Consider the following 54800-nt stretch of genomic DNA (forward strand, 5'->3'; position numbering starts at 1 on the left):
GTGCTGGTGAAGGCGGCCGCGGGCGGCGGCGGCCGCGGCATGCGCGTCGTACGGCGCCTGACGGACCTGGACGCCGAACTGGCCGCGGCGCGCGCGGAAGCGGCGAGCGCCTTCGGCGACGGCGAGGTCTTCGTCGAGCCGTACGTCGAGCACGGCCGCCACGTCGAGGTGCAGATCCTCGCCGACACGCACGGCACGGTATGGCCGCTCGGCACCCGCGACTGCTCCCTCCAGCGCCGCCACCAGAAGGTCATCGAGGAGGCCCCGGCCCCCGGACTCCCCGGCGAACTGGAGGAGGAACTGCACGCCCTCGCTGTACAGGCGGCGCGGGCCGTGGACTACGTGGGCGCCGGCACGGTCGAGTTCCTCGTCGCCGACGGCAGGGCCCACTTCCTGGAGATGAACACCCGCCTCCAGGTCGAACACCCGGTGACCGAGGCCGTGTTCGGCATCGACCTGGTCGCGGAACAGATCCGTGTCGCCGAGGGCCACCCCCTCGACCCCGAGCCGCCCCGCGCGCGGGGCCACGCCGTGGAGGCCCGCCTGTACGCCGAGGACCCCGCCCGGGACTGGTCCCCGCAGACCGGCCGCCTGCACCGCCTCGCCCCGCCCGAAGGCATCCGCCTCGACACCGGCTACACCGACGGCGACACCATCGGCGTCCACTACGACCCGATGATCGCCAAGGTCGTGGCCCACGCCCCCACCCGCCCGGAGGCCGTCCGCAAGCTCGCCTCCGCCCTGGAACGAGCCGCGATCCACGGCCCCGTCACCAACCGCGACCTCCTGGTCCGCTCCCTGCGCCACCCCGAGTTCACCGCGGCCCGCATGGACACCGGCTTCTACGACCGCCACCTCCCGGACCTGACCGCGCCGTCCCCCGACCCGCACGCCCCCCTGGCCGCCGCCCTCGCCGACGCCCACGCCCGCTCCCGCCCCGGCTTCGGCGGCTGGCGCAACGTCCCCTCGCAGCCGCAGACCAAGCGCTACCTGATGGCGGGGGAGGAGCACGAGGCCCGCTACCGGCACGGCAGGCGGGGCCTGGAGGCGGACGGGGTGCGGGTGGTGCACGCCGACGCGCGTCTCGTGATCCTCGAAGTGGACGGGGTCCGGCGCCGCTTCGAGGTCTCCCGCCACGGCGACCAGGTCTACGTCAACACCACCGCCCTCACCGCCCTGCCCCGCTTCCCCGACCCCACCGCACAGCACGCCCCCGGCTCCCTCCTGGCCCCCATGCCGGGCACGGTCGTCCGCGTGGCCGACGGCCTCACGGCGGGAGCACCGGTGAAAGCCGGCGAGCCCCTCCTCTGGCTGGAGGCGATGAAGATGCAGCACAAGATCACCGCGCCGGCCACGGGAACGCTGACCGACCTGTGCGTCGCACCAGGGCAACAGGTCGAGCCGGGCGCCCTGCTGGCTGTGGTGAAGGAAGCCTCTTAGGGGCGCGGGGCCGCATCGATGTGCGGCTCCGCCGCGTGAGCGCGACAAGCCACATCCGGCCCGCACCGAAAGGACTTCCGATGGACACCGAAGACCACAAGGCGCTCCGAGAAGCCGTCGCCGCCCTGGGCAAACGCCACGGCCGCGAAGGCGACCCCGATCAACTCTGGGCCGAGGCAGGCAAACTCGGCTACCTGGGCGTCAACCTGCCGGAGACACACGGCGGTGGAGGCGGCGGCATCTCCGAACTCTCCATCGTCCTCGAAGAACTCGGCGCCGCCGGCTGCCCCCTCCTCATGCTGGTGGTCTCACCGGCGATCTGCGGCACGGTCATAGCCCGCTTCGGCACAGCGGCACAGAAGGAAACCTGGCTCCCCGGCCTGTCCGACGGCACCCGCCGGATGGCCTTCGGCATCACGGAACCCGACGCCGGCTCCAACAGCCACCGCATCACCACCACCGCCCGCCGCGACCCGGACACCGGGGACTGGATCCTCACCGGTCGCAAGGTCTTCATCTCCGGCGTCGACATCGCGGACGCGACCCTCATCGTCGGCCGCACCGAAGACGCCCGCACCGGCCGCCTCAAGCCCTGCCTGTTCATCGTCCCGCGCGACGCACCCGGCTTCACCCGCCGCCCCATCGACATGGAACTCCACGCGGCGGAGAAGCAGTTCGAACTCGTCCTGGACGACGTACGCCTGCCCGCCGACGCCCTCGTCGGCGACGAGGACGCGGGCCTCCTCCAGCTCTTCGCCGGCCTCAACCCCGAACGCATCATGACGGCCGCCTTCGCGATCGGCATGGGCCGGTACGCCCTCGCCAAGGCCGTCGAGTACGCCCGCGACCGCACCGTCTGGAACACCCCCATCGGCGCCCACCAGGCCATCGCCCACCCCCTCGCCCAGGCCCACATCGACCTCGAACTCGCCCGCCTGATGATGCAGAAGGCCGCCGCCCTCTACGACGCCGGCGACGACCTGGGCGCCGGAGAGGCCGCCAACATGGCCAAGTACGCCGCAGGGGAGGCCTGCGTGAAGGCCGTCGACCAGGCCGTGCACACCCTCGGCGGCAACGGACTCACCCGCGAGTACGGCCTCGCCTCGCTGATAACGGCCGCGCGCGTGGCTCGTATCGCGCCGGTCAGCCGGGAGATGATTCTCAACTACGTCTCCCACCAGACCCTGGGCCTGCCCAAGTCGTACTGAGACGGCCCGCGCGCGAGGAGGAACCAGCCATGTTCCGCAGCGAGTACGCAGACGTCCCGCCCGTCGACCTCCCCATCCACGACGCCGTCCTGGCCCGGGCCGCCGAGTTCGGCGACATCCCGGCCCTCATCGACGGCACCGACGGCACCACCCTCTCGTACGAGCAGGTGGACCGGTTCCACCGGCGCGTCGCCGCCGCCCTCGCCGAGGCCGGCGTCCGCAAGGGCGACGTCCTCGCCCTGCACAGCCCCAACACCGTCGCCTTCCCCACCGCGTTCTACGCCGCCACGCGCGCCGGTGCCACCGTCACCACCGTGCACCCGCTCGCCACCGCCCAGGAGTTCGCCAAGCAGCTCACCGACTCGGCGGCCCGCTGGATCATCACCGTCTCACCCCTGCTGGACATCGCCCGCCGGGCCGCCGAACTCGCGGGCGGCGTCCGCGAGATCTTCGTCTGCGACAGCGCGACCGGTCACCGCTCCCTGATCGACATGCTGGCCACCACCGCCCCCGAGCCGCGGATCGACGTCGACCCCGCCGAGGACGTCGCGGCCCTGCCGTACTCCTCCGGCACCACCGGCACCCCCAAGGGCGTGATGCTCACCCACCGGCAGATCGCCACCAACCTCGCGCAACTCCACCCGGCGATACCCGCCGGCCCGGGAGACCGCGTCCTGGCGGTCCTGCCCTTCTTCCACATCTACGGCCTCACGGCCCTCATGAACGCCCCCCTCCGGCAGGGCGCCACGGTCGTCGTCCTGCCCCGCTTCGACCTGGAACAGTTCCTCGGGGCCATCCAGAACCACCGCATCACCGCCCTGTACGTGGCCCCGCCGATCGTGCTCGCCCTCGCCAAGCACCCGGCCGTCGCCCAGTACGACCTGTCGTCCCTGAAGTACATCGTCAGCGCCGCCGCCCCCCTGGACGCCCGCCTCGCCGCCGCCTGCTCCCAACGCCTGGGCCTGCCGCCCGTCGGCCAGGCCTACGGCATGACGGAACTGTCACCCGGCACCCACGTCGTCCCCCTGGACGCCATGCGCGACGCGCCCCCCGGCACGGTCGGCAAGCTCATCGCCGGCACCGAGATGCGCATCGTCTCCCTCGACGACCCCGGCAAGGACCTCCCCGCCGGCGAATCCGGCGAGATCCTCATCCGCGGCCCCCAGATCATGAAGGGCTACCTCGGCCGCCCCGACGCCACCGCCGCGATGATCGACACCGACGGCTGGCTGCACACCGGGGACGTGGGCCACGTGGACGAGGACGGCTGGCTGTTCGTCGTCGACCGCGTCAAGGAGCTCATCAAGTACAAGGGCTTCCAGGTGGCCCCCGCCGAGCTGGAGGCCCTCCTCCTCAGCCACCCGGACATCGCCGACGCCGCCGTCATCGGCAGGTACGACGACGACGGCAACGAGACCCCGCACGCGTACGTCGTCCGCCGACCCGCCGCCACCGGCCTCTCCGAGGCGGAGATCATGATGTACGTCGCCGAACGCGTGGCCCCGTACAAGCGGATCCGCCACGTCACCTTCATCGACGGCGTCCCCCGCGCGGCCTCCGGCAAGATCCTCCGCCGACAGCTCAGGGAGAGCGCATGACCCTCGTGACCCGCACACGCGCGCGTGCCGTGGAGACGCTGACCCTCGACTCACCGGACAACCGCAACGCCCTCTCGGCGACCCTCGTCGGCGCACTGTCCGACGCCCTGACGGACGCGGGCAAGGACACCGACGTCCGCGCCGTCGTCCTCACCCACACCGGCAACACGTTCAGCGCCGGCGCCGACCTCAAGGACCCCCCACCCCCCGAGGCCCTCGTCGCCCTGCTCCGCCAGATCGTCGAACTGCCCAAACCGGTCGTCGCCCGCGTCACCGGCCACGTCCGCGCGGGCGGCCTCGGCCTCCTGGCCGCCTGCGACATCGCCGCCGCCTCCTCCGAGGCCACCTTCGCCTTCACGGAGGTCCGCATCGGCGTCGCCCCCGCGGTGATCTCCCTGCCCCTGCTCCCGCGCACGGACCCGCGCGCCCTGTCCCGCTACTACCTCACCGGCGAACGCTTCGACGCGGCGCAGGCGACCAGGACGGGCCTGCTCACCACGCACGGCGACGACGTGGACGCGACCCTCTCACCCATCCTCGACGGCCTGCGCCGCTCCGCCCCCGACGCCCTGGCCGAGACGAAACGGCTGCTCACGACTAGGGTGCTGGAAGCCTTCCACCGGGACGCGGCCGACCTGACCGCGCTCTCGGCCCGGCTGTTCTCCTCCCCGCAGGCACGCGAAGGAATGACGGCCTTCCTCGAACGACGGGATCCGGCATGGGTGGTGTGAGCACGGTCGACCGTGCGGAAAGAGTCCCCAAGCAGGACCGCAGCCGGGCCACCCGGCAGCGGCTCCTCGAAGCCGCCGTGGCCTGCCTCGCCGAACACGGCTGGGCCGGCTCCACCGTCTCCGTCGTCGCGGAACGCGCCGGCGTCTCCCGCGGCGCCGCCCAGCACCACTTCCCGACCCGCGAAGACCTCTTCACGGCCGCCGTGGAATACGTCGCCGAGGAACGCTCCACCGCCCTGCGCGCCCTCTTCCCCGAGGGCGCGGCCGGCGACCGCCACGCGGTCGTGGCGGCCCTGGTCGACCTCTACACGGGACCGTTGTTCCGCGCCGCCCTCCACCTCTGGGTCGCCGCCTCCAACGAGGACCAGCTCCGCCCCCGCGTCACCGAACTCGAATCCCGCGTCGGCCGCGAGACCCACCGCATCGCGGTCGACCTGCTCTCCGCCGACGAATCCGTCCCCGGCGTCCGCGAAACGGTCCAGGGCCTCCTCGACATGGCCCGCGGCCTCGGCCTCGCCAACCTCCTCACCGACGACGCGGCCCGCCGGGAGCGGGTCGTGACGCAGTGGGCGGAACTGCTGGACGAGGCGCTGGGGTGACGCCCCAGGCCCTCACGGACTGAGCCGCTCCACCCGCCAGCTCCCGTCCGGCTGCTCCACGTACCGCAACCGGTCGTGCAGCCGGTTCTCGCGGCCCTGCCAGAACTCCACCGTCTGCGGCGCCACCCGGAAACCGCCCCAGTGCGGCGGCACCGGCACCTGCTCGCCCTCCGGGTAGCGGGCGGCCAGCTCCGCGTACGCCCCGTCGATGTCGGCACGCGTGGAGACCACCGAGGACTGCGCGCTGGCCCACGCCCCCAGCTGGGAGCCGTGCGGCCGGGTCCGGAAGTACGCCGCCGTCTCGTCCCGGCCGGTGCGCCGCGCGACCCCGGTGACGATGACCTGCCGGGCCATCGGATGCCACGGGAACAGCAGCGAGACGTACGGGTTCTCCGCCAGGTCACGGGCCTTGCGCGAGTCGTAGTTCGTGTAGAAGACGAACCCCTGCTCGTCGAAGTGCTTCAGCAGCACCGTACGGGAGCTGGGCCGGCCCTCGGCATCGGCCGTCGAGACGATCATGGCGTTCGGCTCGAACAGCCCGCCGTCCGTCGCGGCCTGTTTGAACCAGCGCGCGAACTGCTCGACGGGGGTGGCGGCCAGCTCGGTCTCGGAGAGCCCCTCGGCCCGGTACTGCTTGCGCATCGAGGCCAGATCGAAGGGGACGGCGTCGCGGTCGGTCACCCGGTCATCTTGCCGTACGGACGGTGTCCTTCGTCACTGCCTGGCACTGAGTGCCGTGAACCCTCCCCAAGGATGGCACTCGGGGATATCGTTTCCGTGCCGTTCCGGTTGGGTGACCGCCAGCCGCACGGGGCATCACAGGGGAGACCGGCCAGGACCGCGAGTCACCGCACACGACCGTGGATCCACCGGACGGCCGCCCGCTTCGCAAGCTGACTGACACATGGTTCTTTCGCTCACCCCACCACACCATCTGTCACTTACATCACGAGGAGCCGCCTGATGTCCGACTTCGTACCCGGGCTCGAGGGAGTCGTCGCGTTCGAGACGGAGATCGCCGAACCGGACAAGGAGGGCGGCGCCCTGCGTTATCGGGGCGTCGACATCGAGGACCTCGTCGGCCACGTCTCCTTCGGCAACGTCTGGGGCCTGCTCGTCGACGGCGCCTTCAACCCCGGCCTGCCGCCCGCCGAGCCGTTCCCCATCCCCGTCCACTCCGGCGACATCCGCGTCGACGTCCAGTCGGCCCTGGCCATGCTCGCGCCCGTCTGGGGTCTGAAACCCCTCCTCGACATCGACGCCGAACAGGCCCGCGAGGACCTGGCCCGCGCGGCCGTCATGGCCCTGTCGTACGTCGCCCAGTCGGCCCGCGGCCAGGGCCTGCCCATGGTCCCGCAGCGCGAGATCGACAAGGCCCGGTCCGTCGTCGAACGCTTCATGATCCGCTGGCGCGGCGAGCCCGACCCCAAGCACGTGGCGGCGGTGGACGCCTACTGGACGAGCGCCGCGGAGCACGGCATGAACGCGTCCACGTTCACGGCGCGGGTCATCGCGTCGACGGGCGCGGACGTCGCGGCCGCGCTGTCGGGCGCCGTGGGCGCGATGTCCGGCCCGCTGCACGGCGGTGCCCCCTCCCGGGTCCTGCACATGATCGAGGAGATCGAGCGCACGGGCGACGCCGAGGCGTACGTCAAGAAGACCCTCGACAAGGGTGAGCGCCTGATGGGCTTCGGCCACCGCGTCTACCGCGCCGAAGACCCCCGGGCGAGGGTCCTGCGCCGCACGGCCCGCGAACTGGGAGCGCCCCGCTTCGAGGTCGCCGAGGCCCTGGAGAAGGCGGCCCTGGCGGAACTCCACGCCCGCCGCCCCGACCGCGTCCTCGCGACGAACGTCGAGTTCTGGGCGGCCATCGTCCTGGACTTCGCCGAGGTCCCGGCGCACATGTTCACGTCGATGTTCACCTGCGCCCGCACGGCCGGCTGGTCCGCCCACATCCTGGAACAGAAGCGCACCGGCCGCCTGGTCCGCCCCTCGGCCCGCTACACCGGCCCGGGCACCCGCGACCCCCACGAGATCGACGGCTACGAGGACATCGCCCACTGACCCGCCCCGCGCACGGCCCCACCCGACTCCGGGTGGGGCCGTGCGATCGTCCCCACGCCTCACCCCCCGAGCCGGTCCAGCTCCTCACCGACCGCCTCCCGCAACGGGTCGTGCCGAGCCCCGAGCGCGTACCGCTCCTCGGTCCACATCCCGCGCGGATACAGCCACACGGGCAGTCGCACGAGATCCTCGGGCTCCCAGTCGTAGCGCGGCCACACATGCGCGTGCAGGAAACGGTCCCTGTTCCCGAGAATCTCGAGATTGACCCGCCGAAACCCGGACTCCACCCGGCGGCAGGCCCGCTCGACGGCTTCGCCCAGCCGGTCCATGTCACTCAGGAACGCCAGCCGCCTGCCGCGCGGCAGCTCCGACAGCCGCTCCACCGCGGGATCGTCGGTCAGCAACACCGAGTAGCCGGGCAGGAACTGCACATCACCGATCGCCGCGAACCCGGCGTCCAGCCTCCGCATGACGGCCGGGTTCTCACCCCGCAGGGCACTGCCGACCCGGTCCGTGCGCCACGCGACCGACATGATCACACCCCCGAAAACGCAGACGACCCGCGAGTCTGGGTCCTCCAAAGGAGGAGCCGGCCGGACGTACCGGCGACTCGCGGGTCGGGTGACTGCTTGAGATTGGGCCGGCTGCGCGCTTCGCTCACGCGCTGGCTCGGCACCGCACTGAGTGTGGTGTCGGGCCGCTAGCCCGCAGCCACCTCACGCGTCCGGTTTCCATACATCTGCCGAACCACCTCCTCTCTCGTGTACCTGGAACCCTAGGAAACGGTCCGACTCCGGATCAACCGTTTTTCTGAGACCTTGACTCCATGACGCGGCGGCAGGCGGTTCGCCGGGGCGTTGACGTGGGGATTGCCGCCGTACAACGATTCCTTCAATGTTGTGGGAACTCGGTGTGCGCTGGGTCACGTTCGAGTTGAATGATTGCAAGGAGCGAACCGGCGTGCCGTACGTGCGGACGCAGCCTGCAGGGGGTCCAGGTGAGTGCTTCCCGGCGTAGTGGGACCACGGACGAGCTGGGGCCGGACGAGCCCGGGCGGGACGGTTCGGATGGGTCGGATCTGCTTGCCGCGCTGCTGGACGGGATGGACGCGGCGCTGTGCGCCTTCGACGCCGACGGGGTCGTGACGCACTGGAACCGCGAGGCCGAGCGGATCCTCGGGTGGAGCGCGGAGGAGGCCGTCGGGCGGCAGGGGCTGGCCGGGTGGGCCGTGCGCAGCGCGGACGCCGAGGAGGTCGAGGGCCGGCTGCTGTCCGCGATGCACGCCCCGGGTCGGCAGGTGCACGAGTTCGCGTTGCTGACGAAGGACGGCGGGCGGGTGCTCGTGCGGACGCAGTCGGCGGCCGTGCGGGGGCCCGACGGGAAGCCGGCGGGGGTGTACTGCGCGTTCAGCGAGGTGCACGCGCAGATCGACCTGGAGCGGTCGATCGCGCTGAGCGAGGCGCTGTTCGAGGACGCCAGCTGGGGTGTCGTGCTGGTGGACGTCGATCTGCGGCCGGCCGTGGTGAACGCGCACGCGGCCCGGGCGCTGGGCACGGGGCGCACGTCGGTGCTGGGGCGACCGCTGGGGGAGCTGCTCGCGCAGGGTGTGGAGGAACTGGAGAGCGCGCTGCAGCATGTGCTCGCCGAGGGCGCGCCGCCGGCACCGGCCGAGATGTGGGTGACTGTGCGCACGCCGCAGGGCGAGCAGCGGCGGTGCTGGCGCAGCGGCTTCCTGCGGCTGGCCTCGCCGTTGGCGGAGGAGCCGGTTCCGCTGGGAGTGGGCTGGCTGTTCCAGGACGTGACGGAGGCCAAGCAGGGCGAGCAGGAGGCGTCGCTGCTGCGGTTCCGTACGCAGCAGCTGCACCGTGCGTCGCGGGCGGCCGCCGAGTGCGAGGACCCGGCGGAGGCGGCGACCGTCCACCTGGACTTCGCGCTGGCCGGGTTCGCCGACCATGCGCTGATCGACCGGGTGGCGGGCGGTGCGCTCACCGACGCGGAGGCGGAGGGGCCGGTACGGCTGGTGCGGGTGGCGGCCACGCCTTCCGGTGCGCCCGGGCCGAGCAGGCTCGCCGGCCGGGCGGGTCTGCCCGTGCGGTACGCGGAGGGGCATCCGGCTCTGCAGTGCGTGGAGCGGGTGGGTGCGCTGCGGGCGAGCGCGGGCGCGGTGCGGCCGGAGGAGGCGCGGGAGTGGGCGCTGGCCCGGCAGTGGCCGCCGGACGCGGTGCACGCGCTGTGCGCGGTGCTGCGCAGCCGGGCCCGGACGCTGGGCGTCGTGACGTTCCTGCGGGGTGCGGGGCGCAGCGCGTTCGAGCGGTCCGACGCGGTGTACGCGGAGGACGTGGCGGTGCGGATCGCGGCGGCGCTGGATCTGGCGGGGTTGTCGGACGAGGAGTGAGGGCGCGCCGGGCCGCCGGTCGCTTCCGCCCAGTCGCTTCAGTGCCGGTAGAAGATCCGGTCCCGGTACTGCTCCATGACCCGCCTGTTCCACTCGTGTCCGCCGTCGACGTTCCCGGAGCGCAGCAGCGGGGGCTCGATGCCGCGGTCGGCGAGGGTGGCGGCGGCCGTCGCCATGACGGCCTGGAGGAGGGCCGAGGTGACGACCGTGGAGGCGGGGGCGAAGGGGGCGGGCACCTTGTCGTGGGTGAGTTCCGCGTCGCCGACCGCGATCTTCGAGTCGAGGACGAGGTCGCAGTGGTCCTTCAGGTACGTGCCCGAGACGTGCCGGGACGTCGTCTGCGCGGCGTAGGCCACGGAGGTCACGCCGATGACGCGCACGCCCAGGGCGCGGGCTTTCACGGCCATCTCGACGGGCAGGGCGTTGCGTCCCGAGAGGGAGATGATCAGCAGGGCGTCGCCGTCGCGGAGCGGGGAGCTGTCCAGGACGGCGCTCGCGAGGCCGTCGACGCGTTCCAGGGCGGAGCCGAGGGGCGCGGGCATGACGTCGACGCCGACGACGCCCGGCACGGCGAGCAGGTTCATCAGGGCGAGGCCGCCGGCGCGGTAGACGAGGTCCTGCGCGGCGAGGGAGGAGTGCCCGGCGCCGAAGGCGAAGAGGCGGCCCCCGTTGGCGACGGTGTCGGCGAGGAGGGTGCCGGCCGCCGCGATGCTGTCGGCCTCCTCGTCGCGCACCCGGCGCAGCAGGTCGATCGCGGCGTCGAGGAACTGGCCGGCCGGCGCGCGGTCGCTCATACGGGGTCCCTTCAGGCTGGCCTCGCTGGCTGGTGTCGCGCATCACGGTGCGGTCTGGACCAGTGCGGTGTCAATACGGCCGTGGGAGCGGTGCCGCGGGCGCTCCGGGGCCCTGGAGGACGGGTTCGTGTTCCTCCGTCGGCCCGCGGGACGGACCGCTTCCCCGCCCGCGGCACGGTTGTCGGTGGTATCCGGCAGAATTGGGTGCAGGGCCAGCGCACGCGCCGGTGAGCCGTTCCAGCCTCCGGCAGATCTCATCGAGGGGCACGTATGTCCGGACTGATCGACACCACGGAGATGTATCTCCGCACCATCCTCGAGCTGGAGGAAGAGGGTGTGGTCCCCATGCGCGCCCGTATCGCCGAGCGGCTCGACCAGAGCGGGCCGACGGTGAGCCAGACCGTGGCGCGGATGGAGCGCGACGGCCTGGTGTCCGTCGCCAGCGACCGGCACCTGGAGCTCACCGACGAGGGCCGCCGTCTGGCCACGCGTGTGATGCGCAAGCACCGGCTCGCCGAGTGTCTGCTCGTCGACGTGATCGGTCTGGAGTGGGAGCAGGTCCACGCCGAGGCGTGCCGGTGGGAGCACGTGATGAGCGAGGCCGTGGAGCGCCGTGTGCTGGAGCTGCTGCGGCACCCGACGGAGTCGCCGTACGGCAACCCGATCCCGGGCCTGGAGGAGCTCGGCGAGAAGGACGGCGCCGACCCGTTCCTGGACGAGGGCATGGTGTCGCTGGCCAGCCTCGACCCGGGCGCCGAGGGCAAGACGGTCGTGGTACGCCGGATCGGCGAGCCGATCCAGACGGACGCGCAGCTGATGTACACGCTGCGCCGCGCGGGCGTGCAGCCCGGCTCGGTGGTGAGCGTGACGGAGTCGGCGGGCGGGGTGCTGGTGGGCAGCGGCGGCGAGGCGGCCGAGCTGGAGTCGGACGTCGCCTCCCACGTGTTCGTCGCCAAGCCCTGATCCGTACCGCCTCGCACCGAGCGGTCGGCTGGCGCCGCGCGGCCGGGTCGTGCCGGGCGTGCCGGCTCGTGTCGAGCGGCCGGGTCGTGCCGGGCGTGCCGGTTCGTGTCGAGCGGTCGGCTGGCGCCGAGCGGGCCGGATCGTGCCGGTTCCCTGCCGAGCGGCCGGAATCGCGTGAGCGTGCCGGGCCGTGCCGAGTGGCCGGGGCGGGACCAGCGTGCCGGGGACCTGCCGGTCTGGTCACGTGGTGCACGGCGGGCCGTCGTCACGTGCCGCCAGGCGCGGTGCGTCTGGCGCGTTGGCGTGATCCGTACCGGATCCTGTATTCAGTCCGTCGAATGGCAGCGCTCGTCCGCTTCCCGTGCGACGCTGTCGCGTGAGGCATATGACCTGAGGGGCTCTGGGCCGTGGCTCGACAGCGATGTCGCCCGGCCGGGGAGGGGGCGGGAGGATGTGCCGTTCGTGCCGTACGGATGGGGAGGGCCCCGGCGCCGTGTGGCGCCGGGGCCTGTCCTCCCCTGTGCTGACCCGGAGCCCCGAGCTCTCAGAGTCATCCCCCTCGGACCGTTTTCCCCGAGCGGTCCGCCTCCCGCTGAAGATCTCCCCTCGGCCGAGGCGATCAATCCTTGGAGGCGGTCACTCGAACGAGGGGTGTTGCCCGCGAGAACGGTCTCATCGAATAGTTATTCGATAATCTGCGGGTGATGAACCAACCGGAATGTGCGCTACAGGGGATGTGCACACCGACAGGACCACCAGGAACGGCAACAGGCACAGCAGGCAGAACACGGTTCACAGGACCGGCCGGCTCGAGAGCCGCGGTCCGCGCGAAGCTTGGGGGGTGCCAGGACATGGCGCGACGCATCGACGTGACCGGGACGGGCGGCGTACGCCTCGCGGCCTGGGAGTTCGGCGACCCGCCCAAGACGGATCCGGCCGGATCCGATCCAGCGCCGGACGGCTCCCCGGGCGTCCTGTTACTGCACGGCCTCATGGGCCGCGCCTCCCACTGGGCCCCCACCGCGCGCTGGCTCTCCGCCCGGTACCGCGCGGTCGCCCTCGACCAACGCGGCCACGGCCGCAGCGACAAGCCCCCGCAGGGCTCCTTCACGCGTGACGCCTACGTCGACGACGCCGAGGCCGCCCTCGAGCAGCTCGGCCTCGCCCCGGTCGTCCTCATCGGCCACGCCATGGGCGCGCTGACCGCCTGGCAGCTCGCCGCCAGGCGTCCCGACCTGGTCCGCGGACTGGTCATCTGCGACATGCGGGCCTCCGCGCTCGGCGCCGCGTCGCAGCGCGAGTGGGACCAGTGGTTCAAGTCCTGGCCGCTGCCCTTCGCCACGCTCGCCGACGTGCGCAAGTGGTTCGGCGAGGACGACCCCTGGGTGGAGCGGCCGAATCCCGCCCGCGGCGAGTTCTACGTCGAGGTGATGGCCGAGTCCCCGGACGGCTGGCGTCCCGTCTTCGAACCGGAACAGATGCTCCGCTCCCGTGAGACGTGGGTGTACGACGCGCACTGGGAGGAGCTGGCCCAGGTTCAGTGCCCCGCCCTGGTCGTGCGCGGCCTGGACGGCGAGCTGGGCCGCGCCGAGGCCCAGGAGATGGTCCGCGTCCTGCCCCGCGGCCAGTACGCGGAGGTCGCCGACGCCGGCCACCTGGTCCACTACGACCAGCCGGAGGCGTGGCGCGCGGCCATCGAACCCTTCCTGGACTCGCTCGACCGTGACTGAGCCCCGCCCCGCTCACCCCTTGCTGACCGCCCCCAGGATCTCCGGCAGTCGCCGGGCCGTCTGCGGCGCGGCCAGGCGCAGGCCCGCCGCCGTGAGCCCCGCCGCGTACGCCGCGCCCACCGGCAGCAGCAGCCACGTCCAGTCGTCGCCCCCCGCGCTCACGTTCAGCCAGATCGTGAGCGCGATGACGGGCGCGCACAGCACGGCGGCCGCGATCATCCCGCCGAAGATGGAGATCCAGGCGAGTCCGGTCTGCCCGGGGGCGACGTTCTTGTAGCCCTCCTGCGGGATGGAGTAGGGGAAGCGGGCGGACGTCCACGCCCCGGTCGCGAGCATCGCGCCGAGCAGCGCGAAGGACAGCCCCAGCGCCTCGGGCAGCCGCCGCCAGTCGCCGAGCATCGCGGTCGTCACGACCGTCACCAGCGTCGCGTACGGCAGGGTGATCAGCAGCAGGGCGTACGCCCGGGCCCGCAGCTCGACGTAGGCGTCCCGTGTCGAGGAGATCGTCATGGCGACGATCCAGAACGCCGAGGTGTCCTGCCCGAACTGGTTGTACATCTGGATGCCGAGCATCCCGGCGGCGAAGCACGCGAAGTACACGGACCCGGTGCCCTGCCAGGCGTTGAACACCGGCACGATCAGCCCGATCGCGAGCGAGGTCACCCACGCGGCCTTGGTCTTGGGGTCGCGCCACACGTACCGCAGGCTGCGCTCCATGACCGTGCCGGTGCGGCCCGCGGGCAGCAGCCGCCCGAGCCCGCTCGACGTCCGCTCGCGGGCGGCCGAACCGGCGGCCGGCAGGGTGGAGCCGTCGGGCGAGGTCATCAGCCGGGTCAGATGCCGGGACCACACGGCGATCAGCACCACCAGCGCCGCCGCGCTCAGGGCGAGTTGGGCGGCGGCGACCCCGTACGAGCCCTCGCTCACCGAGTGCACCGCCCCGATCGCGGACGCCGGCGGCAGCCACCCCACGACGTCCGCCACCGGGTCCAGCTCCCCGAGCCCGGACGAACCGAGCTGCTGCGCGCCGAAGTTGACGACCTGCGCCCCGATCGCGATGACCAGCCCGCTCAGCACCGCCAGGTCCCGCCCCTTGCGGCTGCTCAGCAGCCGGACGTTGGCGGCGGCGACGGCCCGCGCGAACGCCACGCACACGAGCAGCGCCAGCACGACGGCCACCACCCCGACGGCGTAGGCGGCGCCGCCCCGCGCGACGGCGATCGCGGAACCGGCCAGCAGGCACACCGTGAACAGCGGCCCGATCCCGACCAGCGAGGCCGCGAGCAGCGCCCGTACCAGCGGACGGGGCCGCAGCGGCAGCATCACCAGCCGCGTCGGGTCGAGGGTCTCGTCACCGCTGGGGAAGAACAGCGGCATCACCGCCCACCCCAGTCCCAGCACCGCCGTCAGCAGGACGACCAGGGCGTCGATGTGCGCCTGCCCGCGCAGCGCGATCAGGCCGACCATCTGGAGGACGGCGAAGAGCAGCGCGATGACGGCGGACGCGATGTACGCGACCCGCTGCGCGCCGGACCGCCGCAGCCCGTTGCGCAGCAGCGACAGCTTCAGCCGTACGAAGACGGGGGTGATCGCCGGGGCGCTCACCGGGACCCGCCGCCCAGCCAGTCGAGGTCGGACCCGGCGTCCCGGCTCTGCGCGCCGACGAGTTCGAGGAACGCCCGCTGCAGCGACGGCGCCTCGCCGCGCACCTCGGCGAGGGTGCCGGTGGCCCGGATCCGGCCGGCGGCCATCACCGCGACCCAGTCGCACAGCGACTCGACGAGCTCCATGACGTGGGAAGAGAACACCACCGTGGCGCCGGAGGCCGTGTACCGCTCCAGGACGCCCCGGATGGTCTGGGCGGAGACGGGGTCGACGCCCTCGAACGGCTCGTCCAGGAACAGCACTTCGGGGTTGTGGAGGAGGGCCGAGGCGAGCCCGATCTTCTTGCGCATGCCGGTCGAGTAGTCGACGACCAGCTTGTGCTGGTCCCCGGCCAGATCGAGGACGTCGAGGAGCTGCGTGGCCCGCTTGTCGACCTCGGCGCCGGGCAGCCCGCGCAACCGCCCGGTGTACGCCAGCAGTTCCCGCCCCGACAGCCGCTCGAACAGCCGCAGTCCCTCGGGCAGCACCCCGATCCGTGCCTTCACCTCGACGGGGTCCCGCCACACGTCGTGCCCGACGACCTCGACGGTCCCGTGGTCGGGCCGGAGCAGCCCGGTCACCATCGACAGCGTGGTGGTCTTCCCGGCCCCGTTCGGCCCGACCAGCCCGATGAACTTGCCCGCGGGCAACTCCAGATCGATCCCGGCGACAGCGACCTGCTGCCCGAACCGCTTCCAGAGCCCCTGCACACGCACAGCGCTGGATCCCACCGCGCCTCCCTCCGTCACCGTGCACCCTACGGTGGGGCATCGCCCTTCTTTCAGGGGCGCGGGGAACTGCGCGACCGACCACGACGAAGCCGCAGCCGCCATCCGACGGCAACCAGGCAGACGACCAAGCGCTATCGATCCCGACCGCACGCATAGGCCAACGGCGAGATCAACTCCTCCGCATCCGGCAGCCACCGATTCGCAGGCGTGGGCCGGCAGGCCCACTGCACGGCCCCCCGGGACCCGAACCGCGTCGGCGGCGCCGCCACGTACGCCCCCTCACCCAGCACGGTCAGATCCAGCGAGGACAACGACCACCCCAGCTTCCGCACCAGATCCGGCACCTTCACCGAGGCCCCCGGCAGCACGAAGAACTCCATCCGCCGGTCCGGCGTGAGCGTCACCGGCCCCAGCGTCAGCTCCATCCGCTCCATCCGCGCCAGCGCCAGGAACCCGGCGGTCTCCGGCACGGAGATCGCGTCGAACGTCCGCCCCGTGGGCAGCAGGATCGACGCGGTCGGCTGCTTCTGCCACATGCGGCGCGCGACCGTCGCGCTGCCCGTCGCCTGCGTCGCCCAGTCGGGGCGCGCCGGGTGTGAGCCCGGTGCCGGACACGCGGCGTCACCGCAGGAGCAGCGCTGACTTCCGTCGACGGCTTCCAGCCAGGTGCCCGGGAACACGTCCCAGTGGCGCTCCTCGGCGTAGCGGACGGCGGTCTCCAGCAGCGATTCCCCGCGCTGCTTCGGGATCTGAGCGGCTTCGGTGCCGGCGATCGTCTCTTCCACGATGAACACAACTCTGGTCGTCACCAGGGGTTACGCCCGCCCGCGTGCGCGGGGAGGAGCATCCCGGCCGTGGCCGGGGCGCATGGGTGCATGTGCGGGGGCGCGCAGGAGGATCCGTGGCCGGAGGTGGGTAGCCACGAGTGGGGCCGGCACCAGCCGTTACCCCGGCAATCCTCACATGCCTCGCATTTTCGCCTGGTCGGCGGGGCATTGATCTTCACGGCCGGATCTTTTCGCTGGGACGTGAGGGGTTCGGCCGCGGAAGACACGTCAACTCGGTGCGTGGGCAGGCACCGCAGCCACAGGGGGTACGCCATGGCCGCAAGGCCGCTCGTCGCTCGGCAGCCGAACGAACGGCTGCAGGCGCTCATCCAGGAAGCCGGATGCTCCAACGCCGGCCTCGCCCGCCGGGTCAACATGTGCGGGGCCGAGCACGGCCTCGACCTGCGCTACGACAAGACGTCCGTGGCGCGCTGGCTGCGCGGGCAGCAGCCGCGGGGCAGGGCTCCGGCGATCATCGCCGAGGCGCTGGGCCGCAAACTCGGCCGTACGGTCACGATCGACGAGATCGGCATGGCCAACGGCAAGAACCTCGCCTCGGGCGTGGGCCTCCAGTTCTCGCCGACGGTACTGGGGGCCATCGAGCAGGTCTGCGAGCTGTGGCGCAGCGACGTGGGGCGGCGGGACTTCCTGTCCGGCTCCTCCGTCGCCGCGTCGGCGCTGGTCGAGCCCAGCCGGGACTGGCTGATCTCCGCGCCGGACGCGCAGGTGTCGCGCTCGGGCGGGCCGCGGGTGGGGCAGTCCGACGTGCAGGCGGTACGAGCCATGACCCAGGCGCTGGTGGACCTCGACCACCAGTACGGCAGCGGGCATGTGCGGCCGGTCGTCGTGCACTACCTCAACAGCGTCGTCTCCGGGCTGCTGGCGGGGTCGTACCGGGAGGCGGTCGGGCGGGACCTGTTCGCCGCGGTGGCCCGGCTGACGGAGCTCGCCGGGTACATGGCCGTCGACACGGGGCAGCCCGGGCTGGCGCAGCGCTACTACATCCAGGCCCTGCGGCTGGCCCAGGCGGCCGGGGACCGCGGCTACGGCGGGTACGTGCTCGCCGCCTCCATGAGCCACCTCGCCGCGCAGCTCGGGAACCCGCGGGAGATCGCGCAGTTGGCGCGGGCGGCGCAGGAGGGGGCGCGGGGGCGCGTGACGCCGCGTGCGGAGTCGATGTTCCACGCGGCGGAGGCGCGCGGGCACGCCCTGATGGGCGACGCGCGCGCCGCCCAGTCGGCGGCCGGGCGCGCGGTGTGCGCCCTGGAGGCGGCCGACCCGGCCGCCGGGGACGACCCGGTGTGGATCGCACACTTCGACGAGGCGTACCTCGCCGACGAGTTGGCCCACTGCCACCGCGACCTGGGGCAGGCCGAGGCGGCGGCGCGGTGCGCGCAGGAGTCGCTGGCCGGGCATCCCGAGACGCGGGCGCGCCGCCGGGCCATCGGCTACGTGCTTCTCGCCACGGCGCAGGTGCAGCAGCGCGAGATCGAGGAGGCGTGCAGCACGGGCATGAAGGCCGTCGAACTGCTGGAGGGGCTGCGGTCCAACCGGGGCGCCGAGTATCTGGAGGACTTCCAGCAGCGGTTGGAGCCGTATCGGGACGAGGCCGTGGTAAGGGAGTTCGGGGCGCGGCTGGACCTGCAGGCCGCAGCGTGAACACGGGGTCTGCGGATGCGTGAACGTGCGGAAAACGGCTGCTCGGCGCGCGGGAGGTGAGGTGAGCGGCGCGCCATGACCCGGTGGTGTGGCCGCGCTCACAGGGGAGGAGGTCGCGCCCTGTGCTGCGTGGCACCGGGCTCAGGGGACCCGGTAGCGTGACCCGACGATTCACAAGGTCCCCCATTAGTAGGAGTCCCGGTGACGCAGAGTGGACGGGGCGAGGAGCCCTCGGCGCGCCCCGCGCGCGAAGGCATCGTGCTGCCCTCGGACGGCGGCGAACCGCTGCTGCCGGGCATGACGGGCGGACCCGGTGACGCACCCGGCGGCCGCCGGCCCGGCCCGGCCCCGGCCGCGGCCCCGGCGGAGGGCCAGACCTGGGGCCAGCCGTGGGGCCCCGACCAGCAGACCCCGCCGCCACCGCCGGGCGGGCACTGGCAGTCCCCGCAGCCCCAGCAGTGGACCACCCCGGAACCCCCGGCCTGGGACACCCGGCACACCCCCGGCGCACAGGGCTCGGGCGCGCTCCCCCCGGAGGGCACGCAGCCCCCGAACCCGTACGCCGGGCAACAGCCGTCGCCGGACAACGGCCCCTACGCCACCCCTGGCGGGGCAGCCCCACTGCCCCCGGAGGGACCCGCCGGGCACGGAGCCGGCCTCCCGCCGACCTCCGGCCCCTACGGCACCGCCGCCACGGGCGGCCGCCTGCCGCAGCCCGACGCGTACGGTTCCCAGCCCGCACCGCAGGCCGGCGCGTACGGCACACCGGCGGGAGACGGCTCGCTGCCGCAGGCGGGGCCTGGTGGGCCCGGTTCCGCTCCGGGCGGTGGTCCGCTGCCGCAGGTCGACGCGTACGGCTCTCCGGCCGGGGACGGCTCGCTGCCGTCGGCCGCTGCCGGATACGGGGCTCACGCCGGGGGCGACCTGCCGCCGGGCCAGGCGTACCCGACCGCCGCCTATGGGCAGGCCGGTGCCGGTAACCCGTTGCCGCCTGCGGTCGATCCGGGTGGCAACGCCGCCGGGGGCGCCCCGCTGCCGCCGGTCTCCGGCGCTCACGGCGCCGCGGCGACCGGCGCGCAGGGGCCCGCGGCCTCCCCCGAGGGCGCCACCCAGTACCTGCCGCCCGTCCCGGCGGACGGGGCCGCCGCGGCCACGCAGTATCTGCCGCCCGTCGCCCCGGCCGCCGACGAGGGGGCGACGCAGTACATACCCCCGGTCGGCCCGGGCGCGCTGCCGCCCGAGATGCCCGCCGGGGAGGACCCCGAGACGACGCGGTTCCTGGGGACCGGCCCCCGGGCATCCGCGGGAGCCGGGCCGTTGCCGCCGGCCTCGAACCCGGACGCCGAGGCGACGCAGTACATCGCGCCGGTGCCCGGCGGGGACAAGCAGCCGCCCGCCGAGTTCGACAACCTCTTCCGCAGCGGGCACGGCGCCGAGAGCCCGGCCGGGGCCACGCAGCAGCTCCCCCGCATCGAGCAGCCGCAGCCCTCGTACGGCGCTCCGCAGCCCTCCCCCGCCCCGCCCGCCGCAGGCCGGTCCCGCGGTGGCCGTACCGGCTCGCGCGTGCCGGTCATCGCGGCCGTCGGCATCGGCATCGCCGTCCTCGGCGTCGGCGCGGGCGCGCTGCTCGCCGGCGGCGGGGGCGACGGCGACGACGGCGGCGACAACAAGACCGTGGCGGCCTCGGCGCCCGCCACGGACGGTTCCGCCTCGCCGTCCGCCGACCCGGCCCGGGCCCAGGCGGTCGAGCTGGACAAGCTCCTCGCCGACAGCGGCGACAGCCGCAGCACGGTGATCAACGCGGTGGCCGACGTCAAGGGCTGCGACAACCTCGCCCAGGCGGCCAAGGACCTGCGCGACGCGGCCAAGCAGCGCACCCAGCTGGTCACCCGGCTCGGCGGGATCCAGGTCGACCGGCTGCCCGACCACGCCGCGCTGACCACCGCCCTCACCAAGGCGTGGCAGGCCTCGGCCTCGGCCGACAACCACTACGCGGCCTGGGCCGACCAGACCGCCGGGAAGAAGGGCTGCAAGAAGGGCCAGGCCCGCGTCACCGCGCAGACCCAGGCGGGCAACCGGGCCAGCGGCGTCGCGACCACGGAGAAGGCGAAGGCGGCCCGGCTGTGGAACGGGATCGCGAAGACGTACGGCCTGACCGAGCGTCAGCCCACGCAGCTGTGACGGACCGGGTCCGGGCGTGAACCGCTGAGCGGGGCGCTCAGTAGTTCACGTCGGCGTCCTGGAGGGTCTTCGTGGTGTCGACGAAGCCCTTCCGCGCCGACACCAGCTGCCCCTCCCGCACCACCTGGAGGGTCACGTTGGCGTTGACCAGGCGCGGGAAGCCGACGGCGGCGAGCTTGTCCTGGAACTTCCAGTGCAGCGTCGGCGTGAGGCCGCCCGTACCGACCTCCAGGCCGTTGTCGAGGGCCTCCGTCACCGTGTCGGCGGTCACCTCGCCGTCGCCGAGCGACTCGACGATCTCCCGGAAGACGGTGTAGGCGATCCACGTGGTCTGCACTCCGGCGTCCGCGGGGTCGATGCGGTTGTCGCCGAAGGCCTGCTCGCGGATCACCCGCTTCATCCCGTCCCAGCGGGGGTCGCTCACCACCGGGTACCAGCCGGTGATGTACGAGCCCTCGTACGGCCCGGACGCCCCGCCGGTCGCGTCGATCACCGTCTGGTCGACGCTGCCGAGGACGGTGGCCGTCCGTACGTCGGAGTAGTCCTCGCGGGCGCGGCGGAAGGAGTCCATGAAGGTGCCGGTGCGGTCCCCGAGCGCGGGCACCACGCACCCCTTGTCCGTCGGGTCGCCGGCCGTCGCCCGCAGCGCACGCGCCGCCTGGCCGTCGTACTCGGTGGCGTCCTCCGCCGCCCGCTGGTCGTTCGCGGCCTCGTGCCCGCCCGCCTTCAGGCCGGAGTCGAGCAGCGGGGGCAACTGGTCGCCCGCGATGGTGTCGGGGCGGATCAGCGTCACTGGCCCGCAGTCGGCGAGCGCGCTGCCGAGACCGGCGAGCAGCGCGGGCTGGCCGCCGTTGACCGGGTAGGACAGGGGGCTGGTGAACTCGGCGTTGGTGATGCCGTAGCCGCCTATGTAGGGGATGCCCGCGCCCTCCAGGGAGGGGAAGAAGGAGTCGGCGTACTGGCTGTAGGATCCTACGACCGCGACGACGTTCTCCTTGGCGGCCCGCCGGGCGCACTTCGCCGCGGCCACGCTGTCGTTGTGGTCGTTGCAGGTCAGCACGTTGAGCTCGCGGCCGTTGATCCCGCCCTTGGCGTTGATCCAGCGGGCGTAGGCGCGGGCGAAGGCGGGCATGCCGGGCTTGTTGGTGGCCTTGGTGTCCTCGGGTGCCCAGGTCATGACGGTGATCGGGTCGTCCCCGGTGCCCCCCGTGGTACCGGGGACGACCCCGCAGCCGGCGAGGAGTGACGCGCACGCGACCGCCGTGCCCGCGGAGAGGACGCCTTTTTTGGCGTGACGGGTGAGGAGGCCGGGGAGGTATGTGCTGGTGATGCGTCGCCTGCCGGTCATGGTTCCGCACGATTCCGTCACACGGCTAACCAGCGAGTGATCTCTGGTCAACAATTGGTGACGCGCAGGTGAATTGCGGGGGCCGGTGAGGATCATGTGGAGGGGAACGTACGATCGATGACCGTGCAAGCTTCGGAGAACTCTTCCCGTCGTGGCCGTCGCTCCTCCACCATGGGCGGCATGCCTGTCAATGACATGCCGTGGTGGCGCTGGCGCAGCAACGTGCGCTCGGCGCTGCACATGCTCTCCGATCCCGTCTTCCAGCGGGACGTCTGGCTGGCCGGCGTGGACGGCTACGGCGACGTGACCGACGCGGTGTACCGGCTCGTCGAGGACACCTGGCTGGACCACTGGTCCGCCGAGAAGTACGTCGGCACGATCTTCCGCGACTCCCAGGAGGCGGCCCTCGTCGACACGGCCGTGCTGCGGGTGCTGCGGATCATGCACCAGGTCGGGCCGGACGCGCCGGTCGCCGCGTACCTGGAGCACCAGGCGTGGCCGGAGGCGGTCCGGGCGGCCCGGGACGCGCACGTCCGGCTCGCCACGAGCGACGGCGAGGAGCCGGACACGCCGCCGCGCAGCCTCGAGGTGCTGCGGATCATGACGAGGTCCGCCTAGCGGGACGATTGCCGGTGTCGTCGTCCCTTGTGGGAACCTGTCGTGCATGAACGAGCAGTCCACCAGCGCCGCGGTCCCGGCCGACCAGTACGTCCTCACCCTTTCCTGCCCGGACAGGAAGGGCATCGTGCACGCCGTGTCGAGCTATCTGTTCATGACCGGTTGCAACATCGAGGACAGCCAGCAGTTCGGCGACCACGACACGGGACTGTTCTTCATGCGGGTCCACTTCTCGGCGGACGCGCCGGTGACCGTGGAGAAGCTGCGGGCCAGCTTCGCGGCGATCGGTGACTCCTTCCAGATGGAGTGGCAGATCAACCGCGGCGACGAGAAGATGCGCATCCTGCTGATGGTCAGCAAGTTCGGGCACTGCCTGAACGACCTGCTGTTCCGGGCGCGGACCGGCGCGCTGCCGGTGGAGATCGCGGGCGTGGTGTCCAACCACACGGACTTCGCCGAGCTGGTGGCCTCCTACAACATCCCCTTCCACCACATTCCGGTGACGAAGGACACGAAGGCCGAGGCGGAGGCGCGGCTGCTCGACATCGTGCGTGAGGAGGGCGTGGAACTGGTCGTCCTCGCCCGCTACATGCAGGTGCTGTCGGACGATCTCTGCAAGGCGCTGGCCGGCCGGATCATCAACATCCACCACTCGTTCCTGCCGAGCTTCAAGGGGGCGAAGCCGTATCACCAGGCTCACGCCCGGGGTGTGAAGCTGATCGGTGCGACCGCCCACTACGTGACGGCCGACCTCGACGAGGGGCCGATCATCGAGCAGGAGGTCGAGCGGGTCGGGCACGACGTGACGCCCGAGGGGCTGGTCGCGATCGGGCGCGATGTGGAGTGCCAGGCGCTGGCGCGGGCCGTGAAGTGGCATGCCGAGCGTCGGATTCTGCTCAATGGGCGGCGGACTGTGGTGTTCGCCTAGGAGCTCGGTTCGTCCCGTTCGGTGGGCGGGTGCGGGTGCGTGGGGGCTGTTCGCGCAGTTCCCCGCGCCCCCAAGCCCCTCACATCCGGCTCAGTGAGGCGGCGGCGTAGAGGACGTCCCTGATCGCCTCCCTGTCTCCCACCTGGCCCGCTGCCGCCTCCTGCGGGGGTACGTGGCCTGCTGCCAGGCGGCAGAACTCGACGCCGTCCAGGGCGACGTGGGCCACCTCGTGGTCGGCGGAGCCCTTGGCCGCGGGGGAGTCGAGGGGGATCAGCCACTCGCCGCCGCCCGAGCCCTCGATCTCCAGGCGGAGGCTGCGGCCGGGTGCGCCCGCCGCCACGAGGTGGCGGTGGTGGGCGGGGGCCGCGAGGCCGGTCTGCCGGCGGTGGGCCAGGGCCGTCGGCAGCATGCGGGCCGCCAGGTCGATCATGCGGTGCAGATGGCGCGGCGAGGGTGGGTCGTAGGGGTAGTCGACCGCGTCCGCGATGTCCTCGGCGTGCACCCAGCACTCGAAGGCCCGGTCGAGCATCGCGTCGTGCAGGGGCAGTTCGAAGTCGCCGTACGACACCGGCATCCGGCCGACGCCGCTGCCCGTGAAGGACACCGTGCGGACCAGGCCGTGGCTCTGTTCCCGCCAGGGCGCCCGCACCGCGCGGTTCGGCGGGAAGTGGGAGGCACGCCAGTACGCCTCGGTCCGGGACGCCGGTGTCGGACGCCGGGACGTCACGTCGCCCAGCGGGTCGTCGAGGCCCAGCGCGACCGCCACCAGCCCGTCGACGCTGAGCAGGTGCGCGATCACCCCGGCGACGGTGGTGCGGCGGCTCGTCGACTCGTCGCCCCGGAACCAGCGCAGCCGTACCGGCGCGTGCCACTCGGCGTCGCCGAAGTCCTGCAGCAGGGCGTCCAGGCGCGCGGTCTCGGCGTCGTACGCGGCCGCCCAGTCCGGCACCGGGATGCGCGGCGGGCGCCGCTCCAGGCAGGTCTGAAGGACGCGGGTGCGCAGGCCCGGGTCCAGGTCGAGGCTCTCGGGGCGTTGCAGCAGCCCGACCGCCTCGCGCAGCCGCCGTGCCTCGTCGGCACACGCGCCGCACGCGCCGAGGTGCTCCTCGACGGCCGTGGCCTCCTCGGCCGAGCAGGCGGCCAGCGCCCACGCGCCGAGCAGGGCCTTCAGCACGCGGTGCTCGAACACGGGCGGTACGGGCGGCGGGGCCGCGTCGCCGAGGTCCGCCGGCGCTGGCAGTGGCAGCCCGCTGTCCTCGACGGATGCCCGGGGCATCGGTATCCGCGGCGGCCGACCCGGCCCCCGCCCGGGCCCGTCCGGCCCCTGCGGCCCGCCCGGCGCGCCGGAACCGCCGTCGTCCTGGACGCCGCTCGCGCCCCGGGCGTTGTCGGTCTCCTCGTGGTCGCCGTCTTCTCCATGGCCGTCGTGGGCATCGAACCGGTCCGGCCCGTTCACACCGCACCCCCGTATCCGGGCGGTGCGCCCGGTGCCTGGGTGTCGTGGGCGGTGGACAGCAGTTGCAGGCCGAGGCGCAGGCGGCGGCGGGCCTCGTCCTCGGTGATGCCGAGGTCGGCGGCGGTCTGGCGATAGTCCCGGCGCTGGAAGTAGGCCCGCTCCAGGGCGGAGCGCAGCGGCACCGGCATGGACTGGACGATGTAGTCGGCGCGGGCGGCGACCGCGGCGTGGCGCACCTTGTGCTCCAGCTCCTCGGCGGTGCCGGAGCCGTCGCGGGCGAGGGCGGCGGTCTCGGTGGCGCGCAGCCGCTGCACCGCGAGCCGGTGGGTCAGCGTGGCGACCCAGGTGCGCAGCGGGCCCTGCTTGGGGTCGTAGGAGTCGGGGTGCTCCCAGACGTGGACGAAGACCTCGCGGGTGATGCCGTCGGCGGCGCGCTCGTCGCCGAGCACCCGGTGGGCGAGGCCGTGCACGAGGGAGGCGAACCGGTCGTAGAGCTCACCGAGGGCGGCCGCCTCCCCGCGGGCGAGCCGCTGCTGCATCTTGCGGTCCCAGCGCGGCGGTACGTCCTTCTTCGCCATGCGGCCCCCTCACCCCCTGCTCGTGTCCCGCGCCCGTGACCTGTCCAGCGTGTGCTCGCCGTCTCCCCGAATGTAGTCGGCACGTCCGGTCACGCACGCCCCTTTGTGGCAATGTGCGCCCCCCGACGGGCCGCAGGTGGTAGGGGGTCGCGGGCGCCCGTGCCGGGTCCTCCGGGACCGCGCCTACCCCTCCGCCCTCCGATCAGACCTGACTGAAGAGGATCGAACAGGATCGAAGTCGACTAAAACAAGCCTCTTCCGCAGGGGATCCGTTTTTCGGGTTGTGTTTCAGGGAAACGGCCGCTGGGCAGCCGCGCTGCAAGGAAGCGTAGGCATTGCTTCCGTTTTGGCGAGCGAGGGGCGTGGTGGTGACCTTCAAAGTGACCGGCGGCGAGCAGGGCGAGTGGGCCGTGCTCCAGGTGTCGGGCGAGCTGGATCTGGTGACGTCGCCGGTGCTGCGTCAGCGGGTGCACGACGTGGTGGCCGAGGGGCATCACTGTCTGGTCCTGGACCTGTCCGAGGTGTTCTTCTGCGATTCCAGCGGCGTCGGCGTGCTCATCGCCGCCCGCCGGCTGATCCGCTCCTGCCAGGGCCGGCTGCGGCTGGTGCTGCCCGCCCGGGGCGCGGCCGACGGGTCCCACGTCAACCGGGTCCTCGGCGCCCTGGGCGTCCGCCGCCTGTTCGACGTGTACGGCGATCTGGACGCGGCCCTGGGCGACGAGGGCGAACCCCTGTCCGCGTGACGGAACCACCACGCACGGTAGGCCGAGTGTTGCCGTTCCGACACGCTGTTGTCCCGGAATTCCCCCGGTCTTGGCACAAGTGACGTTTTCGCGCGCCCGGACGGCCCCCTCCGTCGTACGCTCCGACCGAGACGCACCCCACCTGACGTAAGGCGGCCCGAAAGAGACATGGTCAGCAGCGAGTACGAGCGCAGGATCGCCGCCCGGTTCGCCACCTTCGACCAGGACGGCAACGGCTACATCGACCGCGAGGACTTCTACGGGGCGGCCAAGGCGCTGCTCGCGGAGTTCGCCGTGGCGGCCCGCTCCGACAAGGGACAGGCGCTGTACGGCGGCGCCGAGGCGTTCTGGCAGGGCATGGCGGGGATAGCGGACCGCGACGGCGACCAGCGCATCACGCGCGAGGAGTTCGTCAACGGCGCGGTCAAGCGCCTGCGCGACAACCCCGACCGGTTCGCCGAGATCGCCCGCCCCTTCCTGCACGCGGCCCTGGACGTCGCCGACACCGACGGTGACAGCGCGGCGACGGTCGAGGAGGCCGCCCGCGTGCTCAAGTGCCTCGGCGTCCCCGAGGACGTCGCCGGCCCGGCCGCCGCCACGCTCGACGCGGACGGCGACGGCAAGGTCGGCGAGGCCGAGGTCGTACCCGCCTTCGCCCGCTACTTCACCGTCCCCGAGTAGGACCACGCGCCCGCGGGATGCCGGCGCCCCGTCGCCGTGGGGGTTGTTCTGGGCGGGCGGCTGCGGGTGAAGGTGGTTGTGCGCGCAGTTCCCCGCGCCTCCGGGGGCCTGCCCGCTGCGGGTCACGTGCCCGCGTAGCGCTCGCGCAGCTTGTACTTCAGCACCTTCCGCAGGGTCTCGCCCCGCGGAAGGGCGTCCACCACCTCCAGCCGCTCCGGCAGCTTGTGCACGGACAGCCCCTCGGCGCGCAGGAACGCGGTCACGGCGTCGAGGGTCAAGGGCCCGGCTCCCGGCGGCTGTTCCACCACCGCGCACACCAGCTCCCCGCGCGCCGCGTCCGGCAGCCCGATCACGGCCGCGTCCCCGACCGCCGGATGCCGGTGCAGCAGGTCCTCGATCTCCTGGGCCGAGATGTTCTCGCCCTTGCGGATGATCACGTCCTTGAGCCGGCCGGTGAGCACCAGATGCCCGGTCTCCGTCAGCCGCCCGAGGTCGCCGGTGCGCAGGAAACCCTCCTCGTCGAAGGCCTCCGCGGTCTGTGCCGGGTCCAGATACCCCCGGCACACGGCCTCCCCGCGCAACCGCACCTCTCCGTCCACGATCCGTATCTCCATGCCCGCCGGCGGCCGCCCCTCGGTCGTCGCCAGCAGCTCGGGGCTGTCGTCCGGCGACCCCATGGTGATCATCGGCACCTCGGTCATGCCGTACCCGTGGCTGAGCTGCACGCCCATCTCACGCACCACGGCGTCGTACAGCTCCGGCGGCTTGGGCGCCCCGCCCCCCGCCAGCAGCCGCAGGGACGGCACCACGGGCTCCCCGGGCCGCTTGCGCTGCTCCGTCAGGAACATCGAGTAGAACGCCGTCGACCCGCCCGCGATCGTCACCCCGTGCGCCCGGTACGCCGCCAGCGCCTCCGGCAGCGCGAACTGCTCGAACAGCACCGCCGGGAAGCCGTACAGCAGCAGCATCACCGTGTAGTCGGGCCCGCCTATGTGGGCGTACGGGAAGGCGATCGACCCGACGTCGTCCGCAGAGGGCCGCAGGGCGTGCGCGAGGCAGGAGCCGCCCGCGAGGAGCGAACGGTCCGTGTGCAGCACGCCCTTGGGGTCGGAGGTCGTGCCGGACGTCCAGTAGATCCAGCGGACGGCGGTGCCGTCGGCGGGCGGGGCGGGCAGTACGGACGGATCGCCCTCGGGCAGGTCGTCGTAGGCCTCGAAGAGGCCCCTCGCGCCCAGCCTCCGGGCCATCTCCGTGTGGTCGAAGCCGCGCCACACGCCCGGTACCACGAAGAACTCCGCCTTGGACTCCCGCAGCGCGAAGCCGACCTCGCGGTCCCGGTAGAAGGGGATCACCGGGGTCTGCACGGCGCCGAGGCGGGCCAGCGCGAAGGACAGCACGGCCGTCTCGATACGGGTGGGCAGCTGCCAGGCGACCACCGTGCCGGGGCGCACACCCATGCCGTACAGGCCGGCCGCCACCCGCTCGGCACGCGCGGCCAGCCCGCCGAAGGTGAGGGCGCGGTCGTCCTGGAGGAAGAGCGGGCGGTCGGGGGTGAGGGCGGCGCGGCGGCTGACCAGCTCCCACAGGGTGCGGGACGAACTCAGGGCGTGCGGGGTCTCGTTCACGGCTGCCCCCTGCTGCTTGGCTGACGGGTCGTCAGATGGGATGCTAACTGACGCTGCATCAGATAAGTACCGTCCGGCGGAGGGGACCCATGGCGACCGAACTGCCCCGCATCATCAGCGTCGACGACCACGTGATCGAGCCCGCCCACCTCTTCGACACCTGGCTGCCGGCCAAGTACCGCGACCGCGGGCCCAAGCCGCTGACCGCCGGGATCGGCGACCTCGCCTACATCGGCGGCAAGTACCGCATCACGATGGACCCGGACGGCCCGCCCACCGACTGGTGGATCTACGAGGACCTGAAGTTCCCGTACAAGCGCAACATCGCCGCCGTCGGCTTCGACCGGGACGAGATGACCCTCGAAGGCATCACCCGCGAGGAGATGCGGCGCGGCTGCTGGGACCCCAAGGCCCGCCTGGAGGACATGGACCTCAATCATGTCGAGGCGTCCCTCTGCTTCCCGTCCTTCCCCCGCTTCTGCGGCCAGACCTTCGCCGAGGCGCACGACAAGGAGGTCGCCCTCGCCTGTGTGCGCGCCTACAACGACTGGATGGTTCAGGAGTGGTGCGGCGACAGCGGCGGGCGGCTCATCCCGCTCTGCCTGATCCCGCTGTGGGACGTCGACCTGGCGGTCACGGAGATCCACCGCAACGCCGCGCGCGGGGTGAAGGCGGTGACCTTCTCCGAGATCCCCACCCACCTCGGGCTGCCCTCCATCCACTCGGGCTACTGGGACCCGTTCTTCGCCGTCTGCGAGGAGACCGGCACGGTCGTGAACATGCACATCGGCAGCAGCTCCCAGATGCCGGCCGCGTCCCCCGACGCCCCGCCCGCCGTCCAGGCCTCCCTCAGCTTCAACAACGCGATGGCCTCGATGATGGACTTCCTCTTCAGCGGGGTGCTGGTGAAGTTCCCCCGCCTGAAACTGGCCTACTCCGAAGGCCAGATGGGCTGGGTCCCCTACGCCCTGGAACGCGCCGACGACGTCTGGGAGGAGCACCGCGCCTGGGGCGGGGTCCGCGACACGATCCCCGAGCCGCCGTCGACGTACTACTACCGGCAGATCTACTGCTGCTTCTTCCGCGACAAGCACGGCGTCGCCTCGATCGACGTCGTCGGCCGCGACAACGCCACCTTCGAGACCGACTACCCGCACGTCGACTCGACCTTCCCGCACACCAAGGAGGTCGCCCTCGACCACGTCAAGGGCCTCGACGACGAGACCGTCTACAAGCTGATGCGGGGCAACGCCATCCGGATGCTGGACCTGGACCTCGACCGCTGATGGACCTCTCGTACACGCCCGAGGAGGAGGAGTTCCGGGCCCGGCTGCGGGACTGGCTCGCGACGACGCTCCCCGGCCTCCCGCCCAAGCCGTCCCCCGACGACTGGCCCGGGCGGCGGGCGTACGACCTCGGCTGGCAGCGCAGGCTCCACGACGCCGGGTACGCGGACGTCCACTGGGACGCCTCCCCGACGCTCCGACTGATCTTCCTGGAGGAGACCGAGCAGGCCGGCGCGCCCTACGTGGGCGCCAACTTCGTGGGACTGCTGCACGCCGGGCCCACCATCGCCGCCGAGGGCACGCCGGAACAGCGGGAGCGCTGGCTGCCGCCGATCCTGCGCGGCGAGGAGGTCTGGTGCCAGGGCTTCAGCGAACCGGAGGCCGGCTCCGACCTCGCGGCCCTGCGCACCCGCGCGCGGCGCGACGGCGACACCTACGTGGTGACCGGCTCCAAGATCTGGACCTCCCACGCGGAAGTCGCCGACTGGTGCGAGCTGTTGGTCCGCACCGACCCGCACGCCCCGAAGCACCGCGGCATCACCTGGCTGGCCATGCCCATGGACGCGCCCGGCATCACCGTACGGCCGCTGCGCACCCTCGCCGGGTCTGCCGAGTTCGCCGAGGTCTTCCTCGACGAGGTGTGCGTGCCGGTGGAGAACCGGGTCGGGGACGAGAACGACGGCTGGCGCGTCACCATGGTGACCCTGTCCTTCGAACGCGGCACGGCCTTCGCCGGGGAGGTCGTCGCCTGCCGCCGCGTCCTGGCCGAACTGGCCGTCGAGGCTCGGAAGAACGGCCGCTGGGACGACCCGGCGCTCCGTCGCCGGCTGGGCAGGCTGGGCGCCGAGTTCCGGGCGCTGTGGCGGCTGGCGCAGTGGAACGTGAGCGCGGCGGAGGCCTCGGGCGGGGTGCCCGGCACCGGCGGCTCGGTCTTCAAGCTCCGCTACTCGCACGCCCGCCAGGAGCTGTACGACGCCGCCGCCGAGGTACTGGGCGCCGACTGCCTCGACCTGGACCGCCCCTGGACGCTCGACCGCCTCTCCTCCCTCTCGTACACCATCGCGGCCGGCACCTCGCAGATCCAGCACACCATCGTCGCCGAGCGGATCCTCGGCCTGCCGAAGGGACGGTGAGCGGACGGTGCGGTTCCGACTCACGGAGGACCAGCGGGCCTTGCGGGACGGGGTGCGGGAGCTGCTGGGGCGCTGCTTCGACCGGGAGGCGCTGTGGGGGGCCGTGGCGGGCGGTGACGGCGTCGGCGTCGGCGTCGGTGGTGCGGACCGGGGCAGGGAAGGCCCTGCGGGCGGGCCGCCCCGGCTCGACCGCGCCCTGTGGCGGACCCTCGGCGACGCCGGGTTCTTCGCGCTGCGGCTGCCGGAGGCGGACGGCGGGGTCGGACTCGGGCTGCCGGAGGCGGTGTTGGCGTTCGAGGAGGCGGGACGGGCGCTGCTGCCCGGGCCGCTGCTGGCCACGCACCTCGCGGCCGGTGCGGTGCCGGGCGCGGCGACCGGGGAGACGGTGGTCGCGGCCGTCGACGGCATGCTGGTGGAGTGGCTGGCGGAGGCGGACGTCGTACGCGGGGACGCCACCGGGGCCGTGCCGCTGCGCTCGCTCGACCCGCTGACGCCCCTGCACCGCCTCCCCGCGCGACAGCCCGGCCGGGACCCCGTCGCCGCCCTCCTCACCGCGGCCGAGCAACTCGGCACGGCGGCCCGGGTCTGCGAACTGGCGGCGCAACACGCCCGGGCGCGCGAACAGTTCGGACGGCCCGTCGGGGCCTTCCAGGCGGTGGCACACCTGTGCGCCGGGATGCTGGTGCGCACGGAGACGGCCCGCGCCGCGGTGTACGCGGCGGCCGTCACCGCCGACCCGGTCGACATCGCCGCCGCCCGGCTGCTCGCCGACGAGGCCGCGGTACACGGCGCGCGCGACTGCCTCCAGGTCCACGGCGGCATGGGCTTCACCTGGGAGTCCGAGGTCCACCTCCACCTGAAACGGGCATGGGTTCGAACCCACCGTACGGGAGGGGTTACGGAGAGTGAGGAGATTCTGGCGGCTGCTCTGATGGCCGGAGAGGCCTGACGGGCCCGCTGGCTGCGGCATCGCCGAATATGCCCGGGGAGATGTCGCGGATCGTGGCACACCGGGATTACGGAGCGTTGATACCGGCTTGTGTCCTCTGCGTGACTCGTCACGGCCCGGAGTCGACTGCCCGCTCCGGTACCTTGTGTGAGATGCGAGTGGCTCTGAGTGCAGCGCGACCCAGTGGCGCCGCCTGTTCGACTGCCCGCGACGGGCGTCGCACAGTATGCCGCACGGGTACTCCTTCGCGCTGGAATATGCCCGAAGCGCTTGTTGGGGTGACTGTACGTCAACCATGCTGTCCCACAAGGGATTCACATTCCGTGATCCTTGTCCCGGCCGTTGTTCTGGCCATGCAGAAAATGGCTACGATCGTGGCCCTCGTGAGGCGCGAGCCTAAGTGTCCGCCGGTTCGGATGGTGTGAGCGGTGCAGGTGCTTCAAGTGCAGCTGGAGATCCGGCCCGACCCCGCAGAGGTGGGGCGGGCCCGGCGGTGGGCCCGCTCGCGCCTGACCGGGTCGGGCATACAGGCCGATGAGCCGCTCGCCGAGACGCTGGTGCTGCTCGTCTCCGAGCTCGTCACCAACGCCGTGGTGCACACCGGCCGTCCCGCCGTGCTGCGGCTCTCCCTGCCGCCCGCGGTGACGGAGGAGGCCACGGTCCGCCTGGAGGTCGCCGACCGCAGCGGCCGGGCCCCCGTGCCCCGGTGTGCCGACGACGATGCGACCGGCGGCCGGGGCCTCGCCCTCGTCGACGGCCTCGCCGACCGCTGGGGCTGGAGCGTCGAGAGCACCGGCAAGCGCATCTGGTGCGAACTCGACCGGTGCGCGAAGTCCCGCGAGGTCGCGGCGTCGTGCGGAGGTGGCGCGGTGGCGTACGGCGACGCCGGCGGAACCGCCTTCGAGGGGCTGGCGGCCTACGAGGCCGTATAGGGCCCCTCCGCCGCCCGCGCTCGACGGGCGCGGGGTGGTCGCCCCGCGGTGTACGGCGGCACATGCCGCGCGGACGTGCGGCGGGGTCGGGGCACGGAGGCGCGGCCGGTCGGCCGTTTCGTCATGGCATGCGGCGATGCGCCGGGATGTGCTTCCGTGCGCGCCCATAGCAAATGCCGCATAAGCAATAAATCGCCGAACGGGTGTTGACGCGTCGTGACCGGTTGCTCACGCTTGTGGGCAGCGATTCGCCGTGAGGGGACGGCGAGGGCTTCGACGACGGGGGCCCTCGGCGAGTGTGAGTCGTGATTCGGCGTCGGCTCCCCTTCAGGGCCACGGGAGCCGGGGCGGGAGCGCCGGAGTCGGGTGGCGGCGCGCGCTGCGGTGCTCGGGGCGAGCAGCGCAGCGCCGCCATCCAGCTTCAGGGGGGTGGCCTACAGGACGGCGACCGGGGCGACCGGAGCCCCGGTCGCCCCGGTGAACGGCTCGGGCGTCGCCGCCAGGAGGAACGCGTAGCGACCCGTTTCTCCACAGGCTGTGGACAACTCTTCGAGATTCCAGTTCTGGCCCTGCGGCATCCCCATCTCCACCAGGTGGAGGGCGTGCACCGGCAGCCACAGGTCCTCCACCTCGGGCGGGAACACCTCGAAGGTGAGGGTGTCGTTGGCGACGGCCGCCACATCGCGCGCGCGGAACCACTCCGGCGTCCGGATCGACAACCCCGGCGACGGATACGCGTAGGCGTGCCGGTCCCCGGCCAGGCAGACCTGGACCTGCCCCGTCCGCACGAGCACGACGTCACCGGCCCGCACCCGCGTACCGGCCAGTTCCTCGGCGGCGTCCAGGTCCTCGGGCGTCACGGCGTGCCCCCCGGCGAGCCGGTCCGTGCCCCGGGCCCGGGCGACGTCGAGCAGTACCCCGCGCGATACGACGTGCCGCACCTTGTCGATGCCGCTGAACCCGGCGCCGCCGTGCGCGGTGATGCTGTCCGCCGGGCGGCCGTTGTAGAGCCGGCCCGAGTGCGAGACGTGCGGCAGGGCGTCCCAGTGGGTGGCGGCCTGCAGCCCCATGGTCACCGCGTCGTCGCTGCACGCGACCGTGCCCGGGCCGAAGAGCTCCTGGTTGATCTGCACCATCACGTGCAGCGGGTTCACGCGGCCCGGGATCATTCCGGTCTGCACGCCGTCCTGCTGGAGGGGCAGCGCCAGCGGGACCCGGCGCCCCGTGCGCACACCGGCGGCGGCTTCCCGGACCACCTCGTCGGTGATCAGGTTCAGCGTGCCGAGCTCGTCGTCGGCTCCCCAACGGCCCCAGTTGTTCACGCGCTTGGCGATGTCGTGGAACGCGTCCGGCAGTGACATGAGTCCTCCCCGGGGCTTGTCTTCCCGTATCTGACGGGTCGTAGAATTCGGGAACCGAGAAATCTAACGGTCCGTCAGAAACCGTGGGACGGGAAGGGGCCGGGCGTGGGGAACTTCTTGGCAGGCAAGGTCGTCGCCGTCACCGGCGCCGGACGGGGCATCGGCCGGGCGGTCGCGCTCGCGGCGGCGGCCGAGGGCGCGCAGGTCGTGGTCAACGACTACGGCGTCGCGGTCGACGGCGCCTCACCGACCAGCGAGGTCGCCGAGGCCGTGGTCAAGGAGATCGAGGCGGCGGGCGGGGCGGCGGTGGCCGTCGCCGACGACATCTCCACCATGGCGGGCGGGCAGCGCGTGGTCGACGTGGCGCTGTCGTCGTACGGGCGGCTGGACGGGGTCGTCTGCGTGGCCGGGATCCTGCGCGAGCGGATGCTGTTCAACATGACCGAGGAGGAGTGGGACCCGGTCGTCGCGACGCACCTCAAGGGGACGTTCACGGTGTTACGGGCGGCCTCCGCGGTGATGCGAAAACAGCGCGCCGGCACGCTGATCGGGTTCACCAGCGGCAACCATCAGGGGTCGGTGTCGCAGGCGAACTACAGCGCCGCGAAGGGCGGCGTCATCTCACTGGTGCGCAGCGCCGCGCTGGGGCTGCACAAGTACGGCGTGACCGCGAACGCGGTGGCGCCGGTCGCCCGGACCCGGATGTCGGCGGGAGTGCCGATGGAACTGGCGGAGATCGGGGAGCCGGAGGACGTCGCCGCGCTGGTGGTGTATCTGCTGTCCGACCAGGCTGCCCGGCAGGGGATCACCGGGCAGGTGTACACGGTCGCCGGGCCGAAGATCGCGGTGTGGGCGCAGCCGAGGGAGTTGCGCGCCGCGTATGCCTCCGGCGGTTGGACCGTGGAGGGGATCGCGGAGTTTCTGCCCGGGTCGGTGGGGGTTGATCCGATGCCGATGTTGGAGCGGGTGGGGGAGATGGAGAGGGCGGCGCGGGAGGGGGAGCGGCCCAACGCCCAGGAGCTCGGGTCCAACGCCCAGTAGCTCGGAGGTGCGGGTTGTGTGGCGGGTGCGGGTTTGGTTGTGGCTGTGCGCGCAGTTCCCCGCGCCCCTGGGTGGGAGGAGAACCGTGATGGATTTCGGGTTCGGGGCGGAGGATGAGGTGTTTCGGGGGGAAGCCCGGGACTGGCTCTCCTCGCACGTCGACGGCGTTGTCGATCGGCGGACTTGGGAACGCGCCCTCGGGGCGGACGGGTGGATCGGGCTCGGGTGGCAGGCGTCCGGGTTCGGGAACCGCACCGCCACCCTCACCCAGCAGGTCGTCTGGGCGGAGGAGTACGCGCGGTCGGGCGCGCCCCCGCGGTCGGGGCACATCGGGGAGAACCTGCTCGCCCCCACGCTCATCGCCCACGGCACCGAGGAGCAGAAAGCCCGCTTCCTGCCCCCGATCGCCGCCGGTGACGAACTCTGGTGCCAGGGGTACAGCGAACCCGGCGCCGGATCGGACCTCGCCGGGATCCGTACGGCGGCGGTACGTGAGGGGCGTTCGTACCGCGTCACCGGGCAGAAGATCTGGACCTCGCTCGCCCACGAGGCGGACTGGTGCTTCGTGCTGGCCCGGAGCGAACCGGGCTCGGCGCGGCACCACGGGCTGACCTTCCTGCTCGTCCCCATGGACCAGCCGGGGCGGATCGAGGTCCGCCCCATCCGGCAGCTGACCGGCACCAGCGACTTCAACGAGGTCTTCTTCGACGGCGCGCACGCCGAGCACGTCGTCGGCACGGAGGGCGACGGCTGGCGCGTGGCCATGAGCCTGCTCGGCTTCGAACGGGGCGTGTCCACGCTGGCCCAGCAGATCGGCTTCGCCGAGGAACTGGACGCCGTGGTGCGGGCGGCCGTGGAGTCGGGAGCGGCACGGGATCCCGTCGTGCGCGAGCGGCTCGTACGGCAGTGGGCCGAGCTGCGCACCATGCGCTGGCACGCCCTGCGCACGCTGGGGGGCTCGGCCGGTCCGGGGGCGCCGAGCGTGTCCAAGCTGCTGTGGGCCGCCTGGCACCAGCGGCTCGGGGAGCTGGCGGTGCTGGTGCGGGGCGCGGCGGCGGGGGTGGGGCCCGCCGACTGGTCGGCAGCGGCGCCGTACGAACTGGACGCGGCGCAGCACCTGTTCCTCTTCTCCCGGGCCGACACGATCTACGGCGGCTCGGACCAGATCCAGCGCACGATCATCGCCGAGCGTGTGCTCGGTCTGCCCAGGGAGCCCAAGGGAGCCGTGTGATGCGAGGCGTGGTCTTCGACGGGAAGCAGGTCCGGGTCGTCACGGACCTGGAGGTGCGGGAGCCGGGTCCGGGCGAGGTGCGCGTCGCGATCGCGGCGGCCGGGCTGTGCCACAGCGACCTCTCGGTGGTGGACGGAACCATACCCTTCCCGGTTCCCGTGGTGCTGGGCCATGAGGGCGCCGGCGTCGTGGAGGCGGTGGGTGTGGGCGTCACTCATGTGGTGCCCGGGGATCATGTAGCGCTGTCCACACTCGCCCACTGCGGGACCTGTGCCGACTGCGACCGGGGCCGGCCGACCATGTGCCGTCTCGCCATAGGCCGCCCGGGCCGGCCGTTCCGCCACGGCGGTCTGCCGGTCCACCAGTTCGCGTCCAACTCGGCGTTCGCGGAGCGGACGGTCGTCAAGGCCGTCCAGGCGGTCCGTATCCCCGCGGACATCCCGCTGACGTCGGCCGCGCTCATCGGCTGCGGGGTGCTGACGGGGGTGGGGGCCGTGTTGAACCGGGCGCGGGTGGGCCACGGCGACAGCGTCCTGGTGATCGGGACGGGCGGGATCGGGCTGAACGTGCTGCAGGGGGCCCGGCTCGCGGGCGCCTCGCGGATCGTGGCCGTGGACGCCAACCCGGCGAAGGAGGAGGTGGCACGCCGGTTCGGCGCGACCGACTTCCTCACGTCGACGGCGGGGGTGCGGGACGTCCTCCCCACGGGAGCGGACCACGCCTTCGAGTGCGTCGGCCGGGTGGAGTTGATCCGCCAGGCGATCGACGCGCTGGACCGGCACGGCCAGGCGGTCCTGCTGGGCGTGCCCCCGGCCGCGGCCGAGGCGTCCTTCCGGGTCTCCTCCCTGTACCTGGACAAGTCGATCCTCGGCTGCCGCTACGGCTCCTCCCGCCCGCAGCGGGACATCGCCCTGTACGCCGACCTGTACCGGCAGGGCCGCCTCCTGCTCGACGAACTCGTCACCAGGACCTATCCGGTCGAGGACTTCGACAAGGCGGCGGCGGACGCGGAGGCGGGGCGGGTGGCGCGGGCGGTGCTCACGTTCTGAGGGCGTCAGGTCTTGAGGGTGTCAGGTTTCGGGGGCGTCAGGTTTCGCGGGTGGCGGTCGTGGTGTTCTCCGCCCGGAAGGTCCGCCGGTAGGCGGTGGGGGTGACGCCGAGGGCCGCCTGGAGGTGCTGGCGCATCGACTGGGCCGTGCCGAAGCCCGCGTCGCGGGCCACCTGGTCCACGGAGCGGTCGGTGGACTCCAGCAGGTGCCGGGCCCGTTCCACCCGCTGCTGGGCGAGCCACTGGCCGGGGCTGACACCGGTCTCCTCGCGGAAGCGGCGCGTGAAGGTGCGGACCGACATGGACTCCTGGGCGGCCATGTCGCGCAGCTGGATCGGCTCGTGGAGACGGCCCAGGGCCCAGGCGCGGGCGGTGGTGGTGGACGCCTGCTGCGGATCGGGCACCGGCCGCGCGATGTACTGCGCCTGACCGCCCTCGCGGTGGGGCGGTACGACGGTGCGGCGGGCCACGTCGTTGGCGACGGCCGCGCCGTGGTCGCGGCGCACCATGTGCAGGCACAGGTCGATGCCGGCCGCGACGCCGGCCGAGGTGAGGACGTCGCCGTCGTCGATGAACAGCACGTCCGGATCGACCTCGACCTGCGGGAAGAGCCGCTGGAGACGCTCGGCCTCCGCCCAGTGGGTGGTCACCGGGCGGCCGTCGAGGAGGCCGGCGGCGGCGAGGACGTAGACGCCCGTGCAGATGGAGGCCAGCCGGGTGCCGGGCCTGAGGTGGGTGAGCGCCGCGGCCAGTTCGTCGGTCAGCACGCCCTCGTCGTAGACCGGGCCGAGCTCGTACGACGCCGGGACGATCACCGTGTCGGCGGTGGCCAGGGCTTCCGGGCCGTGGGAGACGTGGACGGCGAAGTCGGCGTCCGTCTCGACCGCGCCCGGGGGCCGCACCGAGCACGTCACGACCTCGTACAGGGGCCGCCCCCGGTCGTCCTTGGGGCGGCCGAAGATGCGGTGCGGGATGCCCAGTTCGAAGGGGAGCAGGCCGTCGAGGGCCAGGACGACGACGCGGTGCGGGCGGGCGTCGGCGTCCCCCTGGGGTCCGGATCCGGTGGCCGAGGTCATGGCCCGATCCTAGCGAATGCTGTCCCTCGGGCCACTCGATGGGAGGAAGCGCAGGCCGGAAGCTTTATGTCGTGACCCAGACAACCGATGCGGCGGCCGTCGAGCAGCCGCCGAAGCCCCGCCGTCGTCGTCGCGTGCACCGCGCCTGGTTCGTCGCCGCCGTCACCTTCGTGACGATCATCGGCGCCGCCGCCTTCCGTTCCGTGCCGGGTCTGCTCATCGACCCGCTGCACGACGAGTTCGACTGGTCGCGCGGCACGATCGGCGCCGCGGTCTCCGTCAACCTCGCGCTGTACGGTCTGACGGCCCCGTTCGCGGCGGCACTGATGGACCGCTTCGGCATCCGCCGGGTCGTCGCGGTCGCCCTGACCGTGATCGCGCTCGGTTCCCTGCTCACCGTGTGGATGACGGCGGCCTGGCAGCTGATGCTGTGCTGGGGGCTGCTGGTCGGCCTCGGCTCGGGCTCGATGGCGCTGGCGTTCGCGGCGACCGTCACCAACCGCTGGTTCACCGAGCGGCGCGGCCTGGTCAGCGGCATCCTCACCGCCGCCTCGGCCTCCGGCCAGCTGATCTTCCTGCCGCTGCTGTCCTGGATCATCGACCGGTACGAGTGGCGCCCGGCGGCCGTGACGGTGGCGCTCGCCGCGCTCGCGGTCGTGCCGTTCGTGTGGCTGCTGCTGCACGACCACCCGGCCGACGTGGGGCAGAAGCCCTACGGGGCGACCGAGTTCGTGCCCAAGCCCGCGCCCGTGCCCGGCGCCGCCCGCCGGGCCGTGACCGTCCTGTTCTCGGCCGCCCGCACCGGCCCGTTCTGGCTGCTCGCCGGCACCTTCGCGATCTGCGGCGCCTCCACCAACGGGCTGATCCAGACCCACTTCATCCCCGCGGCCCACGACCACCACATGCCCGTCACGGCCGCCGCCTCCCTGCTCGCGGTCATCGGCGTCTTCGACGTGGTCGGCACGATCGCCTCCGGCTGGTTCACGGACCGCTTCGAGCCGCGCCGCCTGCTGGCGGTGTACTACGCGCTGCGGGGCGTGTCGCTGATGTTCCTCCCGCTGCTGCTGGGCCCCGCGGTCCACCCGCCGATGATCTTCTTCATCGTCTTCTACGGCCTCGACTGGGTCGCCACCGTCCCGCCCACTCTCGCCCTGTGCCGCGAGCAGTACGGCGAGGACAGCGCGATCGTCTTCGGCTGGGTCCTCGCCTCCCACCAGGTGGGCGCGGCCCTCGTCGCCTTCCTCGGCGGCGTCGCGCGGGACGCCTTCGGCTCGTACGACGTGGTGTGGTACGCGTCCGGGGCGCTGTGCGCGGCGGCGGCGCTGATGGCGCTGGTGATCCGGCGGCGGGGGGTCGGAGTGGGGGCGGCGGTCTGAGTTCCGGGTTCAGCGCTCGCGCTGTCGCGCCAGGCCGGTCCGGGCGGTGCTGCGGATCCCCTTTCCCGCGCTGCTCACCGTCGGACGGATCCGAACAGTCCGTCGACGATCCGCCGCAGTACGGCCTCCTCCTGGCCGGTGTCGTCCGTCTCACCGGTGTCGTCCGTCCGCTCGTACTCGGTCAGCGCGATGCCCGCGAGGGTGAACTCCTCCTTCAGCGCACACACCGCGCCGAGCAGGTCCTCGACGCCGAGCCCGCCCGGCTCGGGCGTGCCGACGGCCGGGAAGACCCCCGGGTCGAGGACGTCGAGGTCGATGTGGACGTACACCGCCTCGGCCCCGGTCGCGCGCACCGCGGCGAGCAGCGGATCCGGCCGGGTCAGCTGCTCGACACCGAGGTGCCGAATGCCGCGACGAGCGACGAGGTCCCGCTCGCCCGGGTCCAGGGACCGGGCGCCCGCCAGGACCACGCGGTCCGCCGACAGGCTCCGCACGGGCCGCAGACCCTCGGGCCCGTCGCCGACGAGCGCGCGCAGCACCATGCCGTGAAAGGCGCCGGACGGCGACGACTCCGGGGTGTTGAGGTCCGCGTGCGCGTCGAACCACACCACCGCGAGCCGGTCCCCGAACACGGAGAGCGCGGCCTCGACCGGGGCCAGATCGACGCCGCAGTCACCGCCGATGGTGACTGTCGTCGCACCCGGCGGAACCTCGGCCAGAGCCTCGCGCACGGCTCGCAGGTGCCGCTGGAGCACGTCGGCGTTCCGCACGCCGGACCGCGACTGCCCGACACCGGCGTCGAGCGTGACCGTGCGCCGCGGGCCTCCGGGAATCAGCTCGGCGAGCCAAGCGGCACCGCTGCGCAACCGGCCGGCGGTCGCGGCTCCCGACCCCTGCCACTGCGCCACCTCGAGCACGACCTGACCGGACACGAAGATCCCCTCTCCATGGTGGTCAAGGCAGCTTATGCCGCGTCACCGGCCGACCCGAAAGCCCCCTGTGGATCGTCAGCCCGGGGACACGTCTCCACCCGCGTTGCGCATCATGCGCTGCAGCACCTTCAGGGTGATCAGGTACTCCTCGTCCGGGATGCCCGCGTGCACCTCTGCCCGGCTGGTGCGCTGCGTCTCAGCGGCGCGCTGGTGCAGCGCCCTGCCTTCGTCGGTGAGCCGGAGCCGGCCGGCGTCGTCCAGGACGAGCAGCTTCCGCTCCACCAGCAGGTCGATGTCGGGGACGATGCCGGCGCCCACATCGAGGTTGGCCTGCTGGGCGCTGATCACCTCGTCCCGGGTGGCGCCGTTCTCGCTGTGCAGCACCTGGTGCAGCACCCACCACTGGGGCTGGGTGATCCCGATGGCCGCGAGCCGCCCCCTGACGTACGCCATGACCGTCTTGTTCGCGGCCCACGTCCAGTACCCGACGGGCTGCTTCACCAGCTCCGCGTCGTCGTGCGAGTACTCCATGACGTCCCCTTTTTTCTTGGCTGTTCGCTTCGGTCGTCCGCAACTCTTCAACCTCGACTGCGGTTCAGGTCAAGCGATTTCAGGCGCCGGGGGCGACGTAGCAGATGGCCTCCATGTGCCAGGGCCTGGTTCCGCGCCTGCCGGACGACGAAGAGCCGGGCCAGCACGCCGATGTGCCGCTCTTCGACACCGCACCTCCGGTCGGTTCGACCGCATCCAGGCTTCCGGATGGGCCACGCCCTCTACGGGGTATCCGTCGGTGGCCTGCACGTCTGCGAGTGCGGCGGCCGCATCGGGCAGATCCTTGGGCTCGAAGGGGCGGACGACGGTGCTCTCCATGCCGGGCTCCTCGGGGGGATTCGTAGGGGTGGCTCACTCGACGGGCAGGTCGTGGGGCAGGCCGGTGCGGTCGGTGTGGCGTGCTGCGCGGAGTTCCTTCAGTAGTCGGTCGTCGGTCTCGCAGGGGAGGTTCAGGTTCGCGCCCTCGTCGTCCATGGCCCGGCAGGTCCGGCACGCGAGGAAGTGCTCTGCCAGGCGCACGAGCGCGGCCTCCCTCGGGGAGAGTGCCCTCTGCTCCGGGGAGTCGTCGGCGGGAGGGAGCGGCTGCGGATCCGCGTTCACGTGCTCGGCTCCGTGGTCATGCAGTGCCGGGCGGCGGCGATCAGCCGGGCGACCCTCAAGGGCCTGCACAGCGTCGCGGGTGAGTCCATCGGTACCGACCAGTAAGGAGTGGGGGTACGAGTGCGTTCGACATTGCCCACTCTCGGGACTCCCAGGTAGCTGCCGTTGCCCAGACAGTCCACGTCCAGCACTCTCCAGTCGTCGACGGCCTCGCGCCAGGTTTTCGGCATGCTTGCGGGGACCAGGGCGTAGTACCGGAGGAAACGCGGATTGCAGATGACCGGGCCGCCGTCGAGGGCGTCACTCAGGAACTCGTCCACTGCGGACGCATGGGTGCTGCTTGTCAGGGCGGTCAGGAGGCGACCGGGAATCCGTACTGCGGAGAACAGCGTGCCGAGTGGGAGCATCGCCACCTCGTGCTGCTCCCAATCCAGCCGGGCGGGGTCGCGGCTCGACGCGGGCAGGGTAGCCAGCAGCCAGTGTTCGGTCGCTAACCGCCGGTCGGCGGCCGGGTGTACGAGCACGCCGGCCTCGGCTACGACGGGCCGCAAGGCTCGATGCCATTGATCGTTGGGCATTATGCGTCTCCCTACTCACGTGTGTTCTGTCTCACGCAGGCGACCGTAGGGCGCGGTACAACAGAGGTGGGCACGCACAGTGCGTGCCTTGGCGTCGGGGGCAGGCAATGGACAATTCTGGGATCGGCCGGCGCATCGCCTATTGGCGAGAACGGCGCGGTTTCACACAGAGCGATTTCGGTCAGCTGATGGGGCAGACGAAGCGCTGGGTCCAGGACATCGAAGGCGGCAAACGTCAACAAGACCCGCGTCTGTCTGTACTGGTGCGCGCGGCAGAGGTCCTACGTATCCCCTTGGAGCAGCTGCTGACCGATACCCCGCCCGAATTACCCGCCGGCCCTGTCCCGCCTGCCGGGGTTCTCGGCGTCATCGACGCCCTGTACAGGCCCGACCTCGTCGCTGAGCCGCCCGCGCCGGTGGTGCTCGAGCGGCGTCTGGTCTACTGCTGCGAAGCGTTCCAGGCATGCCACTACGGCACGCTCGCCCGCGAGTTACCGCCCCTGATCGCAGGTGTTGGGAAGACGGCACACGACGCGCCCGTCGGGGCGCGGTCCGAAGCGCAGGCATTGCTGTCGCGCGTCTACCAACTGGTCACGTCGTACCTGCACAAGTACGGGGAAGTCACCGCGATCCCAGCCGCCCTCGCCGCGGATCGGGCGCTCGTCGCCGCAGAGCGCTCCGGTGATCCGGTCCAAGTCGGCGCCGCCGTGCGCAGGGTGGCGAAGAGCCTCGTTTACCAACAAAGGCCGGAGACAGCCGTGGAGTTCGCGACCGCCGCCGCGCGCCGACTCGAAGGGGAACTCGTCGAGCGGGGGCCTCTCGGGCTGTCGACTCTCGGCATGCTGTATCTGTCCGCTGCCCTGGCTGTTTCGGGGCAAGAGCGCACGATCGCTCGGGTGCGATCCGTTACGGCCTTCGTGGACGAAGCCGCCGACATCGCCGACCGGCAGGGAGCAGACCGCAACGAGGACTGGACCATGTTCGGTCCGACCAACGTAGGGCTGCACCGGGTGGACGTGCTGCTGCGTTTCGAGGACGGCTGGTCGGCGCTCGAAGCCGCTGCCGAGTTGAGTCCAGCAGCCCTGAGCAGCATGACCCGGGAGCGCCAGGCCGGACACCACCTGGCCCTGGCACGTGCTTCACTCCTGACACGGCGCAAGGACGATGCGGCCAGGCAGCTCCTGGAGGCCGAGAAGTTGGCACCCGAGGAGGTGCGTGGCAGGCCGGACACGGTGAGCCTGGTCAGGGACCTCGTCGGTGCGACCCCCAGCCCTGGTGGGCGGTTGCGTGCGCTTGCCGGACGCTGTGGACTCCCTGCATGACGAAACCGGTCCTGTACTTGATCGCCTGCGCCGCAGGTCCTGCCCAGTACATCGACGTCGGCGTGCGTGCCGGTCAGGCGGATGGATGGGACGTGTGTCTGATCCTCACCCCGGCTGCGGCGAGTTGGTGGGAGCCGCGTATGCAGGATCTGGTCGAGCTGACGGGGCACCCGGTGCGGTCCCGGTACAAGCTGCCCTGGGAGCAGGACGTGCTGCCGAAGGCCGACGCGATGCTGATGGCGCCCATGTCGTGCACCACGCTGAACAAGTGGGGCGCGGGGATCGCGGACACCCTCGCGATCGGCATTCCGTCGGAGGCGGTGCACATGGGCGTGCCCGTAGCCGCGATGCCGTACTTCAACCAGGCGCAGGGTGCACAGCCGGCGGTGGCGCGTTCGATCGCCGTGCTCCGCGAGCAGGGCGTGCTCGTTCTGGACGGCCCGGACGGCTACGAGCCGCATCCCCCGAAGCGAGGGAATCCCGGGGCATACCCCTGGGGGAAGGCGCTCGCGGCTGTTCGGTGTCGGGGTGGCGCTTGATCAGCGGGTACGTGAGGAGGTAGGACGCGTCGCTCGGGGGAGCGGTGAGCGGTTTGTGGGTGGTGGGGGCGCGAGGGTCGGGCGGCGGCCGGTGGTCCGGGCCGGGTTCGGCCTATTCTTGAAAGCCAGGGGGTCCCCCCTGCGTTCAGCTGACTCGCTGCCTCGGAAGGTTCGTTGATGACACTCGGCATGGTCCTCGGTGACGTGGTCGTCGTGACTTCGTGTGTTCGTTCGCGTTCGACCTTCCGAGGAGTTTGCCGTGTCCACGATCCACTGGGTCGAGGCTCAACCCCGTTCCGCCCGTTGGCATTCTGAGTCCGGGCTGCCCCTGCCCCGTCGTGTCGTCGTCGCCGACGACCGGATGCCGGCCGCTGTCGCCTTCCGGCTGGCCTGTGAGGGCACCGCGTTGTTGTGGCGCGGGGACTTCCACAACGCCCGGCAGTTGCTGCGCGCGATGGACCGTCGTGTCGGTCGTAGCGCGCCCGGTGTGGTGGGTACGCCGGCCGAGGTTTTCCATGCGCAGCGCCGGTTTCGCGGTCATCGTGCGCGTGTGCTCGGCAAGTTGATCGTTCTGTTGGAGGATCACGCCTTGGCGTTGCGCCGGGCGCCCGATGTGCGGCGAGCCTGTGATGAGGCGTACGGGCCGGCCGACGGGCCCGTTGCCGTCGCGCTCACGGAGTTGCTGGGGGTGGTCGGTGCCCGGCAGTGGCGGGAGGGGGGTGTGCACGTCCCGGCGTTGGGGGCGCGGATCCATCCGCATTACGGGGTGTTCGCGCCGACCAGGGGGGAGTACGTCGATCTCGTCGCGCGGGCGCCGTTGCCCTGCGGGGGTGCAGTGCGTACGGCGTTCGACCTGGGGACCGGGACCGGTGTGCTCGCCGCCGTACTGGCTCGGCGGGGTGTGCGGCGGGTCGTGGCGACGGATGTGAGCGCGCGGGCTCGGGCCTGTGCTCGGGACAACGTACGGCGGTTGGGGTTGGTGGGGGTGGTGCGGGTCGTCGGGCCCGCGTTGTATCCCGGGCCGGAGTGTCCTTGCGGGCCAGAGTCCCCTCCAGGCCCGGAGTTCCCTCCCAGGCCGGAGTCTCCCTCCGGGCTCGACGTCGCCTCCGGGCCGGAGTTGACCCTCGCTCCCGATGTCGCCCTCGGGCCGGAGCTTCCCCCCGCCCCCGACGTCGCCCCCGGACCGGAGCTGACCCCCGCCCTCGCCCCCCGCGCCCAACTCGTAGTCTGCAACCCGCCCTGGATCCCCGGCCGTCCCGCCTCCGATCTCGACCTCGGGGTCTATGACGCGGGCGGCGGCATGCTCCGCGGTTTCCTCGACGGGCTCGCCGGGCGGCTGGAACCCGGCGGTGAGGGCTGGCTCGTGCTGTCCGACCTCGCGGAGCGGCTCGGGTTGCGCAGCCGGGAGGCTTTGCTCGCCGCCGTGGAGGGGGCGGGGCTGCGCGTGGTCGACCGGATGGACACGCGTCCCCGGCATCCGCGCGCGAGGGATGCCGACGATCCCCTGCATGCCGTTCGGGCCGCCGAGGTGACGTCCCTCTGGCGGCTGGCCGTCGTCTGACCGGGGACGGGGCGGTCGGGGTCAGAGCTCCGTCAGTCGTGTGAAGCGTCCTCGGTGGAAGAGCAGGGGTTCGTCCTGATCATCATCGTCGCCCGTGCCGAGGGCGTTCACCCGGCCGACCACGATCAGGTGGTCGCCGCCGGTGTGGACGGCGTGGATCGCGCAGTCGATCCAGGCCACGGCACCCGACAGGCGCGGCGAGCCCGACACGGGCGCCGCGTCGTACGGCACGCCCGTGAACTTGTCCGCGCCGCTCACCGCGAAGGCGCGGCACAGCTCGGCCTGGTGGGCGGCCAGGACGTTCACGCAGAAGACGCCGGCCCGTGCGATGCGCGGCCAGGTCGTCGACGTACGGCCGATCATGAAGGCGACCAGGGGCGGGTCGAGGGAGAGGGAGGTGAAGGACTGGCAGGCGAAACCGGCGGGGGAGTCGGCGGGAGTGGCGGGTGGGGCGGTGATCACCGTCACGCCCGTCGCGAAGGTGCCGAGGACGCGGCGGAACTCACGCGGGTCCAGGGGCGCGCGCTCGTCGGTGCCGACGCACCGCAACTCCGGGCGCGGCAGCGGCTCGACGGGCTCCGGGGCGGCGGTGCGGACCTGCCTGAGGTAGCGGACGGCGGCTTCGGCCATGCCTGCTTGTCCCATCACATTCCCCATTGTTTCTGACGTATCGTCAGATAGGAAGGGGTGTGGCGGGTCGGGTCAGTGGCCCCGGAACGCCGGGCTCCGTCGCTCCACGAAGCTCCGCACGCCCTCCCGCGCGTCCGAAGTCGTCATGTTGATCTCCTGCGCGGCGGCCTCGGCGGCGAAGGCGGTGCCGCGGTCGGTGTCGAGGGAGGCGTTGACCAGCTGCTTGGTGAGGGCGAGGGCGCGCGTCGGGCCGGTGGCGAGGCGGTCCGCCCACGCACGGGCCGTCTTGTCCAGGTCCTCGTCGGGGACGACCCGGTTGACCAGACCGAGGCGTTCGGCGTCCGCCGCGGTCAGGGCATCGCCGAAGAACATCAGCTCCTTGGCGCGCTGCGGGCCGACGAGGCGGGGGAGCAGGTAGGCACCGCCCGCGTCGGGGACCAGGCCGCGCCGTACGAACACCTCGATGAAGCGGGCGGACTCGGCCGCGAGGACCAGGTCGCAGGCGAACGCGAGATGCGATCCGAGCCCGGCCGCCGTGCCGTTGACCGCCGCGATCACCGGTTTCTCGCAGTCCAGGACGGCCGCGATCAGACGCTGTGCGCCGGTGCGCAGGGTGCGTGCGACGTCCCCGGCGATCCGCTCGCCCGCGGCCGTGGCCGTGCCCGCGCCCCGCAGGTCCGCGCCCGCGCAGAAACCGCGGCCCGTGCCCGTGAGGACGACGGCGCGTACGGCGGGGTCGGCGGAGGCCTCGGACAGCAGGCCCATGACGCGTTCGCGCTGGTCGGGGGTGAGGGCGTTGAGGGACTCGGGCCGGTTGAGGGTGAGGGTGAGGACGTGGTCGCCGGTGGTGTGCAGCACGTCGGGTTCCGTCATCAGCCGCACACCGCCAGCGCGTCCAGTGCCACGGCGCCCTGCCCCTGCGGCAGCACCATCAACGGGTTGATGTCCAGCTCCGCGAGCCGGTCCCCGAGTTCCAGCGCCATGCGCTGCACGCGCAGGACGACCTCGACGAGGGCGTCCAGGTCGGCCGGCGGGCGGCCCCGGACCCCGTCGAGCAGGGCCCGCCCGCGCAGCCCGGCGAGCATGTCCCGGGCCTGTTCCTCGCCGAAGGGCGGTATGCCCACCGCGGTGTCGCGCAGCACCTCGACCAGGACGCCGCCGAGTCCGACGGTCACGGTCGGGCCGAAGATGTCGTCGTGGCTGACCCCGACGACCGTCTCGACGCCCTGCTCGACCATCTGGCAGACCAGGACGCCGTCCAGCGGGACGTCCTCGTAGCGGGCGATGTCGGTCAGCTCGCGGTACGCGTCGCGGACCTGGCTGGCCGAGGTCAGCCCGATCTTCACCAATCCCAGCTCGGTCTTGTGGGCGATCCGGGCACCCGAGGCCTTCATGACGACCGGGTAGCCGACCAGTCCGGCGGCGCGTACGGCCGCCGCCGCGCTGGTCACCAGCTGCTCGCGCGGTACCCGAATGCCGTACGCCCGCAGCAGCTGCTTCGCCGCGTGCTCGCTCAGCTGCTGCCCGGGTCGCAGGAGTGCCTGCGCCTTGCGGTAGGACGGCGAGGTGGTGCGCGGGGCCTCGTCGAAGGGGGAGTGGTAGGCGGTCGTGAAGCGGTGGTGGGCGAGGTGGGCGCGGACGGCCGTGAGGCAGTTGCCGACCGTGCGGAAGGTGGCCACGCGCGAGGAACCGAGCAGCACCTCGCGGTAGGCCGGCTCGGTGCCGACCGGCGACCCCCACACCACGCACACCAGCTTGTCGGTCCGCTCGGCCGCGTCGACCAGGTCCCGGACGAGCCGGTCGCTGAGCGGAGGGAAGGGCCCGGTGATCGGGCAGATCAGTACGCCCACCTCCGGGTCGTCGAGGATCGCGTCGATGATCTTCCGGCCGCGTTCGTCCCCGACCGGATGCCCGCCGTTGTCCACGGGGTTGGCGACGTTGAGGTACCCGGGTATCCACTGGTGCAGCCGGGCCTGCCTGGCCTCGGACAGCACGGGCAGCCGCAGGCCCGCCTCGGTCGCCAGGTCGGCGACGTGCGCGCCCGTGCCGCCCGAGATCGAGTAGACGACGACCCCGTCGGCGCGCGGCGGGCGCGCCCGGGCCAGCAGGGCCGCCGTGTCCTGGAGTTCGTCGAGGCCGTCGACGCGGATCACCCCGAACTGCCGGAACGCCGCGTCCACCACCGCGTCCGCGCCGGTCAGCTTGCCGGTGTGGGAGGCGGCCGTGCGGGCGCCGGTCTCGGTGCGGCCGACCTTGACCGCGACGACCGGCACGCCGCGCCGGGCGGCCCGGTCGGCGGCGAGCAGGAAGGAGCGGCCGTCCTTCAGCCCCTCCAGGTAGCAGGCGATGGCGCCGACCTCGGGCCGCTCGGCGAAGTAGGAGAGGAAGTCGGCGGTCTCCAGGTCGGCCTCGTTGCCGGTGGGCGCCCAGTGCGAGAGGCGGATGCCGAGTTCCTGGAGGGCGAAGACGGGGCGGCCCTGGTGGCCGGACTGGGTGATCAGCGCGATCGCCGGGCCCTGGAGGTCGTCACGGAACCTTTCGAAGGCGTTGAGGTTGGTGTTCGGCCCCAGCAGCCGCAGCCCGGACCGCTCGACGGCGGCGGCCAGTCGCCGCTGGGCGGCCTCCCCCTCCGGACCCGTCTCGGCGAACCCGGAGGCGAAGACGACGGCGAACCGCGCCTTGGCATCGGCCAGTTCCTCCACCACCGGCAGGGGGTCACCGACGAGGACGACCGCCAGGTCGACCTGCTCGGGCAGGTCGGCCACGGACGGGACGCAGGGGATGCCGAAGACGGCCGGCCGGCTCGGATGCACGGGATACAGTCGGGCGCCGACCCGCTCGGCCCAGTCGGCCAGTTGGCGGGTGATGCCGGTGCGGGGTCGCCCCTCGGTGTCCGAGGCGCCGATCACGGCGACGGAGTGGGGTCGGAAGAAACGGTCCAGATCGGGGACATCGGCGTGCAGGGGGCGCCCGCTGACGTCGATGTCGCCCACCTGGGCCGGCCTGCCGTGCACGGTGGGCCCGGACCGCTCACCACAGGCGATGGCCCGGGCGCGGCGGGAGTCGGTGGTGAGGGTGCCGTGGGTCGATCCAAGCATCGTTCCGCCCGCTCCTGTGAGACAGCCGCTAACTGACGCTCTGTCAGATTATCGGAGCTGACTGAGCATCAGGAATGGTCGGGACCGACCTAAGTTCGTCGTGTCACCCTGGGACCATGAGCGAGCCGACCCCCGTCCTGCGCTTGATGACCATGAACGTGCTGGCGCCGCGGTACGCCGACGGGCCGCGTCGCCGGGCGGTCCTGGTGCGGGAGCTGCGGCGCCGGGACCCGGACGTGCTGGCGCTCCAGGAAGTCACCCGCGCGGACGCGGCAGCCCTCGTCGACGCGGGGTGGCAGGTGGTTCCGCACCCTCGGTGGTCCGCCGACGGCGTGGGAGCCGTGCTGGCGGCACGCCGTCCCTTCGAGCGGACGTGGGCGGACACGCTGGAGGTGACCCGGCGCACGGTACACACCAGTTGGTGCGGGGTCGTCGCCGCCGAGCTGCCGCTTCCGGAACCCCTCGGCCCGGTCCTCGTGGTGCACCACAAGCCGAGCTGGCCCTACGGCTACGAGCGTGAGCGGGAGTTGCAGGCTCTCGCCACCGCCCGCCTCGTCGAGAGGGCCGTCGCCGAACGCCGCATGCGGCACGCGGTCGTGCTCGGTGACTTCGACGCCGAGCCGCACGCCGCCAGCCTGCGGTTCCTCCAGGGGCTGCAGTCCCTCGACGGGACGAGCGTCTGCTTCCAGGACGCCTGGTCGGCCGTGCGACCCGGGGAGCCGGGTCCCACGTTCAGTCCCGGCAACCCGCTCGTACGGCAGGGCGACATGCCCGAGACGTCGGACCGCCGCATCGACTACATCCTGGTCCGGTGCGGCCCCCATGGCCCGACCCTGCGCGTCTCCTCCTGCGAGCGGGTCCTGGTCGAGCCGGTGGACGGCGTGCACGCGAGCGACCACTACGGCCTGGCGGCGGCCCTGACGCTCCCCGACCACCCTCCGGGCCGGTGGGCGGAGGGGGAGTGACGGCGCTGGAGGCCGGCGTGTCGGGCACGTCGAACGATCCGCCCCGGTGGTCTAACCCGGCAGCCGGGACAGTCCGTCCCGGCGGTCTAACCCGGCAGCCGGGACACCCTCCCCGAGCCGTCCCGGGCGATGGCCTTCGCGATCCGTACCGCGTCGATCGCCATCTCGCGGAGGTTGCCGCTGATGGGGTTGGTGAAGCCGGTGAAGTACAGGCCGGGGGCGGTCCTCGGGCTGCGGGCGCCGTGGACGACGGGCCTGCCGCCGGTGTCCAGCACGTCGAGGTGACCGACCAGGCCCTCCAGGGCGCGGACGTACCCGGTGGCGGCGATCACGGCGTCCGGGGAGACGCGGGTGCCGTCGGCGAGGAGGACCTTGCCGCCGTCCTCGAAGCCGTCGACGGCGGCCACGATCTCCACCCTGCCCTTGCGCACGGCGTCGATCAGACCGACGTCCTGCACCGGGATCGCCCCCTGCTTCACCCTGCTGTACAGCCCCGTGTCGGGGCGCGGCAGTCCGTGCGCCGACAGGTCGGGCAGGGCCACCTTCGCCTGCGCCCGGCAGAGCCGGTCGACGAGGCCGACCGGCAGCCGGCGGACGAGGATGCCGCTGTACTGGGCGGCCCAGCCGGCGGTCGAGCGGCGCACGATGTGGGGGGCGGTGCGCACGGCCAGCCGGACCCGGGAGGCGCCGTGCTCCACGAGGTCCACGGCGATCTCGGCACCGGTGTTGCCGACGCCGACGACGAGGACGTCGCGGCCCGCGTACGGCTTGCCGTTGCGGTACTCGCCGGCGTGCAGGAACTCGCCGGTGAAGGCGGAGCGGCCGGGCCAGTCCGGCAGGCGGGGGGTGTGGTTGTAGCCGGTCGCGACGACCACCGCGGCGCCGGTCAGCTCGCGGCCGCCGGTGGCGTGCAGCAGCCAGCCCGTGCCGTCGGGCGTGCGCTCGACGCGGGACACCTCGACGCCGGTGACGATCTCCAGGCGGTGGTGCTCGGCGTACTTCTCCAGGTACCGCACCACGTCGTCGCGGGACACCCACCGCCCGAACCGGCGGGGCATCGGCAGCCCGGGCAGGGCCGACAGGCGGCGGGTGGTGTGCAGGTGCAGCCGGTCGTAGTGGCGGCGCCAGGACGCCCCGACACGGTCGGACTTCTCCAGGACGACGGCCCGTATGCCCCGGGCGCGCAGCGCGTACGCGGCGGAGAGTCCGCCGGGGCCGCCGCCGATGACGTAGACGGGGCGGTCGGGTGGGGGCTGTGCGGAGGAGTGTGTGGGGGGAGTGGAGTCGGCCATGAGCGGGAGCGTAATCACGCACCCGATTGATGGGTCTCGGTCAAGACCGGAATTGATTTCGGATTGATCACGGCTGTAGGGGGAGGGGGTGGGGATGGTGGCGCGATGGGCCTGGTTGTGGCGAGCCGGTGATCATTCCTGACCCGGGGCTACCCGCGGCCGATCCCGGGTCTTGTTGCGGCGCTCGCATCTGACGTACCGTCAGATTCGATGTCGGGCGGCGGCGCGGGAGCACCCATGGACTCGATCTGGCTCACCGGAGCGGAATGGCTGGCCGTGCTGCGGATCGGGCTCGGGCTGTGGTGGCTGGAGAGCTGGCGGCACAAGGACCGCACGGCCTGGTTCGAGCGCGGGACGGGCATCGCGTGGGCGGCCGGGATCGCCGCCGAGCACCGCTGGAGCGCCGTCCGTTCGGGCTTCCGGGTGGCCGTCGCGCCGCACCCGCGTGTGATGGCGTACGTCGTCGTCTACGCGGAACTCGCCCTCGGCCTCGGTCTGATCACCGGGTTCCTGACGCCGATCGCTCTGGCCGGCGGGTTCCTCCTCAACGCCCTCTACTTCACGCTCATGATCCACGATGTCGCCGAGCAGGGGCAGAACTCGATGATGGCGCTGATGTCGGTGGTGGCACTGTTCGGGATGTCCTGGCAGACGTGGTCGCTGGACAGCGCGCTGGGGCTGTTCTGATGACCGGGGGACTGTTCTGATGGCCGGCCGCCACGACCTGCCCGAGGTCGACGCCTTCACCCGGACGTACTGGGACGCGGCCGCCGAGGGCAGGCTGCTGATCCGCCGCTGCCGGGCCTGCGGCCGGGCCCACCACTACCCCCGCGAGTTCTGCCCGCGCTGCTGGAGCGAGGACGTCGCCTGGGAGACGGCGAGCGGCCGGGCCACCCTCTACACCTGGTCCGTCGTCCACCGCAACGACCTGCCGCCCTTCGCGGACCGCACGCCGTACGTCGCCGCCGTGGTGGACCTGGCCGAGGGGCCACGGATGATGACGGAACTGGTCGGGGTGGGGGGTCCGGCGGCTGAGGGGCCGGCAGCGGATCTGTCGGCCGGGGCGGATCTGGAGGTGACGTTCCGGGACGGGATCCCGGTGTTCCGGCCCGCTGCGGGCGGGGAGGGTGGCCGCACGCCACCGGGCGGGTGAACGGCACAGCCCCACTTGCGGGTGAACCGCACAGCCCCACGCGCTTGAATGACCCCATGGCCCCCATACGTGACCACGCCCCGACCGACCCTTTCCCGGAACTCCACGGCCACGGCCTGCGCCTGCGCCCCTGGGACGCCGGGTCCGGCTCCGACGTCGACACGTGGCTGCGCGGCATGCGGGACCCGGAGTTCCGCCGCTGGAACACCCCGCTGCGGCCGGTCGACGACCGCAGGAGCGCCCGGGAATCGCTCCTCGCGCGGGAGCAGAGCGCCGCTGAGGGCACGTCGCTGTCGTTCCGGATCGCCGACGCGCACAGCGACACGGCACTGGGCCACATCGGCGTCAACGAGATCAAGTACCACCTGAAGGTCGCCCGCGTCGGCTACTGGGTGCTCCCCGAGGCCCGCGGCCAGGGCGTCGCCACCCGGGCGCTCCTGCTCGCCGCCCGCTGGGCCTTCGCAGAACTGGGCCTGCACCGGCTGGAGCTGGACCACGCGGTCGGCCACGACGTGTCGTGCCGGATCGCGGAGCGCTGCGGTTTCCCCTACGAGGGCACCCTGCGCGGGGCGATCTTCGCGGAAGGCCGGCACGACGCGTTCCGGGACGCTCACCTGCACGCCCGGCTGTCGACGGATCCGGAGCCGACGGGGCCCTGAGAGCCCGGGGAGCTACTTCCCCTCCATCGAGAAGAAGTACGGCCGGCCGATCGCCGACTGGAAGACGCTCATCCGCACCTCGCCGCTGACCCGGCACAGGGAGCTCGTCGACTGGCTCAAGTCCGAGCACGGTTTGGGGCACGGCCACGCCAACGCCCTCGTGGCCCACACCCTCACCGGGGACAGCGACAAGTGAGCCGCCGTAGCCGCCCGTAAATCCGGGGCGCCGGAACGAGGGACGGCGGCACGATGAGGCATGGACACCGGTAACTGGCACTTCACCCGAGACCTCGACGACTTCCTCGCCCGCGCGGGCGGCTTCCTGCGCTCCCGCCCGGCGCTGCACACCGTCCCGCTGACCGTCACGGAGACGCTGCGCACGCGCGGGCCGCGCGTCTACGGCGACGAGCCACCGGAGTTCGGTGTGCTGGAGCACGACGGGGCGGTCCGGGCGGCCCTCTTCCGCACGCCGCCGCACTGGCTGAATCTCACCGCCCTCACCGCCGAGGAGGCCGTCGCCCTCGCCGCGCGACTGGCCGCCCTCGGACAACGCCTGCCCGGCGTGAACGCCCCCGACGACACCGCCGCCGCCTTCACCGACGCCTGGCGGCGGCACACGGGCGTCACCGCGACGCCGAGACAGCGGCAACGCCTCTACCGGCTCGGCACTCTGACCGTGCCCGGGCCCGTACCGCCCGGCGGGCCCCGGGTCGCCGGCGCGGCGGACCGCGGGCAGCTCATCCGCTGGCACGACGAGTTCAGCGCCGCCGTCGGCCTGGGCACGGTACGGGACTCCGCCGAGTGGGCGGACGCCCGGATCGAGACCGGCACCATCACCTTCTGGGAGGCCCCCGACGGCACACCCGTCGCCATGGCCGGCACCAGCCCCCGGGTCGCCGGCCAGGTGCGCGTCGCCGCGGTCTACACCCCGCCCCACCTCCGCGG

At 72.6% G+C, this 54800-nt stretch carries 51 protein-coding genes and 2 pseudogenes (2 of these 53 running past the window's edge); 33 read left to right on the plus strand and 20 right to left on the minus strand.

Annotated features, from left to right (window positions below; translation table 11 throughout):
* The 5 genes from ACSUPV_RS22765 to ACSUPV_RS22785 all read left to right on the plus strand — a co-directional run.
* On the plus strand, positions 1-1440 hold the 3' portion of the coding sequence (locus ACSUPV_RS22765; protein ID WP_436948395.1) for a biotin carboxylase N-terminal domain-containing protein. The gene continues 411 nt to the left of window position 1, outside the view; 1440 of the gene's 1851 nt are visible here — the last part of the coding sequence; its start codon lies off the left edge, out of view; it ends in the stop codon at positions 1438-1440.
* 80 nt (positions 1441-1520) lie between these two features.
* A complete protein-coding gene (locus ACSUPV_RS22770) occupies positions 1521-2648 on the plus strand; it encodes an acyl-CoA dehydrogenase family protein (protein ID WP_436948397.1) in 1128 nt (375 codons plus the stop codon).
* A gap of 29 nt (positions 2649-2677) precedes the next feature.
* On the plus strand, positions 2678-4246 hold the full coding sequence (locus tag ACSUPV_RS22775) for a 4-coumarate--CoA ligase family protein (protein WP_037759543.1): 1569 nt from the start codon (positions 2678-2680) through the stop codon (positions 4244-4246).
* A complete protein-coding gene (locus tag ACSUPV_RS22780) occupies positions 4243-4977 on the plus strand; it encodes an enoyl-CoA hydratase family protein (protein WP_037759546.1) in 735 nt (244 codons plus the stop codon). Before ACSUPV_RS22775 ends, ACSUPV_RS22780 begins: the two co-directional genes overlap by 4 nt.
* Positions 4965-5576 carry a TetR/AcrR family transcriptional regulator gene (locus ACSUPV_RS22785; RefSeq protein ID WP_359790141.1) on the plus strand — a complete coding sequence of 204 codons (612 nt, stop codon included), beginning with the start codon at positions 4965-4967 and terminating at the stop codon, positions 5574-5576. The genes ACSUPV_RS22780 and ACSUPV_RS22785 overlap by 13 nt, the downstream gene beginning before the upstream one ends.
* Positions 5577-5588: 12 nt before the next feature.
* On the opposite strand, the gene pdxH is transcribed toward ACSUPV_RS22785, so the two are convergent.
* Positions 5589-6257 carry a pyridoxamine 5'-phosphate oxidase gene (pdxH, locus tag ACSUPV_RS22790; RefSeq protein ID WP_031113569.1) on the minus strand — a complete coding sequence of 223 codons (669 nt, stop codon included), beginning with the start codon at positions 6255-6257 and terminating at the stop codon, positions 5589-5591.
* Positions 6258-6539: 282 nt separating this feature from the next.
* Here pdxH and ACSUPV_RS22795 point away from each other — a divergent pair, with 282 nt between their 5' ends.
* Positions 6540-7640, plus strand: coding sequence for a citrate synthase 2 (locus tag ACSUPV_RS22795; protein ID WP_031113568.1), 1101 nt, complete (start codon positions 6540-6542; stop codon positions 7638-7640).
* Between the two features lie 59 nt (positions 7641-7699).
* Here the strand turns inward: ACSUPV_RS22795 and ACSUPV_RS22800 are convergent, their stop codons facing one another.
* Entirely contained in the window at positions 7700-8173 is a 474-nt protein-coding gene (locus ACSUPV_RS22800) for a diadenosine tetraphosphate hydrolase (RefSeq protein ID WP_031113567.1), read from the minus strand.
* 464 nt (positions 8174-8637) lie between these two features.
* On the opposite strand from ACSUPV_RS22800, the gene ACSUPV_RS22805 reads away from it, so the two are divergent.
* Positions 8638-10035, plus strand: coding sequence for a PAS domain-containing protein (locus tag ACSUPV_RS22805; RefSeq protein ID WP_037759549.1), 1398 nt, complete (start codon positions 8638-8640; stop codon positions 10033-10035).
* Positions 10036-10073: 38 nt separating this feature from the next.
* Here the strand turns inward: ACSUPV_RS22805 and ACSUPV_RS22810 are convergent, their stop codons facing one another.
* Positions 10074-10829 carry an SIS domain-containing protein gene (locus ACSUPV_RS22810; protein WP_031113562.1) on the minus strand — a complete coding sequence of 252 codons (756 nt, stop codon included), beginning with the start codon at positions 10827-10829 and terminating at the stop codon, positions 10074-10076.
* Between the two features lie 270 nt (positions 10830-11099).
* On the opposite strand from ACSUPV_RS22810, the gene ACSUPV_RS22815 reads away from it, so the two are divergent.
* Positions 11100-11792 (plus strand): metal-dependent transcriptional regulator, encoded by a 693-nt coding sequence (locus ACSUPV_RS22815; RefSeq protein WP_010035781.1) that lies wholly within the window; start codon positions 11100-11102, stop codon positions 11790-11792.
* An 851-nt stretch (positions 11793-12643) separates the two neighbouring features.
* Entirely contained in the window at positions 12644-13522 is an 879-nt protein-coding gene (locus tag ACSUPV_RS22820) for an alpha/beta fold hydrolase (RefSeq protein WP_031113561.1), read from the plus strand.
* Between the two features lie 12 nt (positions 13523-13534).
* Here ACSUPV_RS22820 and ACSUPV_RS22825 read toward each other — a convergent pair whose 3' ends face one another.
* From ACSUPV_RS22825 to ACSUPV_RS22835, 3 genes are all read right to left on the minus strand, one after another.
* The gene (locus ACSUPV_RS22825; RefSeq protein ID WP_436948401.1) at positions 13535-15127 is read right to left on the minus strand and encodes a transporter; all 1593 of its coding nucleotides are present in this window, start codon (positions 15125-15127) and stop codon (positions 13535-13537) included.
* Positions 15124-15915: an ABC transporter ATP-binding protein gene (locus ACSUPV_RS22830; protein ID WP_037759555.1), complete on the minus strand. Its 792-nt coding sequence runs from the start codon at positions 15913-15915 to the stop codon at positions 15124-15126. The genes ACSUPV_RS22825 and ACSUPV_RS22830 overlap by 4 nt, the downstream gene beginning before the upstream one ends.
* A 113-nt stretch (positions 15916-16028) precedes the next feature.
* On the minus strand, positions 16029-16691 hold the full coding sequence (locus tag ACSUPV_RS22835) for a bifunctional DNA primase/polymerase (RefSeq protein WP_359762930.1): 663 nt from the start codon (positions 16689-16691) through the stop codon (positions 16029-16031).
* A gap of 306 nt (positions 16692-16997) precedes the next feature.
* Between ACSUPV_RS22835 and ACSUPV_RS22840 the strand changes: the two genes are divergently transcribed.
* Complete coding sequence (locus tag ACSUPV_RS22840; protein ID WP_382613260.1) at positions 16998-18383, plus strand: transcriptional regulator; 1386 nt, start codon at positions 16998-17000, stop codon at positions 18381-18383.
* A gap of 201 nt (positions 18384-18584) precedes the next feature.
* A complete protein-coding gene (locus ACSUPV_RS22845) occupies positions 18585-20564 on the plus strand; it encodes a hypothetical protein (protein WP_359792504.1) in 1980 nt (659 codons plus the stop codon).
* Between the two features lie 37 nt (positions 20565-20601).
* Here ACSUPV_RS22845 and ACSUPV_RS22850 read toward each other — a convergent pair whose 3' ends face one another.
* The gene (locus ACSUPV_RS22850; RefSeq protein WP_031113555.1) at positions 20602-21912 is read right to left on the minus strand and encodes an ABC transporter substrate-binding protein; all 1311 of its coding nucleotides are present in this window, start codon (positions 21910-21912) and stop codon (positions 20602-20604) included.
* A 117-nt stretch (positions 21913-22029) separates the two neighbouring features.
* Here ACSUPV_RS22850 and ACSUPV_RS22855 point away from each other — a divergent pair, with 117 nt between their 5' ends.
* Positions 22030-22530: an SCO4402 family protein gene (locus tag ACSUPV_RS22855; protein ID WP_031113554.1), complete on the plus strand. Its 501-nt coding sequence runs from the start codon at positions 22030-22032 to the stop codon at positions 22528-22530.
* 46 nt (positions 22531-22576) lie between these two features.
* Positions 22577-23458, plus strand: a complete 882-nt coding sequence (gene purU / locus ACSUPV_RS22860; RefSeq protein WP_031113553.1) for a formyltetrahydrofolate deformylase — start codon at positions 22577-22579, stop codon at positions 23456-23458.
* A gap of 79 nt (positions 23459-23537) precedes the next feature.
* Here purU and ACSUPV_RS22865 read toward each other — a convergent pair whose 3' ends face one another.
* Together ACSUPV_RS22865 and ACSUPV_RS22870 are read right to left on the minus strand one after the other, a co-directional pair.
* Positions 23538-24914 (minus strand): maleylpyruvate isomerase N-terminal domain-containing protein, encoded by a 1377-nt coding sequence (locus ACSUPV_RS22865; protein ID WP_436948405.1) that lies wholly within the window; start codon positions 24912-24914, stop codon positions 23538-23540.
* On the minus strand, positions 24911-25492 hold the full coding sequence (locus tag ACSUPV_RS22870; protein WP_031113551.1) for a sigma-70 family RNA polymerase sigma factor: 582 nt from the start codon (positions 25490-25492) through the stop codon (positions 24911-24913). Before ACSUPV_RS22870 ends, ACSUPV_RS22865 begins: the two co-directional genes overlap by 4 nt.
* A 362-nt stretch (positions 25493-25854) precedes the next feature.
* Between ACSUPV_RS22870 and ACSUPV_RS22875 the strand changes: the two genes are divergently transcribed.
* On the plus strand, positions 25855-26235 hold the full coding sequence (locus tag ACSUPV_RS22875; RefSeq protein WP_010035749.1) for an STAS domain-containing protein: 381 nt from the start codon (positions 25855-25857) through the stop codon (positions 26233-26235).
* Between the two features lie 168 nt (positions 26236-26403).
* Positions 26404-26916, plus strand: a complete 513-nt coding sequence (locus ACSUPV_RS22880; RefSeq protein ID WP_031113549.1) for an EF-hand domain-containing protein — start codon at positions 26404-26406, stop codon at positions 26914-26916.
* A 122-nt stretch (positions 26917-27038) separates the two neighbouring features.
* On the opposite strand, the gene ACSUPV_RS22885 is transcribed toward ACSUPV_RS22880, so the two are convergent.
* Positions 27039-28541, minus strand: coding sequence for a class I adenylate-forming enzyme family protein (locus tag ACSUPV_RS22885; RefSeq protein ID WP_436948407.1), 1503 nt, complete (start codon positions 28539-28541; stop codon positions 27039-27041).
* An 89-nt stretch (positions 28542-28630) separates the two neighbouring features.
* On the opposite strand from ACSUPV_RS22885, the gene ACSUPV_RS22890 reads away from it, so the two are divergent.
* The 4 genes from ACSUPV_RS22890 to ACSUPV_RS22905 all read left to right on the plus strand — a co-directional run bounded on the left by ACSUPV_RS22890 (position 28631) and on the right by ACSUPV_RS22905 (position 32841).
* Entirely contained in the window at positions 28631-29827 is a 1197-nt protein-coding gene (locus tag ACSUPV_RS22890; protein ID WP_037759565.1) for an amidohydrolase family protein, read from the plus strand.
* Positions 29827-30960 carry an acyl-CoA dehydrogenase family protein gene (locus tag ACSUPV_RS22895; RefSeq protein ID WP_031113544.1) on the plus strand — a complete coding sequence of 378 codons (1134 nt, stop codon included), beginning with the start codon at positions 29827-29829 and terminating at the stop codon, positions 30958-30960. The genes ACSUPV_RS22890 and ACSUPV_RS22895 overlap by 1 nt, the downstream gene beginning before the upstream one ends.
* Positions 30961-30967: 7 nt before the next feature.
* Positions 30968-31909, plus strand: coding sequence for an acyl-CoA dehydrogenase family protein (locus tag ACSUPV_RS22900; protein WP_436948410.1), 942 nt, complete (start codon positions 30968-30970; stop codon positions 31907-31909).
* 443 nt (positions 31910-32352) lie between these two features.
* Positions 32353-32841, plus strand: a complete 489-nt coding sequence (locus tag ACSUPV_RS22905) for an ATP-binding protein (RefSeq protein ID WP_037759569.1) — start codon at positions 32353-32355, stop codon at positions 32839-32841.
* A 434-nt stretch (positions 32842-33275) separates the two neighbouring features.
* On the opposite strand, the gene ACSUPV_RS22910 is transcribed toward ACSUPV_RS22905, so the two are convergent.
* Entirely contained in the window at positions 33276-34202 is a 927-nt protein-coding gene (locus tag ACSUPV_RS22910; RefSeq protein ID WP_436948412.1) for a cyclase family protein, read from the minus strand.
* A 105-nt stretch (positions 34203-34307) separates the two neighbouring features.
* Here ACSUPV_RS22910 and ACSUPV_RS22915 point away from each other — a divergent pair, with 105 nt between their 5' ends.
* From ACSUPV_RS22915 to ACSUPV_RS22925, 3 genes are all read left to right on the plus strand, one after another.
* Complete coding sequence (locus ACSUPV_RS22915) at positions 34308-35243, plus strand: SDR family oxidoreductase (RefSeq protein WP_436948414.1); 936 nt, start codon at positions 34308-34310, stop codon at positions 35241-35243.
* A gap of 88 nt (positions 35244-35331) precedes the next feature.
* Positions 35332-36474, plus strand: a complete 1143-nt coding sequence (locus ACSUPV_RS22920; RefSeq protein WP_436948415.1) for an acyl-CoA dehydrogenase family protein — start codon at positions 35332-35334, stop codon at positions 36472-36474.
* Entirely contained in the window at positions 36474-37523 is a 1050-nt protein-coding gene (locus ACSUPV_RS22925; RefSeq protein WP_037759573.1) for a Zn-dependent alcohol dehydrogenase, read from the plus strand. The genes ACSUPV_RS22920 and ACSUPV_RS22925 overlap by 1 nt, the downstream gene beginning before the upstream one ends.
* A 37-nt stretch (positions 37524-37560) precedes the next feature.
* Here ACSUPV_RS22925 and ACSUPV_RS22930 read toward each other — a convergent pair whose 3' ends face one another.
* Entirely contained in the window at positions 37561-38598 is a 1038-nt protein-coding gene (locus tag ACSUPV_RS22930; protein ID WP_436948417.1) for a GlxA family transcriptional regulator, read from the minus strand.
* 71 nt (positions 38599-38669) lie between these two features.
* Between ACSUPV_RS22930 and ACSUPV_RS22935 the strand changes: the two genes are divergently transcribed.
* Positions 38670-39974, plus strand: a complete 1305-nt coding sequence (locus ACSUPV_RS22935; RefSeq protein ID WP_436948419.1) for an MFS transporter — start codon at positions 38670-38672, stop codon at positions 39972-39974.
* Between the two features lie 74 nt (positions 39975-40048).
* Here ACSUPV_RS22935 and ACSUPV_RS22940 read toward each other — a convergent pair whose 3' ends face one another.
* From ACSUPV_RS22940 to ACSUPV_RS22955, 4 genes are all read right to left on the minus strand, one after another.
* The gene (locus tag ACSUPV_RS22940; RefSeq protein ID WP_436948421.1) at positions 40049-40906 is read right to left on the minus strand and encodes an arginase family protein; all 858 of its coding nucleotides are present in this window, start codon (positions 40904-40906) and stop codon (positions 40049-40051) included.
* Between the two features lie 75 nt (positions 40907-40981).
* Entirely contained in the window at positions 40982-41437 is a 456-nt protein-coding gene (locus tag ACSUPV_RS22945; protein WP_382613297.1) for a MarR family winged helix-turn-helix transcriptional regulator, read from the minus strand.
* A 372-nt stretch (positions 41438-41809) separates the two neighbouring features.
* On the minus strand, positions 41810-42058 hold the full coding sequence (locus ACSUPV_RS22950; RefSeq protein ID WP_436948423.1) for a hypothetical protein: 249 nt from the start codon (positions 42056-42058) through the stop codon (positions 41810-41812).
* The gene (locus ACSUPV_RS22955) at positions 42055-42636 is read right to left on the minus strand and encodes a hypothetical protein (RefSeq protein ID WP_436948425.1); all 582 of its coding nucleotides are present in this window, start codon (positions 42634-42636) and stop codon (positions 42055-42057) included. Before ACSUPV_RS22955 ends, ACSUPV_RS22950 begins: the two co-directional genes overlap by 4 nt.
* Positions 42637-42743: 107 nt before the next feature.
* Between ACSUPV_RS22955 and ACSUPV_RS22960 the strand changes: the two genes are divergently transcribed.
* The 4 genes and pseudogenes from ACSUPV_RS22960 to ACSUPV_RS22975 form a co-directional block, all read left to right on the plus strand.
* Positions 42744-43958, plus strand: a complete 1215-nt coding sequence (locus ACSUPV_RS22960) for a helix-turn-helix domain-containing protein (RefSeq protein WP_436948426.1) — start codon at positions 42744-42746, stop codon at positions 43956-43958.
* Positions 43955-44497 carry a flavoprotein gene (locus ACSUPV_RS22965; protein WP_436948428.1) on the plus strand — a complete coding sequence of 181 codons (543 nt, stop codon included), beginning with the start codon at positions 43955-43957 and terminating at the stop codon, positions 44495-44497. Before ACSUPV_RS22960 ends, ACSUPV_RS22965 begins: the two co-directional genes overlap by 4 nt.
* A gap of 259 nt (positions 44498-44756) precedes the next feature.
* Positions 44757-45515 (plus strand): annotated as a pseudogene (locus ACSUPV_RS22970) (methyltransferase); the annotation flags it as partial.
* 192 nt (positions 45516-45707) lie between these two features.
* Positions 45708-46058: pseudogene (locus tag ACSUPV_RS22975) on the plus strand (methyltransferase); the annotation flags it as partial.
* A 21-nt stretch (positions 46059-46079) separates the two neighbouring features.
* Here ACSUPV_RS22975 and ACSUPV_RS22980 read toward each other — a convergent pair.
* Genes ACSUPV_RS22980 through ACSUPV_RS22990 form a run of 3 tightly spaced genes read right to left on the minus strand, consistent with a single transcriptional unit; the run spans position 46080 to position 49786 of the window.
* Positions 46080-46703, minus strand: coding sequence for a flavin reductase family protein (locus ACSUPV_RS22980; RefSeq protein WP_436949930.1), 624 nt, complete (start codon positions 46701-46703; stop codon positions 46080-46082).
* A gap of 57 nt (positions 46704-46760) precedes the next feature.
* Positions 46761-47561 carry an enoyl-CoA hydratase/isomerase family protein gene (locus tag ACSUPV_RS22985; RefSeq protein ID WP_436948430.1) on the minus strand — a complete coding sequence of 267 codons (801 nt, stop codon included), beginning with the start codon at positions 47559-47561 and terminating at the stop codon, positions 46761-46763.
* Entirely contained in the window at positions 47561-49786 is a 2226-nt protein-coding gene (locus ACSUPV_RS22990; protein ID WP_436948432.1) for an acetate--CoA ligase family protein, read from the minus strand. The genes ACSUPV_RS22985 and ACSUPV_RS22990 overlap by 1 nt, the downstream gene beginning before the upstream one ends.
* 116 nt (positions 49787-49902) lie before the next feature.
* Between ACSUPV_RS22990 and ACSUPV_RS22995 the strand changes: the two genes are divergently transcribed.
* Positions 49903-50751, plus strand: coding sequence for an endonuclease/exonuclease/phosphatase family protein (locus ACSUPV_RS22995; RefSeq protein WP_037759595.1), 849 nt, complete (start codon positions 49903-49905; stop codon positions 50749-50751).
* A gap of 86 nt (positions 50752-50837) precedes the next feature.
* On the opposite strand, the gene ACSUPV_RS23000 is transcribed toward ACSUPV_RS22995, so the two are convergent.
* Entirely contained in the window at positions 50838-52043 is a 1206-nt protein-coding gene (locus tag ACSUPV_RS23000) for a flavin-containing monooxygenase (RefSeq protein WP_436948434.1), read from the minus strand.
* A gap of 237 nt (positions 52044-52280) precedes the next feature.
* Here ACSUPV_RS23000 and ACSUPV_RS23005 point away from each other — a divergent pair, with 237 nt between their 5' ends.
* The 5 genes in view from ACSUPV_RS23005 to ACSUPV_RS23025 are tightly spaced (at most 60 nt apart) and all read left to right on the plus strand, a layout consistent with a single transcriptional unit that may run on beyond the window.
* On the plus strand, positions 52281-52730 hold the full coding sequence (locus ACSUPV_RS23005; RefSeq protein ID WP_031113503.1) for a hypothetical protein: 450 nt from the start codon (positions 52281-52283) through the stop codon (positions 52728-52730).
* A gap of 19 nt (positions 52731-52749) precedes the next feature.
* On the plus strand, positions 52750-53196 hold the full coding sequence (locus ACSUPV_RS23010; RefSeq protein WP_436948436.1) for a Zn-ribbon domain-containing OB-fold protein: 447 nt from the start codon (positions 52750-52752) through the stop codon (positions 53194-53196).
* 56 nt (positions 53197-53252) lie between these two features.
* Positions 53253-53855 (plus strand): GNAT family N-acetyltransferase, encoded by a 603-nt coding sequence (locus tag ACSUPV_RS23015; protein WP_031113499.1) that lies wholly within the window; start codon positions 53253-53255, stop codon positions 53853-53855.
* Positions 53833-54051, plus strand: coding sequence for a DUF4287 domain-containing protein (locus ACSUPV_RS23020; protein WP_078650705.1), 219 nt, complete (start codon positions 53833-53835; stop codon positions 54049-54051). The genes ACSUPV_RS23015 and ACSUPV_RS23020 overlap by 23 nt, the downstream gene beginning before the upstream one ends.
* 60 nt (positions 54052-54111) lie before the next feature.
* Positions 54112-54800, plus strand: partial view of a GNAT family N-acetyltransferase gene (locus ACSUPV_RS23025; RefSeq protein WP_436948438.1) — the 5' portion only. The gene runs 169 nt beyond the window's last position; 689 of the gene's 858 nt are visible here — the first part of the coding sequence; its start codon is at positions 54112-54114; its stop codon lies beyond the right edge, outside the window.

It is taken from the genome of Streptomyces sp. SudanB52_2052, from assembly GCF_964272415.1.
Taxonomy (GTDB): Bacteria; Actinomycetota; Actinomycetes; order Streptomycetales; family Streptomycetaceae; genus Streptomyces; species Streptomyces olindensis.

What these genes read in the sequence shown, in the direction of transcription:
- ACSUPV_RS23000 (WP_436948434.1), bottom strand. Translation starts at nt 52,043, where the DNA reads ATGGCCGACTCCACTCCCCCCACACACTCCTCCGCACAGCCCCCACCC.
- ACSUPV_RS22880 (WP_031113549.1), top strand. Translation starts at nt 26,404, where the DNA reads ATGGTCAGCAGCGAGTACGAGCGCAGGATCGCCGCCCGGTTCGCCACC.
- ACSUPV_RS22965 (WP_436948428.1), top strand. Translation starts at nt 43,955, where the DNA reads ATGACGAAACCGGTCCTGTACTTGATCGCCTGCGCCGCAGGTCCTGCC.
- ACSUPV_RS22850 (WP_031113555.1), bottom strand. Translation starts at nt 21,912, where the DNA reads ATGACCGGCAGGCGACGCATCACCAGCACATACCTCCCCGGCCTCCTC.
- ACSUPV_RS22945 (WP_382613297.1), bottom strand. Translation starts at nt 41,437, where the DNA reads ATGGAGTACTCGCACGACGACGCGGAGCTGGTGAAGCAGCCCGTCGGG.
- ACSUPV_RS22800 (WP_031113567.1), bottom strand. Translation starts at nt 8,173, where the DNA reads ATGTCGGTCGCGTGGCGCACGGACCGGGTCGGCAGTGCCCTGCGGGGT.
- ACSUPV_RS22955 (WP_436948425.1), bottom strand. Translation starts at nt 42,636, where the DNA reads ATGCCCAACGATCAATGGCATCGAGCCTTGCGGCCCGTCGTAGCCGAG.
- ACSUPV_RS22870 (WP_031113551.1), bottom strand. Translation starts at nt 25,492, where the DNA reads ATGGCGAAGAAGGACGTACCGCCGCGCTGGGACCGCAAGATGCAGCAG.
- ACSUPV_RS23010 (WP_436948436.1), top strand. Translation starts at nt 52,750, where the DNA reads ATGGCCGGCCGCCACGACCTGCCCGAGGTCGACGCCTTCACCCGGACG.
- ACSUPV_RS22895 (WP_031113544.1), top strand. Translation starts at nt 29,827, where the DNA reads ATGGACCTCTCGTACACGCCCGAGGAGGAGGAGTTCCGGGCCCGGCTG.
- ACSUPV_RS22990 (WP_436948432.1), bottom strand. Translation starts at nt 49,786, where the DNA reads ATGCTTGGATCGACCCACGGCACCCTCACCACCGACTCCCGCCGCGCC.
- ACSUPV_RS22770 (WP_436948397.1), top strand. Translation starts at nt 1,521, where the DNA reads ATGGACACCGAAGACCACAAGGCGCTCCGAGAAGCCGTCGCCGCCCTG.
- ACSUPV_RS22960 (WP_436948426.1), top strand. Translation starts at nt 42,744, where the DNA reads ATGGACAATTCTGGGATCGGCCGGCGCATCGCCTATTGGCGAGAACGG.
- ACSUPV_RS22855 (WP_031113554.1), top strand. Translation starts at nt 22,030, where the DNA reads ATGACCGTGCAAGCTTCGGAGAACTCTTCCCGTCGTGGCCGTCGCTCC.
- ACSUPV_RS22780 (WP_037759546.1), top strand. Translation starts at nt 4,243, where the DNA reads ATGACCCTCGTGACCCGCACACGCGCGCGTGCCGTGGAGACGCTGACC.
- purU (WP_031113553.1), top strand. Translation starts at nt 22,577, where the DNA reads ATGAACGAGCAGTCCACCAGCGCCGCGGTCCCGGCCGACCAGTACGTC.
- ACSUPV_RS22820 (WP_031113561.1), top strand. Translation starts at nt 12,644, where the DNA reads ATGGCGCGACGCATCGACGTGACCGGGACGGGCGGCGTACGCCTCGCG.
- ACSUPV_RS22980 (WP_436949930.1), bottom strand. Translation starts at nt 46,703, where the DNA reads ATGGGACAAGCAGGCATGGCCGAAGCCGCCGTCCGCTACCTCAGGCAG.
- ACSUPV_RS22910 (WP_436948412.1), bottom strand. Translation starts at nt 34,202, where the DNA reads ATGTCACTGCCGGACGCGTTCCACGACATCGCCAAGCGCGTGAACAAC.
- ACSUPV_RS22985 (WP_436948430.1), bottom strand. Translation starts at nt 47,561, where the DNA reads ATGACGGAACCCGACGTGCTGCACACCACCGGCGACCACGTCCTCACC.
- ACSUPV_RS22810 (WP_031113562.1), bottom strand. Translation starts at nt 10,829, where the DNA reads ATGAGCGACCGCGCGCCGGCCGGCCAGTTCCTCGACGCCGCGATCGAC.
- ACSUPV_RS23015 (WP_031113499.1), top strand. Translation starts at nt 53,253, where the DNA reads ATGGCCCCCATACGTGACCACGCCCCGACCGACCCTTTCCCGGAACTC.
- ACSUPV_RS22795 (WP_031113568.1), top strand. Translation starts at nt 6,540, where the DNA reads ATGTCCGACTTCGTACCCGGGCTCGAGGGAGTCGTCGCGTTCGAGACG.
- ACSUPV_RS22995 (WP_037759595.1), top strand. Translation starts at nt 49,903, where the DNA reads ATGAGCGAGCCGACCCCCGTCCTGCGCTTGATGACCATGAACGTGCTG.
- ACSUPV_RS22925 (WP_037759573.1), top strand. Translation starts at nt 36,474, where the DNA reads ATGCGAGGCGTGGTCTTCGACGGGAAGCAGGTCCGGGTCGTCACGGAC.
- ACSUPV_RS22930 (WP_436948417.1), bottom strand. Translation starts at nt 38,598, where the DNA reads ATGACCTCGGCCACCGGATCCGGACCCCAGGGGGACGCCGACGCCCGC.
- ACSUPV_RS22775 (WP_037759543.1), top strand. Translation starts at nt 2,678, where the DNA reads ATGTTCCGCAGCGAGTACGCAGACGTCCCGCCCGTCGACCTCCCCATC.
- ACSUPV_RS22840 (WP_382613260.1), top strand. Translation starts at nt 16,998, where the DNA reads ATGGCCGCAAGGCCGCTCGTCGCTCGGCAGCCGAACGAACGGCTGCAG.
- ACSUPV_RS22785 (WP_359790141.1), top strand. Translation starts at nt 4,965, where the DNA reads ATGGGTGGTGTGAGCACGGTCGACCGTGCGGAAAGAGTCCCCAAGCAG.
- ACSUPV_RS22890 (WP_037759565.1), top strand. Translation starts at nt 28,631, where the DNA reads ATGGCGACCGAACTGCCCCGCATCATCAGCGTCGACGACCACGTGATC.
- ACSUPV_RS22920 (WP_436948415.1), top strand. Translation starts at nt 35,332, where the DNA reads ATGGATTTCGGGTTCGGGGCGGAGGATGAGGTGTTTCGGGGGGAAGCC.
- ACSUPV_RS22815 (WP_010035781.1), top strand. Translation starts at nt 11,100, where the DNA reads ATGTCCGGACTGATCGACACCACGGAGATGTATCTCCGCACCATCCTC.
- ACSUPV_RS23005 (WP_031113503.1), top strand. Translation starts at nt 52,281, where the DNA reads ATGGACTCGATCTGGCTCACCGGAGCGGAATGGCTGGCCGTGCTGCGG.